Annotated in this window: 51 protein-coding genes, 1 pseudogene and 1 riboswitch (1 of these 53 only partly in view); of the genes and pseudogenes, 32 read left to right on the top strand and 20 right to left on the bottom strand. The window is 73.6% G+C overall.

Annotated elements, in window-relative coordinates; translation table 11 throughout:
• Positions 1-2,228, bottom strand: partial view of a hypothetical protein gene (locus ACIG0D_RS34480; RefSeq protein ID WP_399809144.1) — the 5' portion only. 3,607 nt of this gene lie to the left of the window's left edge; 2,228 of the gene's 5,835 nt are visible here — the first part of the coding sequence; the start codon lies at positions 2,226-2,228; the stop codon falls past the left edge of the window.
• Between the two features lie 344 nt (positions 2,229-2,572).
• Here ACIG0D_RS34480 and ACIG0D_RS34475 point away from each other — a divergent pair, with 344 nt between their 5' ends.
• From ACIG0D_RS34475 to tyrS, 3 genes are all read left to right on the top strand, one after another.
• Positions 2,573-4,096 carry a TldD/PmbA family protein gene (locus ACIG0D_RS34475; RefSeq protein ID WP_399809141.1) on the top strand — a complete coding sequence of 508 codons (1,524 nt, stop codon included), beginning with the start codon at positions 2,573-2,575 and terminating at the stop codon, positions 4,094-4,096.
• The gene (locus ACIG0D_RS34470) at positions 4,093-5,487 is read left to right on the top strand and encodes a metallopeptidase TldD-related protein (RefSeq protein ID WP_399809138.1); all 1,395 of its coding nucleotides are present in this window, start codon (positions 4,093-4,095) and stop codon (positions 5,485-5,487) included. Before ACIG0D_RS34475 ends, ACIG0D_RS34470 begins: the two co-directional genes overlap by 4 nt.
• 97 nt (positions 5,488-5,584) lie before the next feature.
• The gene (gene tyrS, locus ACIG0D_RS34465) at positions 5,585-6,853 is read left to right on the top strand and encodes a tyrosine--tRNA ligase (RefSeq protein ID WP_399809135.1); all 1,269 of its coding nucleotides are present in this window, start codon (positions 5,585-5,587) and stop codon (positions 6,851-6,853) included.
• Positions 6,854-7,013: 160 nt separating this feature from the next.
• On the opposite strand, the gene ACIG0D_RS34460 is transcribed toward tyrS, so the two are convergent.
• Positions 7,014-7,292, bottom strand: a complete 279-nt coding sequence (locus ACIG0D_RS34460) for a GlsB/YeaQ/YmgE family stress response membrane protein (protein ID WP_365760677.1) — start codon at positions 7,290-7,292, stop codon at positions 7,014-7,016.
• 247 nt (positions 7,293-7,539) lie between these two features.
• Here ACIG0D_RS34460 and ACIG0D_RS34455 point away from each other — a divergent pair, with 247 nt between their 5' ends.
• Together ACIG0D_RS34455 and ACIG0D_RS34450 are read left to right on the top strand one after the other, a co-directional pair.
• Positions 7,540-7,905 carry a DUF3099 domain-containing protein gene (locus ACIG0D_RS34455; RefSeq protein WP_399809132.1) on the top strand — a complete coding sequence of 122 codons (366 nt, stop codon included), beginning with the start codon at positions 7,540-7,542 and terminating at the stop codon, positions 7,903-7,905.
• A 192-nt stretch (positions 7,906-8,097) separates the two neighbouring features.
• Complete coding sequence (locus ACIG0D_RS34450; RefSeq protein ID WP_365760673.1) at positions 8,098-8,313, top strand: hypothetical protein; 216 nt, start codon at positions 8,098-8,100, stop codon at positions 8,311-8,313.
• A gap of 72 nt (positions 8,314-8,385) precedes the next feature.
• Here the strand turns inward: ACIG0D_RS34450 and moaA are convergent, their stop codons facing one another.
• The 3 genes from moaA to ACIG0D_RS34435 all read right to left on the bottom strand — a co-directional run bounded on the left by moaA (position 8,386) and on the right by ACIG0D_RS34435 (position 11,512).
• Complete coding sequence (gene moaA, locus ACIG0D_RS34445; RefSeq protein ID WP_399809128.1) at positions 8,386-9,375, bottom strand: GTP 3',8-cyclase MoaA; 990 nt, start codon at positions 9,373-9,375, stop codon at positions 8,386-8,388.
• A gap of 164 nt (positions 9,376-9,539) precedes the next feature.
• Positions 9,540-11,159: a cation acetate symporter gene (locus tag ACIG0D_RS34440; protein WP_399809125.1), complete on the bottom strand. Its 1,620-nt coding sequence runs from the start codon at positions 11,157-11,159 to the stop codon at positions 9,540-9,542.
• Entirely contained in the window at positions 11,156-11,512 is a 357-nt protein-coding gene (locus ACIG0D_RS34435; protein ID WP_399809123.1) for a DUF485 domain-containing protein, read from the bottom strand. Before ACIG0D_RS34435 ends, ACIG0D_RS34440 begins: the two co-directional genes overlap by 4 nt.
• Before the next feature lie 305 nt (positions 11,513-11,817).
• Between ACIG0D_RS34435 and ACIG0D_RS34430 the strand changes: the two genes are divergently transcribed.
• The 3 genes from ACIG0D_RS34430 (at position 11,818) to ACIG0D_RS34420 (ending at position 15,947) form a co-directional block, all read left to right on the top strand.
• The gene (locus ACIG0D_RS34430; protein ID WP_399809120.1) at positions 11,818-13,347 is read left to right on the top strand and encodes a S8 family serine peptidase; all 1,530 of its coding nucleotides are present in this window, start codon (positions 11,818-11,820) and stop codon (positions 13,345-13,347) included.
• A gap of 77 nt (positions 13,348-13,424) precedes the next feature.
• Positions 13,425-14,906: a CoA transferase gene (locus ACIG0D_RS34425; RefSeq protein ID WP_399809117.1), complete on the top strand. Its 1,482-nt coding sequence runs from the start codon at positions 13,425-13,427 to the stop codon at positions 14,904-14,906.
• 15 nt (positions 14,907-14,921) lie between these two features.
• Positions 14,922-15,947: a CopD family protein gene (locus ACIG0D_RS34420; RefSeq protein ID WP_399809115.1), complete on the top strand. Its 1,026-nt coding sequence runs from the start codon at positions 14,922-14,924 to the stop codon at positions 15,945-15,947.
• 43 nt (positions 15,948-15,990) lie between these two features.
• Here the strand turns inward: ACIG0D_RS34420 and ACIG0D_RS34415 are convergent, their stop codons facing one another.
• Positions 15,991-16,668, bottom strand: a complete 678-nt coding sequence (locus ACIG0D_RS34415; protein ID WP_399809112.1) for a lysoplasmalogenase — start codon at positions 16,666-16,668, stop codon at positions 15,991-15,993.
• Positions 16,665-17,648, bottom strand: coding sequence for a sterol desaturase family protein (locus tag ACIG0D_RS34410; protein ID WP_399809109.1), 984 nt, complete (start codon positions 17,646-17,648; stop codon positions 16,665-16,667). The genes ACIG0D_RS34415 and ACIG0D_RS34410 overlap by 4 nt, the downstream gene beginning before the upstream one ends.
• Here ACIG0D_RS34410 and ACIG0D_RS34405 point away from each other — a divergent pair.
• From ACIG0D_RS34405 to ACIG0D_RS34375, 7 genes and pseudogenes are all read left to right on the top strand, one after another.
• A pseudogene (locus ACIG0D_RS34405) lies at positions 17,562-18,236 on the top strand (hypothetical protein); the annotation flags it as partial. The gene ACIG0D_RS34410 and the pseudogene ACIG0D_RS34405 sit on opposite strands and share 87 nt — an antisense overlap.
• 122 nt (positions 18,237-18,358) lie before the next feature.
• A complete protein-coding gene (locus ACIG0D_RS34400; protein WP_399809170.1) occupies positions 18,359-18,481 on the top strand; it encodes a hypothetical protein in 123 nt (40 codons plus the stop codon).
• Between the two features lie 94 nt (positions 18,482-18,575).
• Positions 18,576-19,577, top strand: a complete 1,002-nt coding sequence (locus tag ACIG0D_RS34395) for a DEDDh family exonuclease (protein ID WP_399809167.1) — start codon at positions 18,576-18,578, stop codon at positions 19,575-19,577.
• 79 nt (positions 19,578-19,656) lie between these two features.
• Entirely contained in the window at positions 19,657-19,890 is a 234-nt protein-coding gene (locus tag ACIG0D_RS34390) for a hypothetical protein (RefSeq protein ID WP_399809105.1), read from the top strand.
• Between the two features lie 180 nt (positions 19,891-20,070).
• A complete protein-coding gene (locus tag ACIG0D_RS34385; protein WP_399809103.1) occupies positions 20,071-20,868 on the top strand; it encodes an SURF1 family protein in 798 nt (265 codons plus the stop codon).
• Between the two features lie 207 nt (positions 20,869-21,075).
• Positions 21,076-22,863 (top strand): glycoside hydrolase family 15 protein, encoded by a 1,788-nt coding sequence (locus ACIG0D_RS34380; RefSeq protein ID WP_399809101.1) that lies wholly within the window; start codon positions 21,076-21,078, stop codon positions 22,861-22,863.
• 5 nt (positions 22,864-22,868) lie between these two features.
• The gene (locus ACIG0D_RS34375) at positions 22,869-23,624 is read left to right on the top strand and encodes an SDR family oxidoreductase (protein ID WP_399809098.1); all 756 of its coding nucleotides are present in this window, start codon (positions 22,869-22,871) and stop codon (positions 23,622-23,624) included.
• A 56-nt stretch (positions 23,625-23,680) separates the two neighbouring features.
• On the opposite strand, the gene amaP is transcribed toward ACIG0D_RS34375, so the two are convergent.
• Genes amaP through ACIG0D_RS34350 form a run of 5 tightly spaced genes read right to left on the bottom strand, consistent with a single transcriptional unit; the run spans position 23,681 to position 25,955 of the window.
• On the bottom strand, positions 23,681-24,256 hold the full coding sequence (gene amaP / locus ACIG0D_RS34370; protein ID WP_399809095.1) for an alkaline shock response membrane anchor protein AmaP: 576 nt from the start codon (positions 24,254-24,256) through the stop codon (positions 23,681-23,683).
• A gap of 5 nt (positions 24,257-24,261) precedes the next feature.
• Positions 24,262-24,888, bottom strand: a complete 627-nt coding sequence (locus ACIG0D_RS34365) for a DUF6286 domain-containing protein (protein ID WP_399809093.1) — start codon at positions 24,886-24,888, stop codon at positions 24,262-24,264.
• On the bottom strand, positions 24,885-25,265 hold the full coding sequence (locus ACIG0D_RS34360) for a hypothetical protein (RefSeq protein WP_399809090.1): 381 nt from the start codon (positions 25,263-25,265) through the stop codon (positions 24,885-24,887). Before ACIG0D_RS34360 ends, ACIG0D_RS34365 begins: the two co-directional genes overlap by 4 nt.
• Entirely contained in the window at positions 25,262-25,447 is a 186-nt protein-coding gene (locus ACIG0D_RS34355; RefSeq protein WP_165997250.1) for a hypothetical protein, read from the bottom strand. Before ACIG0D_RS34355 ends, ACIG0D_RS34360 begins: the two co-directional genes overlap by 4 nt.
• Before the next feature lie 19 nt (positions 25,448-25,466).
• Positions 25,467-25,955 carry an Asp23/Gls24 family envelope stress response protein gene (locus ACIG0D_RS34350; protein WP_399809087.1) on the bottom strand — a complete coding sequence of 163 codons (489 nt, stop codon included), beginning with the start codon at positions 25,953-25,955 and terminating at the stop codon, positions 25,467-25,469.
• Between the two features lie 87 nt (positions 25,956-26,042).
• Between ACIG0D_RS34350 and ACIG0D_RS34345 the strand changes: the two genes are divergently transcribed.
• Positions 26,043-26,762: a nucleopolyhedrovirus P10 family protein gene (locus tag ACIG0D_RS34345; RefSeq protein ID WP_399809084.1), complete on the top strand. Its 720-nt coding sequence runs from the start codon at positions 26,043-26,045 to the stop codon at positions 26,760-26,762.
• A 248-nt stretch (positions 26,763-27,010) separates the two neighbouring features.
• On the opposite strand, the gene ACIG0D_RS34340 is transcribed toward ACIG0D_RS34345, so the two are convergent.
• From ACIG0D_RS34340 to ACIG0D_RS34325, 4 genes are all read right to left on the bottom strand, one after another.
• Positions 27,011-27,814, bottom strand: a complete 804-nt coding sequence (locus ACIG0D_RS34340; RefSeq protein ID WP_399809081.1) for an enoyl-CoA hydratase/isomerase family protein — start codon at positions 27,812-27,814, stop codon at positions 27,011-27,013.
• Positions 27,815-27,951: 137 nt separating this feature from the next.
• Positions 27,952-28,173, bottom strand: coding sequence for a helix-turn-helix domain-containing protein (locus ACIG0D_RS34335; RefSeq protein ID WP_043499642.1), 222 nt, complete (start codon positions 28,171-28,173; stop codon positions 27,952-27,954).
• 393 nt (positions 28,174-28,566) lie between these two features.
• The gene (locus ACIG0D_RS34330; RefSeq protein ID WP_399809078.1) at positions 28,567-30,165 is read right to left on the bottom strand and encodes an ABC-F family ATP-binding cassette domain-containing protein; all 1,599 of its coding nucleotides are present in this window, start codon (positions 30,163-30,165) and stop codon (positions 28,567-28,569) included.
• Positions 30,166-30,259: 94 nt separating this feature from the next.
• Complete coding sequence (locus ACIG0D_RS34325) at positions 30,260-31,117, bottom strand: hypothetical protein (protein WP_399809075.1); 858 nt, start codon at positions 31,115-31,117, stop codon at positions 30,260-30,262.
• A gap of 549 nt (positions 31,118-31,666) precedes the next feature.
• Between ACIG0D_RS34325 and ACIG0D_RS34320 the strand changes: the two genes are divergently transcribed.
• Positions 31,667-32,080 (top strand): VOC family protein, encoded by a 414-nt coding sequence (locus tag ACIG0D_RS34320; protein WP_399809073.1) that lies wholly within the window; start codon positions 31,667-31,669, stop codon positions 32,078-32,080.
• A 9-nt stretch (positions 32,081-32,089) separates the two neighbouring features.
• Here the strand turns inward: ACIG0D_RS34320 and ACIG0D_RS34315 are convergent, their stop codons facing one another.
• The 3 genes from ACIG0D_RS34315 to ACIG0D_RS34305 form a co-directional block, all read right to left on the bottom strand.
• Positions 32,090-33,523: a hypothetical protein gene (locus ACIG0D_RS34315; protein WP_399809070.1), complete on the bottom strand. Its 1,434-nt coding sequence runs from the start codon at positions 33,521-33,523 to the stop codon at positions 32,090-32,092.
• A gap of 226 nt (positions 33,524-33,749) precedes the next feature.
• Positions 33,750-34,877 (bottom strand): alpha/beta hydrolase, encoded by a 1,128-nt coding sequence (locus ACIG0D_RS34310; RefSeq protein ID WP_399809067.1) that lies wholly within the window; start codon positions 34,875-34,877, stop codon positions 33,750-33,752.
• A 139-nt stretch (positions 34,878-35,016) separates the two neighbouring features.
• Positions 35,017-35,733, bottom strand: coding sequence for a class II aldolase/adducin family protein (locus ACIG0D_RS34305; protein ID WP_399809065.1), 717 nt, complete (start codon positions 35,731-35,733; stop codon positions 35,017-35,019).
• Positions 35,734-36,163: 430 nt separating this feature from the next.
• Here ACIG0D_RS34305 and ACIG0D_RS34300 point away from each other — a divergent pair, with 430 nt between their 5' ends.
• The 9 genes from ACIG0D_RS34300 to cobI all read left to right on the top strand — a co-directional run bounded on the left by ACIG0D_RS34300 (position 36,164) and on the right by cobI (position 49,197).
• On the top strand, positions 36,164-37,414 hold the full coding sequence (locus tag ACIG0D_RS34300) for an anion permease (RefSeq protein ID WP_399809063.1): 1,251 nt from the start codon (positions 36,164-36,166) through the stop codon (positions 37,412-37,414).
• 35 nt (positions 37,415-37,449) lie between these two features.
• Entirely contained in the window at positions 37,450-37,671 is a 222-nt protein-coding gene (locus tag ACIG0D_RS34295; protein ID WP_165997265.1) for a hypothetical protein, read from the top strand.
• 467 nt (positions 37,672-38,138) lie between these two features.
• Positions 38,139-38,282: riboswitch (cobalamin riboswitch) on the top strand.
• 100 nt (positions 38,283-38,382) lie between these two features.
• A complete protein-coding gene (locus ACIG0D_RS34290; RefSeq protein ID WP_399809060.1) occupies positions 38,383-39,324 on the top strand; it encodes a cobalamin biosynthesis protein in 942 nt (313 codons plus the stop codon).
• On the top strand, positions 39,321-40,865 hold the full coding sequence (locus ACIG0D_RS34285; protein WP_399809057.1) for a cobyric acid synthase: 1,545 nt from the start codon (positions 39,321-39,323) through the stop codon (positions 40,863-40,865). Before ACIG0D_RS34290 ends, ACIG0D_RS34285 begins: the two co-directional genes overlap by 4 nt.
• Positions 40,862-44,524, top strand: a complete 3,663-nt coding sequence (gene cobN, locus ACIG0D_RS34280) for a cobaltochelatase subunit CobN (RefSeq protein ID WP_399809054.1) — start codon at positions 40,862-40,864, stop codon at positions 44,522-44,524. The genes ACIG0D_RS34285 and cobN overlap by 4 nt, the downstream gene beginning before the upstream one ends.
• On the top strand, positions 44,521-46,518 hold the full coding sequence (locus tag ACIG0D_RS34275; RefSeq protein WP_399809052.1) for a putative cobaltochelatase: 1,998 nt from the start codon (positions 44,521-44,523) through the stop codon (positions 46,516-46,518). The genes cobN and ACIG0D_RS34275 overlap by 4 nt, the downstream gene beginning before the upstream one ends.
• On the top strand, positions 46,518-47,117 hold the full coding sequence (cobO, locus tag ACIG0D_RS34270) for a cob(I)yrinic acid a,c-diamide adenosyltransferase (RefSeq protein WP_399809050.1): 600 nt from the start codon (positions 46,518-46,520) through the stop codon (positions 47,115-47,117). The genes ACIG0D_RS34275 and cobO overlap by 1 nt, the downstream gene beginning before the upstream one ends.
• Positions 47,114-48,469 (top strand): cobyrinate a,c-diamide synthase, encoded by a 1,356-nt coding sequence (locus ACIG0D_RS34265; protein ID WP_399809164.1) that lies wholly within the window; start codon positions 47,114-47,116, stop codon positions 48,467-48,469. Before cobO ends, ACIG0D_RS34265 begins: the two co-directional genes overlap by 4 nt.
• Complete coding sequence (gene cobI, locus ACIG0D_RS34260) at positions 48,466-49,197, top strand: precorrin-2 C(20)-methyltransferase (RefSeq protein WP_399809048.1); 732 nt, start codon at positions 48,466-48,468, stop codon at positions 49,195-49,197. The genes ACIG0D_RS34265 and cobI overlap by 4 nt, the downstream gene beginning before the upstream one ends.
• Before the next feature lie 20 nt (positions 49,198-49,217).
• On the opposite strand, the gene ACIG0D_RS34255 is transcribed toward cobI, so the two are convergent.
• A complete protein-coding gene (locus ACIG0D_RS34255) occupies positions 49,218-49,946 on the bottom strand; it encodes a ZIP family metal transporter (protein WP_399809045.1) in 729 nt (242 codons plus the stop codon).
• A 110-nt stretch (positions 49,947-50,056) separates the two neighbouring features.
• Between ACIG0D_RS34255 and cobM the strand changes: the two genes are divergently transcribed.
• The 6 genes from cobM to cobC are packed head-to-tail and all read left to right on the top strand — an operon-like array spanning position 50,057 to position 56,371.
• Positions 50,057-50,875 carry a precorrin-4 C(11)-methyltransferase gene (gene cobM / locus ACIG0D_RS34250; RefSeq protein WP_399809042.1) on the top strand — a complete coding sequence of 273 codons (819 nt, stop codon included), beginning with the start codon at positions 50,057-50,059 and terminating at the stop codon, positions 50,873-50,875.
• Positions 50,872-52,110, top strand: a complete 1,239-nt coding sequence (cbiE, locus tag ACIG0D_RS34245) for a precorrin-6y C5,15-methyltransferase (decarboxylating) subunit CbiE (protein WP_399809039.1) — start codon at positions 50,872-50,874, stop codon at positions 52,108-52,110. Before cobM ends, cbiE begins: the two co-directional genes overlap by 4 nt.
• Positions 52,107-53,798, top strand: coding sequence for a precorrin-3B C(17)-methyltransferase (gene cobJ / locus ACIG0D_RS34240; protein ID WP_399809036.1), 1,692 nt, complete (start codon positions 52,107-52,109; stop codon positions 53,796-53,798). Before cbiE ends, cobJ begins: the two co-directional genes overlap by 4 nt.
• Positions 53,795-54,385 (top strand): precorrin-8X methylmutase, encoded by a 591-nt coding sequence (locus tag ACIG0D_RS34235; RefSeq protein WP_399809034.1) that lies wholly within the window; start codon positions 53,795-53,797, stop codon positions 54,383-54,385. Before cobJ ends, ACIG0D_RS34235 begins: the two co-directional genes overlap by 4 nt.
• Complete coding sequence (locus ACIG0D_RS34230; RefSeq protein ID WP_399809032.1) at positions 54,382-55,323, top strand: sirohydrochlorin chelatase; 942 nt, start codon at positions 54,382-54,384, stop codon at positions 55,321-55,323. The genes ACIG0D_RS34235 and ACIG0D_RS34230 overlap by 4 nt, the downstream gene beginning before the upstream one ends.
• Positions 55,313-56,371 carry an Rv2231c family pyridoxal phosphate-dependent protein CobC gene (gene cobC / locus ACIG0D_RS34225; protein ID WP_399809029.1) on the top strand — a complete coding sequence of 353 codons (1,059 nt, stop codon included), beginning with the start codon at positions 55,313-55,315 and terminating at the stop codon, positions 56,369-56,371. Before ACIG0D_RS34230 ends, cobC begins: the two co-directional genes overlap by 11 nt.
• The last annotated feature ends 164 nt before the right edge of the window (positions 56,372-56,535 follow it).

Raw genomic sequence — 56,535 nt, 5'->3', positions numbered from 1 at the left:
GCCATCGCCTCGGCCTTCGCCACCAGCTCCCCCACCGACCTGATGGTCGCGTGCAGCTGGCGCAGCGCGCCAGAGTGGATGGCTTCCCTGGCCTGCTTGGGAGTGCGGAAGCGGCTGTCGGCGTCCTCGATGAGCCGGTCGACGTACTCACCGCGCCTGAGGTTCTCGCCGAAGGCCTTGAGCGCCGAGGCGTCGCCCGTACCGGTGGCCCAGTCCAGCACCGTGCGCAGGGCCTGGTGCAGTTGGCCCGAGGGGCCGGTCAGGTACTGCAGGGCCCGGGACGCACGCTGGTACTTGATCTTCCGGCGCGGGAGGTCCTCCAGGAGGACCCGCGCGGATTCCTCGATGTCGTCGACCGTGAGGTGGTGTTCCGGCTCGGTGGGCTCCTCCGCCGAGCCGGGCACGAAGATCCGGCACTCGCGCACCGCCTCGTTCAGCGCCATCAACAGGTGCTGCCAGGGCTGGGAGAGGCCGGACGGCATGGTGAAGTCGCTGACGAGGGCATGCGGCCAGCCGGCCGTGAGGCCGGAGCGCATCGCCGCGGCCAGGGCCACGAGGTGCGCGTCCCGGTCCTCGACGAGGTCGAGGGACGTGATGTCGTGCGCCATCTGCACCTGGGTGGCCCCGTCCACGTCGGTGCAGGAAAAGGCAGCCGCGAGGAAGGAGAGCGCCTTGGCGCGGTGGGGATGGTCGTCCGACGCCGCCGACATCCAGTACGCCTGGGGCAAGTCTCCGCGGGCCACGAGTCGCGCCACGGGAGAGGGCCCGTCGACAGCGCTCCAGGGCGAGGTCGTGTCGTCCGCGGGGAGTGGGGCGGAGGCCGGGTGGCCGTCGGAGGCGGGGGTGGGAGCGGTGAGGGCCGTGTCGCGGTCCTGCTCGGTCCTCGGGGTCGCGGGCTGCACGGTGGCGACGGGCGAGGCTTCGGCGGGTGATGCTTCGGCGGGTGACTGCGGCTCCCATTGCGGCTGGGGCTGCGGCTGCGGCTGCGGCTGCGGGACAGACTCGGTGGGCGCGGGCTCGGGCTCGGGCGCGGGCGCGGACTCCAGGGGGCCTGGCGCCGGGATGACCTCCGGCTCATCTTCCGGCTCCGCCCGCTGCTCCGGCTCCGGCTTCTCCTCCGGCTGCGGCTGCACGGTCGGCTGCGGCTGCGACGTCGATTCCGAGGCAGACTCGACGGGCCCCGGCGACGGGATGACCTCCGGCTCGTCTTCCGGCTCCGGCTCCGACTTGTCCTCCGGCTCCGGCTCCACGGTCGGCTGCGCCCCCGATTCCGAGGCCGAGTCCGGGTCGACGGTGGACGACTGCTCCGACTCCGACTGTGCAGGCGACTCCGGCAGGCTGCCCCGCAGAGCGGCCTCGAGCGCCGTCATCTGACCGCGGATGCCGTCCAGGGCCATGCGCAGCCCCTCGGCCTCCGCCTCGGCCTCCGCGCCCGCGATCAACTGCTCGTACTGGGCGGCTCGCCGCCGCAGTTTGTCCCTCTGGGCCAGGGCCTCCCTGACCCGGTCGAGGCGGTCGAGTTCCGCCTCCAGCTCGGCATATCCGGCGCCGGAAGGCCAGTCGCCCCCCTGCTCGGAGAGCGTCTCCGCGAGAAGGGCGCGCTCGTGGATCCACGCGGCGAGGAGGTCGGTGAGCCGCTCCTTCGCCTCGGGCACCCTGCCGTCCCGCAGGACGACGGCGGACCGCTCCAGGGCGTCGGCCAGTTCCCCGCCGGAGGAACGCAGGCCGGACAGGGCACGGCGGACGGTATCGGCCCCTGCTCCCGCGTCGAGATGCGCTGTGGGCGCGGCGGCCGTCGTCGCCTCCCGACTCTCCTGGTTTCGGCTGCCGTTCACGTCCGTCCTCTCCGAGCCTTCGTATCGCACCGCTGTTTCCCCCGCCTTCCCGAGCGCCTTCTGCCGCCGCATCGATGTTCGCGACAGTCTCGGACCTATCTCCCGGGCGTCGAGCGGCGGTTCGCGATCGGCCGCGGCCCCGCACCGGGCCAGGTGCGCCATGGCCACCTCCGCCGCGGGCAGCTGACCCTGGGCCTCAGGGGCCAGCAGCCCGTACAGCGCGCAGCGAGCCAGCGCCGGGTCCAGCACCTCGAGCATCGTGACGAGGTCGGGCGCGGAGGGATCCTCCACGACGTCCCGTGGAAAACCGTAGGCACCGATGAGCGCACGGGACGCCCAGGAAACGCCGCACGCGGCCACCCCGTGCAGCACCGGCTCCGTCGTGGTGGTCAACCACACGCGCACGGACTGTGCTTCGCGGCGCGATGCCACCTGGGCGTCTCCGCCCTCCTTGACGCGCCGTCGGTGCACACACCGCTTGCGACGCAAGCACTGATGCTGCGTCAACAACCCCCGCATGCTTCGCTCATCGAGCGACAGCAGCCACGCACGGAACTCCCGCCCCCAACCCTGCATGGAGAGATACTGACACTTGCCGCTGACAATGACCCCCCGATGCCCGCAAAAGGCCCGGAGGCACGGGCGCGGGGGACCGGATCTTCAGCGGCTCGCCGCGGCGGGACATGATTCACTGCCTGGAACGGTCTTCGCAGGCGAGCCCGAAGGGATGCCCACCCGTGCCCCATGAAATCGATCAGTCCTTTCTGGCACTTCCGCTACGCGCCCTCGCCGACGCCGCGCTCGCACGCGCGCGTGCCCTCGGCGCGGAGCACGCGGACTTCCGGTTGGAGCGGGTGCGCAGCGCGTCCTGGCGGCTGCGGGACGGCAAGCCGTCCGGGTCGTCGGACACCACCGACCTGGGATACGCGGTGCGGGTGGTGCACGGCGGGACGTGGGGGTTCGCGTCCGGCGTGGACCTGACCATGGACGCCGCGGCGAAGGTGGCGAGCCAGGCCGTGGCGATGGCGAAGCTCTCGGCGCAGGTGATCAAGGCGGCCGGGTCCGACGAGCGCGTGGAGTTGGCCGACGAGCCGGTGCACGCGGACAAGACGTGGATCTCGTCGTACGAGATCGATCCGTTCACCGTGCCCGACGAGGAGAAGGCGGGGCTGCTGGCCGAGTGGAGCCGGCGGCTGCTCGCGGCCGACGGGGTGGACCACGTGGACGCCTCGCTGCTCACCGTGCACGAGAACAAGTTCTACGCCGACACGGCCGGGACCGTGACGACCCAGCAGCGGGTACGGCTGCACCCGCAGCTGACCGCAGTGTCGGTGGACGAATCCAGCGGCGAGTTCGACTCCATGCGCACCCTCGCACCGCCGGTCGGCCGCGGCTGGGAGTACCTGACGGGCACCGGCTGGGACTGGGACCGGGAGCTGGCCGAGATCCCGGAGCTGCTCGCGGAGAAGATGCGCGCGCCGAGTGTGGAGCCGGGGCTGTACGACCTCGTCGTGGACCCCTCCAACCTGTGGCTGACGATCCACGAGTCCATCGGGCACGCCACCGAGCTGGACCGGGCGCTGGGCTACGAGGCGGCGTACGCGGGGACGTCGTTCGCCACGTTCGACCAGCTCGGCAAGCTGAAGTACGGCTCGGAGCTGATGAACGTCACCGGTGACCGCACCGCCGAGCACGGCCTCGCGACCATCGGGTACGACGACGAGGGCGTCGAGGCGCAGTCCTGGGACCTGGTGAAGGAGGGCACGCTCGTCGGGTACCAGCTGGACCGCAGGATCGCGAAGCTGACCGGGCTCGGGCGCTCCAACGGGTGCGCCTTCGCCGACTCGCCCTCCCATGTGCCGGTGCAGCGGATGGCCAACGTGTCGCTGCGACCGGATGCCGCCGGGATGTCGACCGAGGACCTGATCGGCGGCGTCGACCGCGGCATCTACGTCGTCGGGGACCGCTCCTGGTCCATCGACATGCAGCGTTACAACTTCCAGTTCACCGGCCAGCGCTTCTTCAAGATCGAGAACGGGCGGATCACCGGGCAGCTGCGGGACGTCGCCTACCAGGCCACGACCACCGACTTCTGGGGGTCGATGGCCGCGGTCGGCGGTCCGCAGACCTATGTCCTGGGCGGCGCCTTCAACTGCGGCAAGGCCCAGCCGGGCCAGGTCGCCGCCGTCTCCCACGGCTGCCCGTCCGCCCTCTTCCGGGGCGTCAACATCCTCAACACCACGCAGGAGGCCGGCCGATGAGCGCCCCGGTGAACAAGCCGCACGAGATCGTCGAGCGGGCCCTGGAGCTGTCCCGCGCGGACGGCTGCGTCGTGATCGCGGACGAGCAGTCCACCGCCAACCTGCGCTGGGCGGGCAACGCGCTGACCACCAACGGCGTCACGCGCGGACGGACGCTCACCGTGATCGCGACCGTCGACGGCAAGGAGGGCACGGCCTCCGGCGTGGTGTCCCGGTCCGCGGTGACCGCGGACGAGCTGGAGCCGCTGGTGCGGGCCGCTGAGGCCGCCGCGCGCGGTGCCGCGCCCGCCGAGGACGCCCGGCCCCTGGTCACGGACGTGCCCGCCTCCCCCGGCTTCACGGACGCGCCCGCGGAGACCTCCTCGGCCGTGTTCACGGACTTCGCGCCCGCCCTCGGCGAGGCGTTCGCCCGCGCGCGGGCGGGCGGCCGGGAGCTGTACGGCTTCGCCAACCACGAGCTGACCAGCAGCTACCTCGGGACGTCCACGGGGCTGCGGCTGCGCCACGACCAGCCCAACGGGACGCTGGAGCTGAACGCCAAGTCCCCGGACCGCACCCGCTCCGCGTGGGCCGGGCGCTCCACCCGGGACTTCAAGGACGTCGACCCGGCGGCGCTCGACGCGGAGCTGGCCGTACGCCTCGGCTGGGCCGAGCGCCGGATCGAGCTGCCCGCGGGCCGCTACGAGACGCTGCTGCCGCCGACCGCGGTCGCGGACCTGCTGATCTACCAGATGTGGTCGGCGTCGGGCCGGGACGCCGCCGAGGGCCGGACGGTGTTCTCCAAGCCCGGCGGCGGCACCCGGCTCGGCGAGAAGCTGAGCGAGCTGCCGCTGACCCTGCGCAGCGACCCGCACGAGCCGGGTCTGGAGGCCGCCCCGTTCGTCCTGGCGCACTCCTCCGGCGGCGACTCGTCGGTGTTCGACAACGGGCTGCCGCTCACCGCCACCGAGTGGATCGGCCGGGGCGAGCTGAAGCATCTGATCACCAGCCGGCACAGCGCGGAGCTGACCGGGCTGCCGGTGTCGCCGGGCATCGACAACCTGATCCTGGACGGCGGTGACGACCGCTCGCTGGACGAGATGGTGGCGAGCACCGAGCGCGGGCTGCTGCTGACCTGCCTGTGGTACATCCGCGAGGTCGACCCGGCGACGCTGCTGCTCACGGGCCTCACCCGGGACGGGGTGTACCTGGTGGAGAACGGCGAGGTGACCGGCGAGGTGAACAACTTCCGGTTCAACGAGTCGCCGGTCGGCCTGCTGGGGCGGGCCACCGAGGCCGGGCGCACGGAGAAGACCCTGCCGAGGGAGTGGAGCGACTGGTTCACCAGGGCCGCCATGCCGCCGCTGCGGGTGCCCGACTTCAACATGAGCTCGGTCAGCCGGGGAGTCTGAGCCGTCGGCGTCCGAGCCACCGCCGGCGCCCATGACTGTCGGTGGCCCCCCATAGACTGTTGGAAGCCCTTTTCACCGTTCAAGGAGACATGCGACCGTGACGGACATCGTCGACGAGCTGAAGTGGCGCGGGCTGTTCGCCCAGTCCACTGACGAGGACGCTTTGCGCAAGGCGCTCGCGGACGGTCCCGTCACGTTCTATTGCGGCTTCGACCCGACCGCGCCGTCCCTGCACGTGGGGCATCTGGTGCAGGTGCTCACCGTGCGCCGGCTCCAGCAGGCCGGGCACCGGCCGCTGGCACTGGTGGGCGGCGCGACGGGTCTGATCGGCGACCCCCGCCCGACCGCCGAGCGCACCCTGAACGACCCGGAGACCGTCGCCGGCTGGGTCGGCAAGCTCCGCGCCCAGATCGAGCCGTTCCTGTCCTTCGAGGGCGAGAACGCGGCCGTGATGGTGAACAACCTGGACTGGACCGCGGGCCTGTCCGCGATCGAGTTCCTGCGGGACATCGGCAAGCACTTCCGCGTCAACAAGATGCTGACGAAGGACTCGGTCGCCCGCCGTCTGGAGTCCTCCGAGGGCATCAGCTACACGGAGTTCAGCTACCAGATCCTCCAGGGCATGGACTTCCTCCAGCTCTACCGCCGCTACGGCTGCACGCTCCAGCAGGGCGGCAGCGACCAGTGGGGCAACCTCACCGCGGGCCTGGACCTGATCCACAAGCTGGAGCCGGGCGCCGAGGTGCACGCGCTGGCCACCCCGCTGATGACCAAGGCGGACGGCACCAAGTTCGGCAAGACCGAGAGCGGCGCGGTCTGGCTGGACCCGGAGATGACCACGCCGTACGCGTTCTACCAGTTCTGGCTGAACGTGGACGACCGCGACATCTCCCGCTACATGCGGATCCTCTCCTTCAAGTCCCGCGAGGAGCTGGAGGAGCTGGAGCGGCAGACCGAGGAGCGTCCGCAGGCCCGGGCGGCGCAGCGCGCACTCGCCGAGGAGCTGACCACGCTGGTGCACGGCGCCGACCAGACGGCCGCCGTGGTCGCCGCGTCGAAGGCCCTCTTCGGCCAGGGTGAGCTGACCGACCTGGACGAGCGGACGCTGGCCGCGGCGCTGTCCGAGGTGCCGCACATCCGGGTCGCCGAGCTGGGTCCGGTCGTCGACCTCTTCGCCGAGGTCGGCCTGGTGGCCAGCAAGTCCGCCGCGCGGCGCACCGTCAAGGAAGGCGGCGCGTACGTGAACAACGTGAAGGTCGCCGCGGAGGACGCCGTTCCGGCGAAGGAGGACCTGCTGCACGGGCGGTGGCTCGTGCTGCGGCGCGGCAAGAAGAACCTCGCCGCCGTGGAGGTCACCCAGGCGTGAGCGCCGCTGGGGTCAGCGCCGCAAGGTGAGCGCTCAGGCGTGGGCGCCGCTGGGGTGAGCGCTCAGGCGTGAGCGCCCGCAGGGGTGCGGGTGAGCTGCGGGCCGCGGCTTTCGTCGTGGCTTTCGCGCAGTTCCCCGCGCCCCTGACGGGCGCTTCGCGCTACACCCGGTGTTTGCGCTTGCCCAGCGTCGCCATGTACAGCATGTCGCCCACGGCCACGATGATGATGGCGGCCACGAGCTGGAAGGCGTGCCGACTCCAGTCGATGCCGGGCGTCTCCTCGACACCGAAGCCCCGCGCTATGGCGTTGCCGGCGATCGCGCCGAGCATGCCGAAAATGGTGACCAGCCAGATGGGACTGTGCTGTTTGCCCGGGATGATCGCCTTCGCGATCAGGCCCAGCACCAATCCCACGATGATCGCCCACAACCAGCCCATGGTTGCCTCCTCGTCCGGCTCGACGTGAGCAGTACGCCCAGTTTCGGCCCGTCCGCCGTACGGCGCATGTCGGGCGGGGCCGTCCGCGCGACGGGCGGGATGTTCGCGCAGGCGAGAGGGCGACCCGGGCTCGTGGGCCGTGCGGGTGCGGCGTACCGTGGAGGTGTCCCGGCCGGGCGTCCGAGCCGGTGTGGTGGACGTCGGGGCGGGCCTGGGAGAGTCCGATGCGGGCGGATGGTGGAATGTGATGCGGAAGCTGAGGGACGGCGGGAACGCCGAGGTGTTCCGGATCACCGGCGCCCGGCAGGGCCTCCAGGAGGACGTCCGGGGGCGGCAGCGCCGGTATGTCATCTCGATGAGCGTGCGTACGGTCTCGGTGATCCTGGCCGCGGTGCTCTGGAACGTGGAACGGCATGTCGCGATCGTGGCGCTGGTGCTCGGCGCGGTGCTGCCGTACATCGCGGTGGTGATCGCGAACGCGGGGCGGGAGAACGCGCCGTCGCTGCCGTCGACGTTCGTGTCCGTGCCGCCGAGGGCGATGATCGAGCCGCCGCGGGCGGAATCGCGAGCGGAGGACACGGCGGGCGATCCGGGTCCGGGTGCGCGGAGCTGAGCCTCGCGGCCGGTCCGGTGACAAGCTCAAGAAAAGCTCAGATCAATCTGTTGTTCCGGTGCCCGACAACCGGTTACGCGTGACATACTGCGTACGCGCTCCGCATCCCCCGTCGGAGCGATGGACCGACGCCGGGCAGCTCCCCCCGTGGCTGCTCGGCGTCGTTTTTTCTGTGCGGCTGTGAGACGAAGCGTGAGTGACGAGAACTCCCCCATCTGTTCCGCCAAGGGCTGCCGGGCCGCCGCTGTGTGGGTGCTGGCCTGGAACAACCCGAAGATCCACACGCCGGAGCGGCGCAAGACGTGGCTCGCGTGCGAGGAGCATCGCGAGCATCTGTCGCAGTTCCTGGGCGTGCGGGGGTTCCTGAAGGACGTGGTGCCGCTGGCGGAGTGGGAGCAGCCGGGCTGACGCCTCGTCGCCGGGTACGGGCGCCGGCTGTGGCCGGTCGCGCGGTTCCCCGCGGCCCTTCCGGGCGCTTCGCTAGCCGCCGATCGCCGACATCGGCCTGTCCGGCTGGACGAAGCCCGGGTCGTCCAGGCCCGCGCCGGCCTTCTTGCCCCACATCGCCAGGCGCCAGATGCGGGCGATCTCCTCGTCGGGGGCGCCGGAGCGCAGGGCGGCCCTGAGGTCGGTCTCCTCGGTGGCGAAGAGACAGGTGCGGACCTGGCCGTCGGCCGTGAGGCGGGTGCGGTCGCAGGCGGAGCAGAACGGGCGGGTGACGGAGGCGATGACGCCCACGCGGTGCGGTCCGCCGTCGACCAGCCAGCGTTCGGCCGGTGCGGAGCCGCGGGCCTCGTCGCCCTCGGGGGTCAGGTCGAAGCGGGTGCGCAGCGAGGTCAGGATGTCGCCCGCGGTGATCATGCCCTCGCGCTTCCAGCCGTGCTGGGCGTCCAGGGGCATCTGCTCGATGAACCGCAGCTCGTAGTCGTGCTCGACGGCCCAGGCGAGGAGGTCCGGGGCCTCGTCCTCGTTGAGGCCGGGCATCAGGACCGAGTTGACCTTGACCGGGGTGAGGCCGGCCTCGCGGGCGGCCTGGAGGCCTTCGAGGACGTCCTTGTGGCGGTCGCGGCGGGTGAGGGCCTTGAAGACGTCGGGGCGCAGGGTGTCCAGGGAGACGTTGACCCGGTCCAGGCCCGCGGCCTTCAGGGCGGTGGCCGTGCGCCCCAGGCCGATGCCGTTGGTGGTCAGCGACATCTGGGGGCGGGGGGCGAGGGCGGCGACCCGCTCGACGATGCCGACCAGGCCCGGGCGCAGCAGGGGCTCGCCGCCGGTGAAGCGGACCTCCGTGATGCCGAGGGAGGTGACGGCGATGTCGATGAGGCGGACGATCTCGTCGTCCGTGAGCAGGTCGGGCTTGGCCAGCCACTGCAGGCCCTCCTCGGGCATGCAGTAGGTGCAGCGCAGGTTGCACCGGTCGGTGAGCGAGACCCGCAGGTCGGTGGCCACCCGGCCGTAGGTGTCGATGAGCACGAGGCCCCCTCCCGTCGCGGATCAGTCGTCTGGGTCGTCTGTCCTCAGGTGTGAGCCTACGTGACACCACTGACAGCGACACCAGCCCGATCCCACGACGTAAGACGCGGCCGGGTCGTAGGTACCTACCAGGAACCCGTGACCCGGCCGCTCGGAGGATCGGCTCAGTGCGCTCCGGTGCCGGTCAGCGACCGCACCTCCAGCTCGGCGTACTTGCCCTTGTCGGGCTCCTCCTTGGACAGGACGGTGCCGAGCCAGCCCATCAGGAAGCCGAACGGGATGGAGATGATGCCCGGGTTCTTCAGCGGGAACCAGGCGAAGTCGACGTCGGGGAACATCGCCTTGGGGTCGCCGGAGACGACGGGCGAGAACAGCACCAGGCCGACGGCGACGATCAGACCGCCGTAGATCGACCACAGGGCGCCCTGGGTGGTGAACCGCTTCCAGAACAGGCTGTAGAGGATCGTCGGCAGGTTGGCGGAGGCCGCGACGGCGAACGCCAGGGCGACGAGGCCGGCGACGTTCAGGTCGCGGGCGAGGGCGCCCAGCAGGATGGAGACGGCGCCGATGCCGATGGTGGCCAGGCGGGCCGCCCTGACCTCCTGCTTCTCGGTGGCCTGGCCCTTCTTGATGACGTTCGCGTAGATGTCGTGGGCGAACGAGGAGGACGAGGCGAGGGTGAGACCGGCGACGACGGCGAGGATCGTCGCGAAGGCCACCGCCGAGATGGTGGCGAGCAGGATCGCGCCCCAGGCGGAGTCGACGCCGCCCAGGTGCAGGGCGAGCAGCGGGGCGGCGGTGTTGCCGGACGGGTTGGACGCGATGATCTCGTCCTGGGAGATGAGCGCGGCGGCCCCGAAGCCGAGCGCGATGGTCATCAGGTAGAAGGCGCCGATGATGCCGATCGCCCAGTTCACGGACTTCCGGGCGGCCTTGGCGTTGGGCACGGTGTAGAAGCGGATCAGGATGTGCGGCAGGCCCGCGGTGCCGAGGACCAGGGCGATGCCGAGCGAGATGAAGTCCAGCTTGGAGGTGCCGGTGGCGCCGTACTGCAGGCCGGGCTCCAGGAAGGCGGCGCCCTTGCCGCTGTTCTCGGCGGCCTTGCCGAGCAGGTCGGAGATGTTGAAGTTGAACTTCAGCAGCACCAGGAAGGTGATGAGGATCGTGCCGCCGATGAGCAGCACGGCCTTGACCATCTGGACCCAGGTGGTGCCCTTCATGCCGCCGATGGAGACGTACACGATCATCAGGACGCCGACGAGGGCGACGATGAGGATCTTGCCGGCGTCGGAGGTGATGCCGAGCAGCAGCGAGACGAGCACGCCGGCGCCGGCCATCTGGGCCAGCAGGTAGAAGATCGACACGACGATCGTGGACGTACCGGCCGCCGTGCGCACCGGGCGCTGGCGCATGCGGTACGCGAGGACGTCGCCCATGGTGTAGCGGCCGGAGTTCCTGAGCGGCTCGGCCACCAGGAGCAGGGCGACCAGCCAGGCGACCAGGAAGCCGATGGAGTACAGGAATCCGTCGTAGCCGAAGAGGGCGATCGCGCCGGCGATGCCGAGGAACGAGGCGGCCGACATGTAGTCGCCGGACACCGCGAGGCCGTTCTGGAACGCGCTGAAGGACCGTCCGCCCGCGTAGAAGTCGGCGGCGTCCTTCGTCTGGCGGCCCGCCCAGACGGTGATGAACAGGGTCGCGACAACGAAGGCCGCGAACAGGGAGATGATCAGCGGCCGGTGCTCGCTGGCCTCGTTGGCCGCGAGGGTCATGGCGAGGTTCATGCGCCGCCCTCCATCCGGGTCTTGATGGCCTCGGCCTTCGGGTCGAGCTTCGCGGCGGCGTGCCGCGCGTACCACCAGGCGATGAGGAACGTGGTGACGAACTGGGCGATTCCGAAGACGAAAGCGACGTTGATGTTGCCGAACAGCTTGGTGCCCATGAAGCCGCCCGCGTAGTTGGAGAGCAGGACGTACAGCAGGTACCAGGCGATGAACGCGACGGTCAGCGGAAAGGCGAAGGAGCGGTAGGAGCGGCGCAGTTCACCGAACTCCGCGCTCTCCTGCACCCGGGCGAACTCCTCGGGGGACGGGAGCCGGTGTTCGGTCTTCGAAGGGGGCGGTGCGTCGGTGGCCACGGAGTCTCCTCGCAGTGCGGATCATGACAGGTGATCTGGATCACACGAACCGGGCGGCGATGCTAGTGGCCCCCGGCGTGATCCGACAGGGGGCCCGCTCTGTGCCCGGCCTCTTGTCCAACGTCACGGGGCCTTCGGGGAACCGGTTCAACTGCGAACGGCGTAAATCTGTGAAGTCATCGCGGTGACAGCATTGCTGGCCAGCGACTTCGCGATATAGCGTCCCCCTGCACCATCGTCATGCACCTGCCCGAGCACCACCTGTGTCTCGGGCCGGTTTCGTTTCCGGATGATGTGGAGACCCCATGGCTCATCTGCGCTCCAGACGCCGACTCGCCCTCGCGGTGCCGGTCGTGCTGTCGCTGACCGCCTCGCTCGGCTTCCTGCCCGCGACCGCCTCGGCCGCGCCGGTCCAGGAGACCGCCACGCGGGCGGCGGACGCGCCCGAGCTGGCCTACGTCGTGAACACCAAGGTGGACAAGGGCACGATCGCCGCGGTGAAGAAGGCCGTGACCGCGGCCGGCGGCACCGTCGTTGCGACGTACGCGAAGATCGGTGTGATCGTCGCGCACTCGGCGAACCCCGACTTCGCCAAGGAGATACGCACCGTCCGCGGCGTGCAGTCGGCGGGTGCCACGCGCACCGCCCCGCTGACCCCCGCGGGCACCACGGACGAGGGCGCCGCCGACTACCTGACGGCCGCGGAGGCCGCGAAGGTGAAGGCGGCCTCGGCGGCGACGCCGGGCAGCGAGCCGCTGGAGGCCGACCAGTGGGACCTGCGGGCGATCGGCGCGGACAAGGCCGCGCAGATCAACCCGGGCAGCAGGAACGTCACCGTCGCCGTCATCGACACCGGTGTCGACGACACCCACCCGGACCTCGCCCCGAACTTCTCCAAGTCGCAGTCCGCGAACTGCGCGGGCGGTGTCGCGGACACCAGCGAGGGCGCCTGGCGGCCGTACACCCCGCAGGACTACCACGGCACCCACGTGGCCGGTGAGATCGCCGCGGCCCGCAACGGCGTCGGTGTGGCCGGTGTCGCGCCCGGCGTGAAGGTCGCCGGCATCCAGGTGACCGACCCGAAGAACGGCCTCTTCTACGCGGAGAGCGTCGTCTGCGCGTTCGTGTTCGCCGCCGACCACGGCGTGGAGATCACGAACAACAGCTACTACGTCGACCCGTGGCTGTACAACTGCATGGACGACCCCGACCAGCGGGCCATCGTCGACGCGGTCAACCGGGCCCAGCTCTACGCCCAGAAGAAGGGCACCCTGCACCTGGCGTCCGCGGGCAACTCCAACCACGACCTCGACGCGGACGCGATCGTGGACGACTCCAGCCCGAACGACACCACGCCGGTCGAGCGCACCATCGACCCGCACGAGTGCTACGACGTGCCGACCCAGCTGCCGGGCATCGTCACGGTCAGCGCGACGGGCGTGCACAACCTCAAGTCGTACTACTCGTCGTACGGCAACGGTGTGGTGGACGTGGCCGCGCCGGGCGGCGACCGGCGTTACCAGCTGCCGGACACCCCGTCGAAGGACGGCCGCATCCTGTCCACGATGCCGAACAACCAGTACGCCTTCCTCCAGGGCACCTCGATGGCCTCGCCGCACGCCGCGGGTGTCGCCGCGCTGCTGAAGTCGGAGCACCCGTGGGCGACTCCGGCCCAGCTCCAGGCGCTGCTGAAGGCGCAGGCGGACAACCCGGGCTGCCCCGAGTCCTACGACCAGGACGGCGACGGCGACCAGGACGCGGTGTGCGAGGGCGGCAAGCGCGTCAACGGGTTCTACGGCTTCGGGATCGTGAACGCGCTGGACGCGGTGAAGTAGCTCTTCTCCGGCACCGCCGGGGGCCTTTCGTGATGCCGGGCCGCGCGGTCTTCCGCGCGGCCCGGCATAGTTCACGCATGAGGAACATCTCTTACGCCTGGTCCGCGCTGGGCGGAGATCCCGCCCTGGCCGGCCGGGTCGCGGTGACGGTCCGCCGCGGTGCGCTTCAGTCCCGGCTCCCGGTCCGGGAGGCGGCGCGGGCCTGCGTCGCCGTGTGCGCGCTGGCCGCGGCGGAACTGGGGGCGCGGCGGGCCGGGCTCGGGCGGGCGCCCGGGGCCCGGGGGTCCGGCGTGCGGACGGACGACGTACGGGCGGACGACGTGCGGGTGGACGACGTACGAGTGCCCGCGGTGCGGGTGGACGACGGGGCGGTGGCGGCGGCGTTCACCAGCGAGCGGCAGCTCCTCGTCGACGGGCGCGCGCCGGTCGGCTTCGCGCCGCTGTCGCGGTTCTGGCGCACGGCGGACGGCTGGGTGCGCACCCACGCCAACTTCCCCCACCACCGGGAGCGGTTGCTGTCCTCGCTCGGGGTCCGGGAGGACGGCGCGGACGGGGTGGACGGGGTGCACCGGGTGGAGGCCGCGCTGGCCGAACGGTCCGCGCGGGAGGTCGAGGAGACCGTGTACGCCGCCGGAGGCCTCGCCGTCGCCGTACGCACTCCAGCGGAGTGGGCGGCGCACCCGCAGGCCACGGAGGTGGCACAACACCCCCTGGTCGAGCGCGAGCGCCTGGACACGGCCCCCGCGCGGGTGCTCGCCCCGCTGCACGGCACTCCCCTGCTGCCCGCCGCCGGGCTGCGCGTGCTGGACCTGTCCCGGGTCATCGCCGGGCCCGTGGCCACCCGCACCCTCGCCCTGCTCGGCGCGGACGTGCTCCGCGTGGACCCGCCTCACCTCCCCGAACTGCCCGACCAGCACGCCGACACGGGGTTCGGCAAACGCTCGGCGGTTCTCGACCTGCGCACCGGGCTGCGCGCCTTCGACGACCTGCTCGCCACGGCGGACGTCGTCGTCACCGGCTACCGGCCGGGCGCGCTGGACCGGTTCGGGCTCTCCGCCGAGGCGCTGGCCGAACGGCGGCCCGGGCTGGTGGTGGCCGAGTTGTCGGCGTGGGGCGCGTACGGGCCGTGGCGGGAGCGGCGCGGGTTCGACAGCCTGGTGCAGGCCGCCACCGGGATCGCGGCGACCGAGGGCACGCCGGAGCGCCCCGGCGCGCTCCCCGCACAGGTCCTGGACCACGGCACCGGCCATCTGCTCGCCGCGGCGGTGCTGCGGGCGCTGACGGAGCAGTCGTACGACGGCTGCGGCCGGCTGGTCCGGGTGGCGCTGGCGCGGACGGCACGATGGCTGGCGGAGGAGGTGACGGCGGACGCCACGGAGGCGGCCTCCTCCCACGCCTCCCACGCCTCCTTCGAGGACGCCGGTCCCTGGCTGGCCGAGCGGGACAGCCCGCTGGGCCGGCTGCGGTACGCGCTGCCGCCGGTCACCTTCGAGGGCGGTCCGGCCGACTGGGCCCGGCCGCCGGGGCGTTGGGGGACGGACGAGGCGCGCTGGGTGTGAGGGGGAGATCGCGAGGTGACCTCGATACGACCGACCAGCGAGGCCGCCGGGACGAGCGGCACCGCACGACGCGCCGGCCTCGGTGGCCTCGGCGGCCTCGGCGGGACCTTCGCCGTGCTGGTCCTGGCGGCCCTGGGGGCGCTGATCCCGCTGCTCGGGCCGTCCGCCGCCCTGCACGGCACCGGGGAGTCCGCCGCGCCCGGCACCGGCGGTATCGCCCTGCTGCGGACGGTTCTCTTCGCGGCGCTGTGCGTGCCGCTGGGCGAGCTGTTCGTGCGGCGGCTGGCACGGGCCGTACCGGGCGCTCCCGCCGTACGTCCGAGCAGTTGGGCGGTGTGGGCGGCGGGCGCCGGGTTCGTGGCGGCGCTGGGGCTGGCCTCGGTGGTGGCGACCGGCAACCTGGTGCCGCACAGCCCGGGCCAGATCGACGTCGGCGGCCTGTACGCCTCCCGGGACGGCAAGCTCGCCCTGCTGGAGGTCAACGCGTTCGCGGTGGCGGGCCTGTGCGCCCTCTCGCGCCGCCCGGGGACGCAGGTGTGGCCGCTGGCGGTGGTGGCGGTCGCGGAGGCGCTGCGCGCCCACCCGACGACCGAGCACGGCCCGCTGGTCGGCTCGGGCCTGACGCTCGTTCACGTGGTGTGCGCGTCGCTGTGGATGGGCGGTCTGCTGTACGCGCTGCGGACCCTGCGGCTGTGGGGCGCGGACCGGGCGGGCGCGGCTCTGCTGGGGCTCTACGCGCGCGTGGCGGCCGTTCTGCTCGCCGCGCTCACCGCGACGGGCCTGCTGAGCACGGTGCGCCGGATGCCGCCGGAGACGGTTCTGGAGCAGCTGACGACGACGGCGTACGGGCGCGTTCTGCTGGCCAAGGTGCTGCTGGTGGCCGTCGCCGCCGCGCTGGCGTTGTGGGCGCGGATCCGGCTCGCCCGCGCGGCCGACCCGCTGACCGCCTGCGCGCCCGCGCGCGGGGAGGTGGCGGCGCTGGCGGTGGTGGTCGCGGTGTCCGGGCTCCTCACGGCGGTGCCGGTGCCGATCCGTTGGTGACGGTCGGACCGCGGACAGCGGATGGTCGTGGCCGGCTCCTCTTTCAGGGGGCCGGGCGGACCTCGGCGCGCGACCGCGCGGTCACGGGGTGCGCGTCGAGCGCCTTGAGTGTGCCGGTGACGAGCAGGTACTGCGCGGCGATATAGGTGAGCATGATCCACAGGTCGGGCCGCGGCGGCTGCGGCCAGTCGGCGACGCCGGTGGCGATGAGGGTGTCGGAGAGCACGAACAGCGCGCCGCCCGCCCCGGCGGTTCGGCCGAACCGGGTCCCCGCGCGGTACGCCATCGCCGTCAGCAGCAGGCTGTAGCCCGCGACGGGCACGCGCAGATCGGCCGGCAGGCCGGGCCAGAGGGCGGCGAGGGTCGCGGTGAGGACGACACCGTATCCGGCGAGCAGATGGGAGTGGTGGGCGTCCGCGTCCTGACGGCCGTACGCCCGGAAGAGCAGCAGGTAGCAGACGTGCCCGGCGGCGAACGAGGCCATGCCGGCGAGGAACGCGGGCTCCGCGTCGGACAGCAGCAGGACGTCTCCGCCCCAGCCGCACAGCAGCGCCGCGACCAGCAGCCGGGGGGCGCCGCTCAGCACGGCGTGGGCGGCCAGCAGGGGCATCAGGAGGGGCTTGGCGACCAGGTGCCCGGCGTCGTGGCCGGCCGCGAGGGAGGCGAGGTCGGCAAGCGCCGCGAGGGCGAAGGCGCCGAGCAGGGCGCGGCGGAGTCTCATGCGACGACGGTCTCGTCGGCCGTCTTCCCGCCGTCGGTCGTCGCCTGGGGCGGCACGGGCTCGCCACCGGTCCGCGCTGTCGGCAACACGGGATCGCCGTCTGCCCTCACCGTCGGCGGAGCGGGCTCGCCATCGCTCTTCACCGTCGGCGGCGCGGGCTGCCAGCCCGGGCCGCGGAACAGGCGGCCCGCCCGCTCGCGCCAACCGGTCGCGGCCTTCAGGTCCTTGGCGATGGAGACGTACTCGTGAGTGGCGACCTTCAGCGGGTTGTAGGTGTCGATGTTCTTCGTCAGCCCGTAGACGGGCCGCTCGGTCTCGGGGGTGAAGGAGCCGAAGAGACGGTCCCACACGATGAGGATGCCGCCGAAGTTGCGGTCCAGGTAGCCGCCTTGGGAGGCGTGGTGGACGCGGTGGTGGGACGGCGTGTTGAAGACGAACTCGAACCAGCGGGGCATCTTGTCGATGCGCTCGGTGTGGATCCAGAACTGGTAGACGAGGTTCGCCGAGGAGCAGAACGCGAGCGCGGCCGGGTGCACGCCGGCGGCGATCAGGGGGACGTAGAACGGCCAGACGGTCAGCGAGGTCCAGGGCTGGCGCAGCGCGGTGGTGAGGTTGAACTTCCTGCTGGAGTGGTGGACCACGTGGCAGGCCCACAGGATGCGGATGACATGGTGGCCGCGGTGCGACCAGTAGTAGAAGAAGTCCTGCGCGAGGAGCATCAGGGCGACGGTCCACCACAGCACGGGCACGCGCAGCGGGGTGAGTTCGTAGATCGCCGTGTAGATGGCGACGATCGGGAACTTCCAGAGGAAGTCGAAGAACAGACTGCCGAGTCCCATGGTCACGCTGGTCGCGGCGTCCTTGGTCTCGTACCCGGCGCGGTCGTCGTCGGGATGGAGCCGGACGCTGATCATCTCGAGGATCGTGAGCAGCAGGAAGGCGGGTATCGACCAGACCACGACGTTGGGGAGATTCGGCATTCCTGCACCGTAGGACCGCCGTACGGCGGGGTCCAGAGGTTGTTACCGATAAGTATTACCGGCGGTAAGCGCTTGTTTGTTGGCGATCTCCGCCAACGGCCCACGCGCGCGTGCCTACGATTTTCTCCGTCGAGGGGGAAGAGGGGGAGTCCGGGGGCATGCAGGGGCTGGAGACGGGTGCTGGTCCGGCTGGCCGCCACGGTGGCCTCGTCGTTGGCGAGGTCGGCGGTGCGGCCGGTGGTGAAGCCGAAGACGGGCGCGGGCCTGGTGGCGGACCCCGTCCGGCCGCTGCCGAAGCCGGCGCCACCTCGAAAGCCGGCCCGCGTCCTGTCCGCGCGGATCGCGGACGCCCACGCGGGACTGCCCGAACACGAGCGGCTGGCCGCCGTGGCGGCCGTCCAGGACGCCTTCGCGGCGGCGGGACCGCTCGACGCCGACCGGCTCTTCGCGGCGGACCTGGACCCGGCGCGGCTGGCGCGGGAGGTACAGCGGCCGGTGCCCGACCTCGCGGAGCGGGCCCGGGTGCTCTACGCCGAGCTGCTGGAGCTGTGCTGCGCGCACCTGGTCGAACAGCTCACCGCCCAGCCGTCGTTCGCGGCCCGCGCGGCGGTGGAGCAGACCCGGCGGACCGGGGCCCTGCTGCGCGACCGGGAGTCCGCAGCCGACGGGACCGCCGAGGCGCTGGCCTGTATGTCGGCAAGGCGGAGCGCGTGGACAACGTCGCCGCACTGGCCGAGCTGCCCCGGCTGCGGAAGGTGCGCTTCTCCCGCTGCGGCAGCCTCGACGTCACCCCCCTCGCCGCCCTGGACCACCTCACCGTCACCGTCGACTGACCCCCGCGCACACGGAGACGACCCTCGAACGGGCAGACCGGCCACGGCACCTGAGGGAGGGCGCTGTCAGTCCCGGCCCGTATCCTCAGTGACCATGCTCGAAGACCACACGACCGCAGCGTCCTCCGCCACGACGTGGCCGGCCGCGTATCCGCACGGATACGCGGTCGTTGACGTGGAGACCACCGGCCTGGCCCGCGACGACCGGATAATCTCCGCGGCCGTCTACCGGCTGGACGCGCGCGGCGAGGTCGAGGACCACTGGTACACGCTGGTCAACCCGGAGCGCGATCCCGGCCCCGTGTGGATCCACGGTCTGACGAGCGAGGCACTGGAGGGTGCGCCGCTCTTCGCGGACATCGCCGACGAGTTCGCGACCCGCCTGGAGGGCCGGGTGCTGGTCGCGCACAACGCGGTCTTCGACTGGCAGATGATCGCCCGGGAGTACGCGCGGGCGCGCCGCGAGGCGCCGGTGCGGCAGCGGCTGTGCACCATCGCCCTGTCCAAGGCGCTCGACCTGCCGCTGCCCAACCACAAGCTGGAGTCCCTGGCGGCCCACTTCGGCGTCGTCCAGCGGCGCGCGCACCACGCGCTGGACGACGCCCGCGTGCTGGCCGAGGCGTTCCGGCCGAGCCTGCACGCCGCGGCCCAGGGCGGTCTGCGGCTGCCGCTGCACGAGTGCCGGCCGCTGACCGAGTGGACGGACCGGCCCGCGCCGCGCATCGGACAGCAGGCGGGCGGCCCGGGCGGCTACGGCGGATACCGGGCGACCAGTTGGCGGCCGTCCCGGAAGCGGCCCGCGTGCCCCTACCCCAACCCCGGCCGGTACGAAGAGGGCAAAAGGCTCAAACAGGGCATGCGGGTGGCGTTCTCCGGAGACACCTCGGTGGAGCGCGAGCTGCTGGAGGACCGGGCGACCGAGGCCGGCCTGCATGTGGCGACCAGCCTGTCCCGGCTGACCAGCCTGCTCGTCACCAACGACCCGGACTCGGGCACGTCGAAGGTGCTGAAGGCGCGGCAGTACGGCACGCCGGTGGTCGACGAGGCGGCGTTCGGCCAGCTGCTGAGCGATGTGGAGCCGGCGTCGGAGCAGTGACCGTACGGACGGGTGATTGCCGCGCGACTCGCCCGGCGCCCGCTCGCCCGCGCGGCGGTGACGGCTCACCCTGTGGCGCATGGCGACTTGCGAAGTTTGCGGCAACAACTACGGAATGACCTTCGAGGTGCACGCCCAGGGCGCGGTCCACGTCTTCGACTGCTTCTCCTGCGCGATCCACCGCATGGCCCCGATCTGCGAGCACTGCCGGGTGCAGATCATCGGCCAGGGCGTCGAGGTCGATGGCCACTGGTACTGCGGCGCCCACTGCGCCCGCGCGGAGGGGAAGGTGGGCATCGTCGACCGCGTCTGAGCCCGGCCCCGGACCACCGGCCGGGCCTCGGGCACCTACCGCCCCGGACCCCCGGCGCCGGTCCCGGGCACCTACCTCCCCGGCCCCCGGCCGGGCCTCGGGCACCTACCGCCCCGGTCCCCCGCCGGCCCCGGCACCCCTGCCGACAGCACCCCACGACCCAAGTTGTACCGTCGTGGGGTGTACCGCTTCCTGTTGTCCCGGCAGTGGGTGATCCTCACCCTTGTCGCCCTCGCGCTCATCCCGACGATGATCGAGCTGGGCTTCTGGCAGCTGCACCGGCACGAGCACAAGGTCGCGCTGAACAAGGTGATCGCCGACTCGCTGGCGTCGAAGCCGGTGCCGGCCGAGTCGCTGACCGCGCCCGGGGCCGAGGTGAAGGACGCGGACCTGTACCGCCCGGTGACCGCGCGGGGCCGCTTCGACACCGGCCACGAGGTCGTCGTACGCCGGCGGACCAACGCGGACGACCAGGTCGGCTTCCACGTCCTGACCCCCTTCGTGCTCACCGACGGCACGGTCCTGCTGGTCAACCGGGGCTGGATCCCCGCGGGCGATCTCGGCGAGACCACGTTCCCGAAGATCCCGGCGCCGCCGCGCGGCGAGGTCACCGTCACCGGGCGGCTGATGGCCGACCAGACGACCGCCGCGAGCGGCATCAAGAACGTCCAGGACCTGCCGGACCGCCAGATCATGCTGATCAACAGCGAGCTGGAGGCGAAGCGGCTCGGCAAGCAGGTCCTCGGCGGCTACATCGAGCTGACCGAGCCGCGCCCCCGGGGCGACACCCCGCAGCTCATCCCCGCCCCCGACCACGACGACATCGGCCCGCACATGGCGTACGCCGTCCAGTGGTGGCTGTTCGCCGGCGCCGTCCCGGTCGGCTGGGTGGTCCTCGCCCGCCGCGAGGCCCGCGACCGGGCGCAGGCGAAGGAGCGGGACGACGAGACACCGGAGCCCGAGCCGGCCCCGGTGTAACCGACGGAACCCGAGCGGCCGGTACGGCCCGGCGGCGCCGCGCCCTCACCGCGGGGCAGCCCCTGACCGGCCCGGCCCAGGACGACGCCGCGCCACGCTTGAAGTCCTGGACGGCCCGGAGGAAGCCCGAGCACTCCCGGTGCACCCCCGTCACCCTCCCGGCCGCAGCCCCGATTGGCCCCCCGGCCCGCCGGGAACCCGCACCCCGTGCATCCCCGTATCGAGGACTACGCGCTCATCGGCGACGAGCAGACGGCGGCGCTCGTCGGCCGGGACGGTTCCGTCGACTGGCTCTGCCTCCCCCGATTCGACTCGGGCGCCTGCTTCGCCAAGCTGCTCGGCGACGAGGAGAACGGCCACTGGAAGCTCGCCCCGAAAGGCGCCGAGGGCCCCTGCACCCGCCGCGCCTACCGCCCCGGCACGCTCGTGCTGGACACCGAGTGGGAGACCCCGCAGGGCGCGGTCCGGGTCACCGACCTGATGCCGCAGCGCGACCGCGCCCCCGATCTCGTCCGCATCGTCGAGGGCCTGAGCGGCAGCGTGACGATGCACGGCATACTGCGGCTGCGCTTCGACTACGGCTCGATCGTGCCGTGGGTGCGCCGCTCCGACGGTCACCGGGTTGCCGTCGCGGGCCCGGACTCGGCGTGGCTGCGCAGCGAGCCCCCGGTGCGCACCTGGGGCGAGGACTTCTGCACCCACTCCGAGTTCACGGTCCGCGCGGGCGAGCGGGTCGCGTTCGTGCTCACCTGGCACCCCTCGCACGAGCCGCGCCCGCCGCTGGTCGACCCGTACAAGGCGCTGGAGCACAGCGTCGCCGACTGGCAGGCCTGGTCGGCGCGCTGCCGCTACGACGGCCCGTACCGGGACGAGGTGCTCCGCTCCCTGATCACCCTCAAGGCGCTCACGTACGCCCCGACCGGCGGCATCGTCGCCGCTCCCACCACCTCCCTGCCCGAGGAGATCGGCGGGGTGCGCAACTGGGACTACCGCTACTGCTGGCTGCGCGACTCCACCCTCACCCTCGGCGCGCTGCTCGCGGCGGGCTACCGGGAGGAGGCCGAGGCGTGGCGCGAGTGGCTGCTGCGCGCGGTCGCGGGCGATCCGGCCGACCTGCAGATCATGTACGGCCTGGCGGGCGAGCGGCGGCTGCCGGAGACCGAGCTGCCCTGGCTGCCGGGGTTCGCCGACTCCCGGCCGGTGCGGATCGGCAACGCGGCCGTCAAGCAGGTACAGCTCGACGTGTACGGCGAGGTGATGGACACGCTGTCGCTGGCGCGGAGCGCGGGCATGCCGCTGCTGCCGCAGGCGTGGGACATCCAGCGGTCGATGGTGAACTTCCTCAGCCGGGCATGGCGGGAGCCGGACGAGGGGCTGTGGGAGGTGCGCGGCGGGCGCCGGCACTTCGTCCACTCCAAGGTGATGGTGTGGGTGGCCGCCGACCGCGCGGTGCGCGCCCTGGAACGCTTCCCGCAGCTCAGGGGCGACCGGGAGCGCTGGCAGACGCTGCGCGACGAGGTGCACCGCGAGGTGTGCGAGCGCGGCTACGACCCCGCGCGGAACACCTTCACCCAGTCCTACGGCTCGCGGGAGCTGGACGCCGCCCTGCTGCTGATCCCCCGCGTCGGCTTCCTGCCGCCGGACGACCCGAGGGTGCTCGGCACGATCGAGGCGGTCCGCAAGGAGCTGGGCCACGGCGGCCTCATGCGCCGCTACACCGCGCTGCGCACGACCGTGGACGGGCTGCCCGGTGACGAGGGCACCTTCGTGGTGTGCTCGTTCTGGCTGGCCGACGCCCTGCATCTGACGGGCCGTACGGACGAGGCCCGCGAGCTGTTCGAACGGCTGGTGGGGCTCGTCAACGACGTGGGCCTGCTGGCGGAGGAGTACGACCCCTCGACCGGCCGCCAGCTCGGCAACTTCCCGCAGGCCTTCAGCCACATCGGGCTGGTGAACACGGCCCTCGCCCTGTACGGGGGCGAGCAGGCAGGATAGGGCCCATGGATCTTGGACTGAAGGACCGGGTGTACGTCGTCACCGGGGGCACGCGCGGCCTCGGCAACGCCTCCGCGCGCGAGCTGGTCGCGGACGGGGCGAAGGTGGTCATCACCGGGCGGGACGAGAAGACCGTCGCCGACGCGGCGGCGGCGCTGGGCCCGAACGCGGCCGGGGTGGCCGTCGACAACGCCGACCCGCAGGCGCCCGCCCGGGTCATCGCCGCCGCGCGGGAGCGGTTCGGGCGGTTCGACGGCATCCTCGTCAGCGTGGGCGGGCCGCCCGCCGGGTTCGTCGCCGACACCACCGACGAGCAGTGGCGGACGGCGTTCGAGTCGGTGTTCCTGGGCGCGGTGCGGCTGGCGCGCGCGGCCGCCGCGGAGCTGGACGAGGGCGGCGTCATCGGGTTCGTGCTGTCCGGGTCCGTCTACGAGCCGATCGCCGGGCTGACCATCTCCAACGGCCTGCGGCCCGGGCTCGCGGGCTTCGCCAAGTCCCTGTCGGACGAGCTGGGCCCGCGCGGCATCCGGGTGGTCGGGGTGCTGCCCGGACGTATCGACACCGACCGGGTGCGCGAACTGGACGGGCTGTCCGCGGACCCGGAGGCGACGCGCGCGGCGGCCGAGTCGCAGATCCCGCTGCGCCGCTACGGCACGCCGGAGGAGTTCGGACGGACGGCGGCGTTCCTGCTGTCCACGGCCGCGTCCTACCTGACCGGTGTCATGGTGCCGGTGGACGGCGGGGCACGGCACGGCTTCTGAGCCGTAGAGCCCGTACGGCACACAGGGCGCCCACCCGAGGGTCACAGCTCGGGGGATCAGCTCACGCGCTCCGCGCCGTGCTTGACGCCCCGCAGGCGGACCTTCGCGGGCAGCGAGGCCAGGCCCGCCGACTCGCGGGCGTGGGCCAGGGCCTGGTCGGTGAGGCCGCGCAGGACCGCTCCCGGGTCGGCGTCCGGTTCCAGCAGCAGCCGTACGCGGGCCTTCGGGGCGGTGCGGCGGCCGGTGAGGTGGACGTGGGCGCGGGAGACGCCGTCCAGTCCGCCCGCCTCCGCCTCCAGGGCGTCCTCCAGGGCCCGGCCCCGCAGCTGGGCACCTTCGCCGTCGCCGGTGTCGACCAGGATCTCGCTCAGCCGGCGGCGGCGCAGGACCGCGGCGAGCCACCACAGGGCGAGCAGGAGGAGCACCGCGAGGACGGCGATGACGGTGGGCCACCACCAGCCGGAGTCCCGCCAGCGGGTGCGTTCGGCGGTGCCGAGCAGGACGTCGTCGCGGCCGTGGTGGATCCACCACGAGGGTGCCGGGGCGCCGAGACCGACGGCGAGGACGGAGCCGCCCGGGACGACCAGGACCAGCCCGAGGAGGCCGAGCAGTACGCGGTTGACGGTGGACACGCGTGTCACCCCTTCCGTCCGGGTCGCCGGACGCGTACGGACAGGGCGGGCGGCCGGGCCAGGCCCAGGGCCCCGATCGCCTCGCCGAGCACGGTGTCCAGGTCGGCGCGGACGTCGTCCAGTTCGCGGAAGTGGGACACCGCGCGGACGTCGGCCTTCCGGCGGCGCACCCGCACCCGCGCCGACTGCACGCCGGGGACGTCCATGGCCCGGTCGCGCAGCATCGCCGCGGCGGCCGGCCGGTGCAGCACCGCGCGCACGTCGGGGTGGGGGCGCCGCATCGTCAGCAGGGAGCGCAGTCCGGGTGTGAGGGCGAGGGCCAGGAGCCACAGGCCGAGGGCGGTGGCGACGGCGGCGCCGGTGAGGACCCAGATGTCGTCCAGGGACCGTTCGGCGAGCTGCCGGGCGAGTGCGCGGCGCCACCGCATGACCGGCCGGCCGGCGCGGACGGCGGCGATGTCGTAGAGGAAGAGGCCCGCCAGGGCGAGCAGGAGCACGGCGGCGATGGCCGCGGGGACGCGGCGCGCGGACCAGAAGCGGCGGTGCGCGCCCGGCGCGGTCCCGTCCGGCGTGTCCTTCTGGAGCACCGGCATCGTCCGGGTGGTGCCCGGGGAGCCCTCGGGCTCGCTCATCGCGTCCTCCTCCCCTGTGCCGCGGCGGACACCGGCGGGTACAGCCGCTCCACCTGGACGGCGACCTCCGGCACGTCGAATCCCGCCAGCGCGCCCACCCGCTCCCTGACATGCCGGCGTACGGCCCGGCAGCGGGCGCCGACGTCGGCGGGGTAGCCGAGTTCGAGGTGGACGCGGACGCGGGCTGTCTCGCGATGGACGACCACGGTCGCGTGCGGCGGCGTGGCCCCGGCGGGCAGCGCGCCGACCGCCTCGCGGGCCGCCTGTGAGGCGATCTTGGCGACAACCCGGTCGGCGATCCGGGTGGCACCGCGCTCACCGGGCGCCACGACGGTCGGGGGACGCGAGACGCCGGCCCCCTCGCTCACCCCGGTCACCGCCGCCGGTCGTCGCGCGGACGGAACAGGTCGCCGAGGTCCATGTCCCCCTCGAGGAACCGGCCCACGACGAATCCGACGGCGCCCAGGGCCGCCACCAGCAGGAACGCGCCGAAGCCGCCGAAGTATCCGGCGAAGCCCAGCGCCATCCCGGCGATCAAGCCGACCACGGCCATGCTCATGGTGTGCTCCTACGGTCCGTCACTGGATGCGGGGTTCCGGTTGGTCCTCGTCCTCTTCGTCCGGAAGCTTGACGTCGCTGACCGCGATGTTGACCTCGACCACCTCGAGGCCGGTCATCCGCTCCACGGCACCGATGACGTTCTCCCGCACCTCGCGGGCGACGTCGGCGATCGCGAACCCGTACTCGACGACGATCTCCAGGTCGAGCGCGGTCTGCTTCTCGCCGACCTCGGCCTTCACGCCGCGGGTCACCGACTTGGTCCCGCCGGGCACCCGGTCGCGGACGGCGCCGAAGGTGCGGCTGAGGCCGCTGCCCATGGCGTGCACGCCGTCGACGTCCCGGGCGGCGAGCCCGGCGATCTTCTCCACCACTCCGTCGGCGATGGTGGTGCGCCCCCGGGTGCCGGGATCGCCGCCGCCGCGCCGCGTGGTCTTGCGGGTCTGCACCTGTGACTCGGTGTCACCCTCGGAGGTCTGCGTCCGGTTCCGGTCGGTCATGTCGGTCATCGCCGTACGTCCCTCTCGGTCGTCGTTCTTCGACCACCGTAAGCCTGGTTGCTCGGTCGCGCGCCGCGAATGCGGCAGGCTGGAGCAATGACGGAGCGGTGGACGCAAGCAGTGCGGGAACAATTGGGGCTCGGCAGGATCCTGCCTCTGGGTGACGCCCGCGACGGGGCGTGGATCACGGAGAGTGCGGCGCGGGCGGTGCTGCGGGGCGCGGCGGAGGAGGTGACGGGGGTACGGCTGGGTGATCTGCGGATCGGCCTCGCGGACCCGGAGCACACCTACGATCCGGCCGTACCGGCCCCGCCGAGCGCGCTGCCGCCGGGGCCGCTGCGGGTGACGGCGGAGCTCGCGGCGGTGGCCGCGCTGCCGCTGCCGGACTCCGCGGCGCGGGTGCGGACGGTGCTCGCCGAGGCGTCGGCGAGGCGGCTGGGGCTGCGGGTCGCGGAGGTCGACCTGCGGGTGACGGAGCTGCTGGACGAGGACCCGGACCGGGTCGCCGTACGGCCGCCGGAGCCGCCGGACGCGCCGGAGCCCGCGGAGGGCGACGCGGCCCGCGTCGCCCGGGTGGCGCTCGCCGTGCCCGGCGTCGCACGGCTGACCGGCACGCTGGGTGGCCTCGGCCGGGGCGTGCACATCGAGGAACCACCGGACGAGGACGCCGCGCTGGGGCGCCGCCATGTGTGGCTGGAACTGGCCGTACACGCGGACCACCGCGCCGTGGAGGTGGCCCGCGAGGTCCGCACCCGCGTGGGCGAGGCCCTGCCGGACCACCCGACGGTGGCGGTACTGGTCACGTCGGTGGGCTGAACGGCGGGCGCCGCGCCGTGGTCTGACCGGCCGTCGCCTCCGCGCGGTGCCCCGCGATCGCCCCTGCGGGGCGCTCCGCGGTCGACCGTGCGGGGCGCTCCGCGGTCGACCGTGCGTGGGCGAGCGACCCGCGGGCGCGTCCGCGTGCCGCCCCGCAGGCGACGTGGGAACAACCCTCGGGCGCTTCCGCGCGGCGCCCCGCGACCAGCCCCGGACCGGCTCCGTGAGGGTCGGGGTCCGCGTCGTGGTCAGTCGCCGAGGCCGGCCAGGTCGCGCAGGCGGCGGGCCTGGGCCTGGCGTTCGGCGGTGCGCTGTTCCTCGTAGGTACGGTCCTGGGCGCCGCGGAGCAGGGCCTTGGTCTCGATGACGGCGTCGCGCGGCGCGGCCAGCAGTGCGGCGGCCAGGTCGCGGACGGCATCGTCGAGCTGGTCCGCGGGCACGGCGATGTTCGCCAGCCCGGTGTTCACGGCCTCCTGGGCCTGGACGAACCGCCCGGTGGCGCAGATCTCCAGCGCGCGGGCGTACCCGACGAGGCCCACCAGCGGATGGGTGCCGGTGAGGTCGGGCACCAGCCCGAGGCTGGTCTCGCGCATGGCGAACTGCACGTCGTCGGCGACGACGCGCAGGTCGCAGGCGAGTGCGAGTTGGAACCCGGCGCCGATGGCATGCCCCTGGACGGCGGCGATGGACACGAGGTCGCTCCGTCGCCACCAGGTGAACGCCTCCTGGTACTCGGCGATGGTGGCGTCCAGCTCGGCGTCCGAGCCGCGCGCCAGGTCGAGGAACGACGGCTCGCCGTCGAAGCCCTCGGGCGTGAACGCCTGCCGGTCGAGCCCGGCCGAGAACGACTTGCCCTCGGCGCGCAGCACGACCACGCGGACGGTGCCCGGCAGCAGCCGGCCGGCCTCGGCCAGCGCCCGCCACAGAGCGGGGCTCTGCGCGTTGCGCTTGGCCGGGTTGGTCAGCGTCACCGTGGCGACCGCGTCGTCGACGGTGAGCCGTACGCCGTCCTTGTCGAGTACCGGATCGGTTACCGGGTCGAGCGAAGCCATGGGGCGCCTCCGATGGGTGCGGTCATCGTGAGTGCCGTGCCATGTGGCGGGCACTCCTAAGTGACTGCACAGTAACCACCCGGCCGGTCATCTCGACGACCGGGTGGCCACCATCGAAGGCGTGGGGCCGCCCGGGATCAGGCCGACTGGGCCTTCTTGCCCCGGGTCGCCCCGCCACGCCCACGGAGCGTGACGCCCGATTCGCTCAGCATGCGGTGCACAAAGCCATACGAGCGGCCGGTCTCCTCGGCCAACGCCCGGATGCTCGCACCGGCGTCGTACTTCTTCTTCAGGTCTGCCGCGAGCTTGTCGCGCGCGGCGCCGGTCACCCGGCTGCCCTTCTTCAGAGTCTCGGCCACCCGTGCCTCCTCATGGGAAGTGCGCTCTGGTCTCCTCATGATCACCCCTCCGAGGCTTCATGGCCACCCATTCGGCAAGGTCCGTGGATGAGGGTTGTGACGACAGGAGCACATCCCCACAAGCGGAATCCGGGATTCAACACGCCGAACCGCATACGTCCGAACGGGTTGTTCCGCGAAGCGCCAGGTCAGAGACGCGAGGCGGCCGACCCCTTGTCGACAAAGGGATCGGCCGCGAAATCGGTGTAGGACACACGCTGGGATGAGGAGATCTCACACAGATGATGGATCACGGATAGGCCGAATGATCCATACGCCGTGGATCTCCGCGGATCGTCGGGGGATCGCCGTGGGTCACCCCCTTCGATCACGTCGCAGTGACGCGGTCGCGGTTCAGGCCAGGGCCACCAGGTCGGCGTAGTCCTGGCCCCACAGGTCCTCGACGCCGTCCGGCAGGAGGATGATCCGCTCCGGCTGGAGCGCCTCGACCGCGCCCTCGTCGTGGGTGACGAGGACGACCGCGCCCTTGTAGGTGCGCAGCGCGCCCAGGATCTCCTCGCGGCTGGCCGGGTCGAGGTTGTTGGTGGGCTCGTCGAGCAGCAGCACGTTGGCCGAGGAGACCACCAGGGTGGCCAGCGCGAGCCGGGTCTTCTCACCGCCGGAGAGGACCCCGGCCGGCTTGTCGACGTCGTCGCCGGAGAACAGGAACGAGCCGAGCACCTTGCGGACCTCGACGAGGTCCATGTCGGGGGCCGCGGAGCGCATGTTCTCCAGGACCGTGCGGTCCGGGTCCAGCGTCTCGTGCTCCTGCGCGTAGTAGCCGAGCTTGAGGCCGTGGCCCTCGATGACGCGGCCGGTGTCGGGCTTCTCGACGCCCGCCAGGAGGCGCAGCAGGGTGGTCTTGCCGGCACCGTTGAGGCCGAGGATGACCACGCGGGAGCCCTTGTCGATGGCCAGGTCGACGTCGGTGAAGATCTCCAGCGAGCCGTACGACTTGGACAGGCCCTCGGCGGTCAGCGGGGTCTTGCCGCAGGGGGCGGGCTCGGGGAAGCGCAGCTTGGCGACCTTGTCGGACTGGCGCACCTCCTCCAGACCGGCGAGCAGCTTCTCCGCGCGGCGGGCCATGTTCTGCGCGGCGACCGTCTTGGTGGCCTTGGCGCGCATCTTGTCGGCCTGCGCGTTGAGGGCGGCGGCCTTCTTCTCGGCGTTGGCGCGCTCGCGCTTGCGGCGCTTCTCGTCGGCCTCGCGCTGCTGCTGGTAGAGCCTCCAGCCCATGTTGTAGATGTCGATCGTGGCGCGGTTGGCGTCCAGGTAGAACACCTTGTTGACGACCGTGTCCACCAGGTCGACGTCGTGGGAGATGACGATGAAGCCGCCGCGGTAGGTCTTGAGGTAGTCCCGCAGCCACACGATCGAGTCGGCGTCGAGGTGGTTCGTCGGCTCGTCGAGCAGCAGGGTGTCGGCGTCCGAGAAGAGGATGCGGGCCAGCTCCACGCGCCGGCGCTGACCGCCGGAGAGGGTGTGCAGCGGCTGGCCGAGCACCCGGTCCGGCAGGTTGAGCGCGGCGGCGATGGTGGCGGCCTCGGCCTCGGCGGCGTACCCGCCCTTGGTCAGGAACTCCGTCTCCTGCCGCTCGTACTGCCGCATCGCCTTCTCGCGGGTGGCGCCCTTGCCGCTCGCGATGCGCTGCTCGTTCTCGCGCATCTTGCGGATCAGGACGTCGAGGCCGCGCGCGGAGAGGATGCGGTCGCGGGCGAGGACGTCGAGGTCGCCGGTGCGGGGGTCCTGCGGGAGGTAGCCGACCTCACCGGAGCGGGTGATGGTGCCGGCGGCGGGGATGCCCTCGCCGGCCAGGCACTTGGTGAGGGTCGTCTTGCCGGCGCCGTTGCGGCCGACCAGGCCGATGCGGTCGCCCTTGGCGACACGGAAGGTGGCGGACTCGATGAGGACGCGGGCACCGGCACGCAGCTCGATACCGGAGGCGGAGATCACGGACAGACTCCAGGGCGGATGGTGGGCGGGACGGGGGGCTCGAGAGACGTTTCCCGCCGTCTAATGCGCGAGGAGAATGGCCATGGGCCCCAGTCTAACGGGGTGATGCAACCACTTTTTCTGCGTTCGGGTGTTCGGTACGGCCGCCGGGGAAGGCCTCGGGGAGGCCGTTGCCGAGGGGGCGTCGGCGCGGGGTGATCCGGCCCAGGTCGTCGACGGCGATGAGCTGGGCGGTCCAGGCGGCGGACGGTCCGCAGGGCTGGGCGAGCAGCAGCGCCCCGCTGTGACGGACGGCACTCTCGGGGGCGAACGCGCAGTCCTGGCGGGCGGGCAGTACCCAGCGCAGATCACCGTCGGCGAGGCGGTACGCCATGACGCGCCGCGGGGTGACGACCGCGAGCATGCCCCGCCCGAGGGGACGCAGTACGCCGGTGCCGCCCCGCGCGCGGAGCCAGTCCGCGGCTGCCGGGAGCGCGCGGTGCCAGCGCACGCGCCGGCCGTCCGTGTCCGTGACGAGCCCGTCGTCCCAGAGCGTGATCGCCTCCCCACGCGCGGGGACCACCGCGAGGGGCCGCCTGCCGTCCCGGCTGTGCCGCCAGCGCAGGGCGCCCGTGTGGGGGTCCCGGCCCTCCACGGCGGCCCGGTGGATACGGGGCTTCAGGGCGCCCCCGTGCTCCACGCGCGCGTGGACGGTGAGCCGGTCGCCGTAGGGGGCGGGGCGGGCCTGGTGGGCGGCGGCGAGCAGGGGCAGGGCGAGGAGGAGGGCGAGGGCGGCGGGGAGCGGGCGCGTGCGGAGGGTGGTGGCGGCAAGGAGGATTCGCCGGGCCCGGAGAGTGAGAGACGCCGGGAGAAGACGGCGGGGGCCGGGCGGAGGCGGGGGGTGTGCGGCCGAGGGGGCGTCGGGGCGGGGGTCGGCGGCAGGGTCGGCCACCTTCTCCGGCAGAACGGCCACGGCGTCCCCTTCGGGCCCTGGAGAAGCCCGCCGTGACGTCCTCAGGGCCTGGGGAGGCCGTCACCGGCGACCCGCCGGCCGCGGATCAGGCGCAGAGCGTAGCCAGACGGAGGCCGCGCGGCCGGAGGTGCGGGCGGGACACGCGAGCGGGCGGGGGCGTGCGTCGCCCGTTCGGCCGGAAGTGGGGGCGTGAACCGGCCGGGGCACGGGAGCGCGGGCCGGGGTGAGGAGCGGGAGGCCCGGGCTGGGAGCACGGGGCCGACGGTGAGGAGCCCGGGGCCGGGCTGAGGAGCACAGGGCCGCCTGGCTGGGCAGCCCGGGGCCTGGCTGAGTAGCCGGGGCCGGGGCCCAGGAGCGGAAGGTCCGGGTCGAGGAGCGCGGGGCTGCGGGTAGCGCGGGGCTGCGGGTGAGGAGCGTGGTGCCGGGCGTGGGAGCGCGAAGCCCGGGCGTCGGGAGCCTGAGGCCGGGAGTCGGGAGTGCGGGGCAGGGCCGTTGTCAGTGGTGGCTGCGAGACTGATGTCCGTGGTCGAGCACAAGGGAGTGATCGATATGGCAGGCACGGAGAGCGGACGCCCGAGCATCTTCCCGACGCTGCTGTACGGGGACGCCAAGGCGGCGATCCGGCAGCTCACGGAGGGCCTGGGCTTCACCGAACTGTCGGTGTACGAGGGAGAGGACGGCTCGGTGCTGCACGCCGAGCTGGCGCAGGGCAACGGCGCGGTGATGGTCGGTTCCAAGGGCCGCGGCGGCGTCTTCGACTCGGCGATGAAGAACGCGGGCCCGGCCGGGGTGTACGTCGTGGTGGACGACGTGGACGCACACCACCGGCGGGCCGTGGACCACGGCGTGGAGATCGTGATGCCCCCGACGGACCAGGACTACGGCTCCCGGGACTACATGGCCCGTGACCTCGAGGGCAACATCTGGAGCTTCGGCACCTACGCCCCGCAGATACCGGACTGAGCCCCCGCCTCAGCTGCCCCCGGTGTGCACCTGGAAGGCCGCCCGCCGCACCGCCTTGGCCAGGGCGGGGTCGGGGTGGGCCGCGGCGAGGGCGACCAGGACCTGCACGGTGCGGGGGTGGCCGACGGCGCGCACCTCGTCGAGCAGCGCGGGCACGGTGGGCTGGACGGCGGACTCCAGGTGCCGGACCAGCAGGGGGGCCTCCCCGTGGTCGGCGACCGCGGCGGCCGTGTCGACCCACAGCCAGGTGGCCTCCTCCCGGGTCAGCACCTCGTGGGCGTCCTCGGGGTCGGTCCCCTCGTGCTCGGCGAGCCACAGCAGGGCGTAGGGCCGCAGCGTCGGCTCGTCGAGTACGGCGCGTACGTCGGGTTCGGCGGGGGCGCCGACCACGCGCAGCGCCTCGAAGGCGAGGCCGCGCAGCAGGGCGTCGTCGCCGCGGGCGGCCTCCAGCAACTCGGTGACGGCGCTGCCGACGGGGCGGGCGGCGAGCCAGGCGCGGTACTCGGCGCGGGCCGCGTTGGGCCGCAGCTGGGCGCAGCCGCGCAGCATGTCCTCGGCGGCGGCCTCGATGTTCCCGGCGGGGCTCTGCGCGGCGACGCAGATCTGCTCGAGTTTGACCCAGACCGCCCAGCTGCCCAGCGGGGTGAGGGTGGCCTGTCCGGCACCGCAGGTGAGGGCGCCGACGGAGGCGAGGGCGTGCAGGGCCCAGTCGAGCAGCGGGGCGAGTTCGGCGTCGGCGGGATCGGCGGGGGCGGGTTCCGTGAGGCCGGCGGCGGGCGCGGGGCAGGCGGGTTCGCGCTGGGGGTTGTAGGGCACCTCGCAGCGCGCGGTGCGCAGTTCGCGGACCCGCTGCTGGAGCAGGTCGAGCAGTTGCTCGACGGGGACGGGTCCGGCGGAGAGCTGGAGGAAGGAGAGCACCTGCGGCATGGCCGAGACGACCTCGGCGACGGCGGCGGGCTCGTGGTCGGCGGGTTCCGGGTAGGCGAGCGACCAGGCGTCGAACAGGGCGACCCAGCCGCGCAGGACGGCGGTGTCGTCGCGGTCCCAGGCGCGCAGCCGCCAGCCGGAGCGGGCGCTGTCGCCGTGGACCTCGACGAGGCCGGCCAGCCGGGCCGTGTCCCAGTCGGCGCGGACCTGGGCGGGTGTCAGACCCAGCTCGGCGGCAGCCCGTTCGGCGGTCGCGTCGGCGAGGGTGGCCTTGCCGTCGGAGGTGCCGATGGACCTGCCGGGGCGCAGGGCGGTGTCGGCCCAGCGGGCGACACGGGCCGCGCCGGCCAGCCTGGAGCGTGCCATTCCGGCCAGTTCCGCGGGGGCCGGGGTGCCCTCCGGCGGGCGCGGTGCGGGGCGGCGCGCGGGCCGCTGGTTCATCGCTCGGGGGGCGGCGGCCAGGGGTCGCGGGCGGACGAGTCGAAGCCTGGAGTCGCGCGGGATACGGGACGTCACGGGTGCAGTCTTCCGGTTGACGGTCCGAAAACCCAAACGGAATGTCACGCGGGGCGACGGGACTGGCCAAGGGGTTGGTGCCTTTAGGGGGCCGAAGGCCGTGAACCGGACAGTGGTACGGCATTAAACGGAATCATCGCGACCGGGTGACGAAGGGGGGTGTTCCAGACAGATGGCCGAAGAGCGCCGGGCGGGTGGCGGGACCCGGCGGAGGTCTCGCACCAGGTCACATCAGGGGGGTCAGGAAGCGGCGGAGGGCTTCCTCATACGCCGTGGGGTCGGCGTTCCACATGGCGCCGTGCGGGGCGTGCGGGACCGTCTGGAGGGCGACCAGGCCGGGGCGGCGCGCGGCGAGCCGCCGGGAGAACTCCCAGGGGGCCACCGTGTCGTCGGGGCCGTGGAAGATCAGTACCGGGACCCGGAGGTCGCCGCCTCGCGCGGCCTCGTCGACGCGGTCGCCGAGCAGGCCGGTGCGGCCCTGGGCGGCGCGCACCGCGAGCGGCAGCAGGGCGCCGGGCGTGCGGCGCGCGGAGGCCAGGGCGCGCAGGGTGGACTCCCAGTGCAGCACCGGGGAGTCCAGCACCAGCCCGGCGATGCGGTCGCGGACGGCGGAGTGGGCGGTGGCGCGCAGGGCCATGGTGGCGCCGGTGGACCAGCCGTGCAGGACGACGCGTTCGGCGCCGTAGCGGGTCGCGTAGCGGATGGCGGCGTCCAGGTCGCGCCACTCGCTCTCGCCGAGGTGGTTCAGGCCGTCGGCGGGGCGGGGTGCGCCGAGGTCGCCGCGGTAGGCGAGGTCGAGGACCGGGAAGCGGTGGCGGTGCAGGAACTCCATGATGTTCATGGGGTGTTCCCGGGTGGCGCCGAGGCCGTGGACCGTGATGACCCAGGTGTCCCGGGCGCCGGGCACGAACCAGGCGGGCAGGGCGCCGAGTTCGCCGGGGACGTCCACGTCGGCGTGGTCGAGGCCGAGGGCGGAGTGCGGGTCGCCGACGTACGCGTTCGGGGTCAGCCAGACCTTGTCGCCGGGCTCCAGGGTGCCGTGGGTGACGCGGTGCAGCCGGCGGACGACGGTGTCGGCGGGGTGCGGGACGGTCTCCAGGACGGGGCCGACGACCGCGTGCATCCCGTCGCCGGCCAGGCCGTAGGTGCCGGGGCGCAGGGAGGCGAGGGCGCGGGTCAGGGTGATCTGCCCCGCGGCCGTTCCGTGCACGGTGAGCCGGGGTTCGGTGGGCAGCGGGCGGCCCGGCGGCGCCTTGAGCGCGGCATCGCTGGCGAACCGGCCGGCGGCCACCGCGGCGGCACCGGCGACTGTCATGGCGGTGACGGCAGCGGCCGTCGCTTTGACAGGGCGCACGGCTCCAGTGTCCGGGCGCGGAGGGCGCCCGGCCAGTGGGCGACGTGTTCCGGGTGATGGGGATGGCCGTTTCACCGCCACGGCGACCCGCTCGCACCGTCGCGTCGCTCCCGCCGTCATGCCGGGGGCAACGCCGGGGTCACCGCCGCTGTCCGTACCCCCGCAGTCGTTCCGCGACCTCGTTCAGCTGGTCCTCCGACAGCAGGGTCGGGGTCAGGTTCGGGACGGAGGAGGCCGTGAGCCAGAGGCGGCACATCCACTCGAGCTGGGCGGTGCGGTCGTAGGCCTGGTCGAGGGTGGTGCCGTAGGCGATGGTGCCGTGGTTCTGGAGGAGGCAGCCGGAGCGGCCGTCGAGGGCGCGGAGCATGTTCTCGGCCAGTTCCTCGGTGCCGTAGGTCGCGTACGGGGCGACCCGGACGGGTCCGCCGAGCGCGGCGGCCATGTAGTGGATCAGGGGCAGCTCGGTGACGAGGGTGGAGACGGCCGTCGCGTGGACCGCGTGGGTGTGGACGACGGCGCGGGCGTCGGTGTGGCGGTAGACGGCGAGGTGCATGGGCAGCTCGCTCGTCGGGACGAGGGTGCCGCGGACCTGCCGGCCGTCGAGGTCCACGGCGGTGAGGTCGGCGGGGGTCAGCCGGTCGTAGGGCACGCCCGACGGCGTGACCAGGACGGTCTCGCCGATCCGGACGGACACGTTTCCGGAGGTGCCGACGACCAGCCCGTCGGCGACGGTCCGCCGGGCCGTCGCGACCAGCGCGTCCCACGCCCGGGCCTCCTCCTCGCGCACACCGTCCGGTGCGCCCTCGCCCTCCCGGACGTCTCGTCCGTCCCGCCTGTCCCCTCGCTGCTCAGCCATGGCGCGATCCTGCCAGGCGGAGCCGGGGCGGGCGCGCGGCCGGGGCACAGTAGGCCGGAAGCCGACGGTCCAGAAGGCCGACGGTCCTGAAGGCCGACAGTCCTGAACGCCGACAGTCCTGAAGGTCCTGTGCAAGGTCGTAGAGGCCGTATAGGTCTGTACACGTCCGTATAGGTCGTATACGAGGCCCTGTAGCGGCATGTCGGGTGACCAACGTCTCCTCAGCGGATCTGTGGGCCCGCCGCGGCGTCACCAGAGGGCTCCAGGGCAGCACCGGCGGCGCTGTGGCGCTGATCGTTCCGCCGACGAATCTTCGGCGGAACGGCGATCCTCCTTTGGTGACACCGTGATGCCCTCCCCAGTTCACCTTTCGTTCACCTGGGTTACCTACGTTCGAGCAGCCAACGACCTCGAACGATTGCCTGGGTAAATGGAAGGCATCTCGCTGATCCTCGCGATTGTGGTGATAACCGCACTCGCGTTCGATTTCACGAACGGTTTCCACGACACCGCCAACGCGATGGCCACCACCATCTCGACCGGTGCGCTCAAGCCGAAGATCGCGGTGGCCATGTCCGCCGTCCTCAACCTCGTCGGCGCCTTCCTCTCGGTGGAAGTCGCCAACACCATCTCCAAGGGCCTGGTCGACGAGAGCGGCATTCGTCCCGAGGTCATCTTCGCGGCACTGGTCGGCGCGATCCTGTGGAATCTGCTGACCTGGCTGGTGGGCCTGCCGTCCTCCTCCTCGCACGCCCTGATGGGCGGCCTCATCGGCGCCACCGTCGCCTCGGCGGGCTTCGGCGCCGTCCACGGCGACGTCCTCGTCACCAAGGTGCTGATCCCGGCGATCGCCGCCCCGCTGGTGGCGGGCGTCGCCGCGATGATCGCGACCCGGCTGACCTACACCCTCGGCAAGAAGGCCGACGGCAAGGCCGCCGCCAAGGGCTACCGCGCCGGGCAGATCGCCTCCGCGGGCCTGGTCTCCCTCGCCCACGGCACCAACGACGCCCAGAAGACCATGGGCATCATCACCCTCGCCCTGGTCGCCGGCGGCACCCTCGCCCCCGACTCCGACCCGCCCATGTGGGTCATCCTCTCCGCGGGCATCGCCATCGCCCTCGGCACCTACCTCGGCGGCTGGCGCATCATCCGCACCATGGGCAAGGGCCTCACCGACCTCCAGCCGCAGCAGGGCTTCGCCGCGCAGACCAGCGCCGCGACGGTCATCCTGGCCTCCTCCCACCTCGGCTTCTCCCTCTCCACCACGCACTCGTGCTCCGGTGCGGTGATGGGCGCGGGCCTGGGCCGCAAGGGCGGCGTGGTCCGCTGGTCCACCGCGACCCGCATGTTCGTCGCCTGGGGCCTGACCCTCCCGGCCGCCGCGCTGGTCGGCGCGCTCGCCGAGTTGGTGACCGGCTTCGGCGACTGGGGTACGGCACTCGTCGCGGTCTTCCTGGTGGCCTCCAGCTTCGCCATCTGGAAGATCTCCCGGCGTCAGGTCGTCGACCACACCAACGTCAACGACGTCGACGAAGCGGAGTCGCCCGGCGTGGTCACCACCGCCATGGCCGCCGTGACCCCGCCGCCCACCGCGGCCGCGGCCGAGGAGCTGGCCGCCACCATCCCGGCCCCCGCCGGGGCCGTCGACCCGGACCCGAAGCCCACCCAGGCCGCGGTCTGAGCCCCGCGCACCCAGGTACGTAAGGAATCAGCAGCATGAAGATCGACTGGGCGGCCCTCGGTTCCGTCTTCGGCGTGAGCCTCGTGGTCACCGTGGCCCTCGTGGCCCTCTTCACCCTCGGCATCACCGGCCTCTCCCGCCGCGAGCGCGCGGCGGAGCGGGGCGGTACGGCGGCCCTCGCGGTCACCGGCGCGTACGCGTGCTTCGCGGCGTGCGCGGCGGCGGTGGCGTACGGGATCTACCTGATCGTGGCCTGAGCGGCCTCGGTCCGACATCTCGGTCCGGCATCTCGGTCCGGCATACGGCGCGCACCGGGCGGTGCGGGGACGACGTTCCCCGCACCGCCCGTCGGCGTTTCCGGTCCCTGCGGGCCGAGGAGTTCCGGGCGGGCCAGGGGCGGGGCGAGTCCGTGACCGCTCCGGCGTCGGCCAGGATGCGCAGCTCCCCCGGGGTGCAGGGGGTCCAGCGGCGGCACAGGGTGCGGTGCCAGGTCTCCGGCTCCAGGGGGATGGTCAGCCGGGAGTTGGCCTGGTGGACGGTGAGACGGTCGGCCGTGAGCCGCAGGTCCACCTCGTGACGCTTCGTACGTCGTATTGGAGACAGCTCCCGCCTCCCCCGCAACCGCCTTCACGGAAGGCCACCCGCACGGGGAGGAGCGCGGGGCGCGGACGGGCCATGTGGGGTTCTGCACACTCCCCCCTCGCAGGTCAACGGCAAGTTGACGGCTGTTCCGGCCCCGTGGTGGACTGCCGGAGCCATGTACGGCGGCAGGAGAGGAAGCCCGGTGTGAATCCGGCGCGGTCCCGCCACTGTGACCGGGGAGGAAAGCCCCGGGAGCCAGGAACTCTCACCGCCGGTCTCGTCGAACCAGGGCGCGGACACCCTGAGTGAGGACATAACGCGATGCTCGGCTGCCGATCGAGGAACACCAGAAGGCTCCTGCCCGTCCCCACGGCCGGCTGAGCCCCATGCGTGCCGATCGCGTCTTCGCGTACGGCGCCGCCGCCGGTCTTCTCGGTGATCTGCTCCTCGGCGATCCGCGCCGCGGGCATCCGGTCGCCGCGTTCGGCCGGGCCGCGGGCGCCGTCGAGCGTGTCCTGTACCGGGACGACCGGGGCCGGGGCGCCCTGCACACCGCGGTGTGCGCCGGTGGCGCTCTCGCCGTCGGGGCTCTGGCCGCGAGGGTCGTACGCTCCTCCCCCGCCGCCTCCGTCGCGCTGACCTCCGTCGCCACCTGGGCCGTCGTCGGCGGGACTTCGCTCGCGCGCGAGGCCGGCGTCGTCGGGCGGGCGCTGGAGGCGGGTGACGTGGAGGCCGCCCGGGAGCGGCTGCCGCATCTGTGCGGGCGGGACCCGCAGGCGCTGGACGCCGACGGGATCGCCCGGGCGGTCGTCGAGTCGGTCGCCGAGAACACCTCCGACGCCGTCGTGGGCGCGCTGGTGTGGGGGGCCGTGGCGGGTGTGCCCGGGCTGCTGGGGTTCCGGGCCGTCAACACCCTGGACGCCATGGTGGGTCACAAGTCGCCCCGCTACCGGCGTTACGGCTGGGCCTCCGCCCGCCTCGACGACGTCGCCGGGTGGCCGGGGGCGCGGCTGACCGCCGTACTCGCCGCGCTGTCGGGTGACGATCCGCGCGGTGCCGTGCGCGCCTGGCGGGCCGACGCCCACCGGCACCCGAGCCCCAACGCCGGGCCCGTGGAGGCCTCGTTCGCGGGGGCGCTCGGGGTGCGGCTGGGCGGCACGTTGTCGTACGGGGGGCGCGTGGAGCACCGGCCCGTGCTGAACGGACAGGGGCGCGCCGTCCAGGTCACCGACATCCGGCGGGCCGTACGGCTCTCCCGGCGGGTGAGCTGGCTGGCGCTCGGCGTGTGCGCGGGCGCACGCCTCATCGGGAAGGGGCGTAAGCGATGAACGGGGGTCTCCTCGTCGCCGGCACCACCTCCGACGCCGGCAAGAGCGTCGTCACCGCCGGGATCTGCCGGTGGCTGGTGCGGCAGGGGGTGAAGGTCGCGCCGTTCAAGGCGCAGAACATGTCCCTCAACTCCTTCGTCACGCGCGAGGGTGCCGAGATCGGGCGGGCGCAGGCCATGCAGGCGCAGGCCTGCCGGGTCGAGCCCACGGCGCTGATGAACCCCGTGCTGCTCAAGCCCGGTGGCGAGCAGAGCAGCCAGGTGGTGCTGCTGGGCAAGCCGGTGGGCGAGCTGAGCGCGCGCGGGTATCACGGCGGGCGGCAGCAGAAGCTGCTCGGCACGGTGCTGGACTGTCTCGCCGAACTGCGGGGCACGTATGACGCGGTGATCTGTGAGGGGGCCGGTTCGCCCGCCGAGATCAATCTGCGGCGGACCGACATCGTGAACATGGGCATCGCGCGGGGTGCCGGGCTGCCCGTGCTCGTCGTCGGCGACATCGACCGGGGCGGTGTCTTCGCCTCGTTCTTCGGGACGGTCGCCCTGCTGTCGCGCGAGGACCAGGAGCTGGTCGCCGGGTTCCTCGTCAACAAGTTCCGCGGGGACGTCTCCCTGCTGGAGCCCGGCCTGGACATGCTCCGCGACCTGACCGGGCGGCGGACGTACGGCGTGCTGCCGTTCCGGCACGGCCTCGGCATCGACGAGGAGGACGGGATGGGGGTGCCCCCGCGCGAGCGAAGCCGAGCGTGGGGGAGCGTGTCGCTGCGCGGCACCGTGCGCGAGTCGAACACCGCGCCGCCGGTCGGCGAGGACGTGCTGCGGGTCGCCGTGTGCGCGATCCCGCTGATGTCCAACTTCACCGACGTGGACGCGCTGGCCGCCGAACCCGGTGTCGTGGTCCGGTTCGTGGACCGGCCCGAGGAACTGGCGGACGCCGACCTCGTGATCGTGCCGGGCACGCGCGGCACCGTGCGCGCCCTGGAGTGGCTGCGGGAGCGCGGGCTGGCGGACGCGCTGCTGCGCAGAGCGGCCGAGCACCGGCCCGTCCTCGGCATCTGCGGCGGCTTCCAGGTGCTCGGCGAGCACATCGAGGACGACGTCGAGAGCCGCCGCGGCCACGTCGACGGGCTCGGGATCCTGCCCGTGCGGGTGCGGTTCGCCCGCGAGAAGACCCTCACCCGGCCCGAGGGTGAAGCCCTCGGCGAGCGCGTGGCGGGCTACGAGATCCACCACGGCGTCGCCGAAATCCTCGGCGGAGAGCCCTTCCTGGACGGCTGCCGGGTCGGCCAGACCTGGGGCACCCACTGGCACGGCTCCCTGGAGTCGGACGGCTTCCGCCGCGCCTTCCTGCGCGAGGTGGCCGCCGCCGCGGGCCGCCGCTTCGTGCCGGCCCCCGACACCTCCTTCGCCGCGCTGCGCGAGGAACAGCTCGACCGGCTCGGCGACCTGATCGAACAGCACGCGGACACGGACGCGCTGTGGCGGCTCATCGAGTCCGGTGCGCCGCAAGGACTGCCCTTCATTCCCCCGGGAGCGCCCGCATGACCACTGGCACTGGCACTGTGTTGTTGTTGTCGACCGCCGACACCGATCTGCTGGCGGCCCGTGCCTCCGGCGCGCCCTACCGGATCGGCAACCCGGCGCGCGTCGACGTCGCCGAGGACCTTCCGGCGCTGCTCGACGGCTCCGACATCGCCGTCGTACGGCTGCTCGGCGGCAAGCGCGCCTGGGAGGACGGGCTCGCCGCGCTGAAGGCGTCCGGCATCCCGACCGTGCTGCTGGGCGGCGAGGCGGTGCCGGACGCCGAGCTGATGGCCGAGTCGTCGGTGCCCGCCGGTGTGGTGGCCGAGGCGCTGAAGTACCTGGTCGAGGGCGGGCCCGCCAACCTCACCGAACTCGCCCGGTTCCTGTCCGACACGGTGCTGCTGACCGGCGAGGGCTTCGCGCCGCCGCAGCGGATGCCGGAGTACGGCGTGCGCGGCGAGCGTCCCCTGGCCGAGGGCCGCCCGACCGTCGGCGTGCTCTTCTACCGGGCCCACGAACTGAGCGGCAACACCGCGTTCGTCGACACCCTCTGCGACGCGATCGAGGCGCAGGGGGCGAACGCCCTGCCCGTGTACTGCGGTTCGCTGCGCGGCGCGGACCCCGGGCTGTACGAGATCCTGGGGCGGGCCGACGCCCTGGTCGCATCCGTCCTCGCCGCGGGCGGCACCCACGCCTCGCAGGCCTCGGCGGGCGGTGACGAGGAGTCCTGGGACGTGGGCGCGCTCGCCGAGCTGAACATCCCCGTGCTGCAGGGCCTCTGCCTCACCTCCTCGCGGGCCGCGTGGGAGGAGTCCGACGCGGCGCTCTCCCCGATGGACGCGGCGATGCAGGTCGCGATCCCCGAGTTCGACGGCCGGCTGATCACCGTGCCGTTCTCGTTCAAGGAACAGGGCGCGGACGACGTGCCCGTGTACGTCGCCGACCCGGAGCGGGCCGCGCGGGTGGCCGGGATCGCCGTACGCCACGCCCGGCTGCGGCACAAGCCGAACGCGGACAAGCGGATCGCGCTGGTCTTCACCGCGTACCCGACCAAGCACTCGCGGGTCGGCAACGCGGTCGGCCTCGACACGCCCGCGTCGGCGGTCCGGGTCCTGGACGCCCTGCGGGACGCCGGTTACGTGGTCGAGGGGTACCCCGACAACGGCGACGAGCTGATCCACCGCCTCATCGAGGCCGGCGGCCACGACGTGGAGTGGCTGACCGAGGAGCAGCTGGCCGCGGCGCCCGCGCGGGTGCCGCTCGCCGACTACCGGGCGTGGTTCGAGAAGCTGGACCCGGAGTTGCGCGAGGCCATGCGGGAGGCGTGGGGCGAGCCGCCGGGCTCCCTCTACGTCGACGGCGACGACATCGTGCTGGCGTCGCTGCGGTTCGGGAACGTCATCGTGATGATCCAGCCGCCGCGCGGCTTCGGCGAGAACCCGATCGCGATCTACCACGACCCGGACATGCCGCCGTCGCACCACTACATGGCGGCCTACCGCTGGCTGGAGAACAGCTTCGGCGCGGACGCGATCGTGCACATGGGCAAGCACGGCACGATGGAGTGGCTGCCGGGCAAGGGCCTCGGCCTCAGCGGCGGCTGCGCGCCGGACGCCGTCCTCGGCGACCTGCCGCTGGTCTACCCCTTCATCGTCAACGACCCCGGCGAGGGCACCCAGGCCAAGCGGCGCGGCCACGCCACGGTCGTCGACCACCTGGTGCCGCCGATGGCCCGCGCGGACACCTACGGCGACCTGGCGAAGCTGGAGCAGCTGCTCGACGAGTACGCGCTGGTCTCCGACCTGGACCCGGCGAAGGCCCCGGCGGTCCGCGCGCAGATCTGGACCCTCGTCAAGGCCGCCGAACTGCACCACGACCTGCATGTGGACGAGCAGCCGGACGACGACGAGTTCGACGAGTTCGTCATGCACATCGACGGTTATCTGTGCGAGATCAAGGACGTGCAGATCCGCGACGGCCTGCACATCCTCGGCGGCGGCCCGGTCGGCGAGCCGCGCGTGAACCTGGTGCTGGCCGTGCTGCGCGCCTCGCAGGTGTGGGGCGGGCAGGCGAACGCGCTGCCGGGGCTGCGGGCCTCGCTGGCGGCGCACTTCGGGCTGGACGAGAAGGAGCTGCTGGCCGAGCCGGGCGCGCCGGTGAAGGTGCCGGTGGAGCTGACCGACCTGGTGGACGGTCCGGCGCGGACGGCCTCGGACGCGATCGACCTGCTGGAGCAGTTGTGCCGGCGGATCGCGGAGGGGATGGAGGAGCGCGGCTGGGACGTCTCCGAGAGCACCGCTCTCGTCCGGGACGTCCTCGGCACCGAACTGCCCGACGCCGTCGCCGTGCTGGAGTTCGCCTGCACCGAGGTCGTGCCGAGGCTCGCCCGGACGACGGACGAGATCGGCCACATCCTCAGGGCGCTGGACGGCGGTTACGTCCCCGCGGGCCCGTCCGGCTCCCCCACCCGCGGCCTGGTCAACGTCCTCCCCACCGGCCGGAACTTCTACTCCGTCGACCCGAAGGCGATCCCGTCCCGGCTGAGCTGGGAGGTCGGGCAGTCGCTGGCGGACTCGCTGGTGCAGCGCTATCTCGCCGACAACGGGGAGTACCCCAAGTCCGTGGGCCTCACGGTCTGGGGCACCTCGGCCATGCGCACCCAGGGCGACGACATCGCCGAGATCCTGGCGCTGCTGGGCTGCCGCCCGGTGTGGGACGAGGCGTCCCGGCGCGTGACCGGCTTCGAGGTCATCCCGCTGGCGGAGCTGGGCCGGCCGCGCATCGACGTCACCGTCCGGATCTCCGGCTTCTTCCGGGACGCGTTCCCGCACGTGGTCGGGCTGATCGACGACGCGGTGCGGGCGGTGGCCGAGCTGGACGAGCCCGCCGAGTCCAACTACGTGCGGGCGCACGTGGACGAGGACACCGCCGAGCACGGCGACCGGCGGCGCGCGACGGCCCGTATCTTCGGCTCGAAGCCGGGGGCTTACGGCGCCGGTCTGCTGCCGCTGATCGACGCGCGGAACTGGCGCAGCGACGCGGACCTCGCCGAGGTGTACGCCGTCTGGGGCGGCTACGCCTACGGGCGCGGGCTCGACGGGCGGGCGGCGCGCGGGGACATGGAGACCGCGTTCCGGCGGATCGCCGTCGCCGCGAAGAACGTGGACACCCGCGAGCACGACCTGGTCGACGCGGACGACTACTTCCAGTACCACGGCGGCATGGTCGCCATGGTCCGCCATCTGACCGGCGCCAACCCCCAGGCGTACGTGGGCGATTCGGCGACCCCGGACCAGGTGAAGACCCGCACCCTGGGCGAGGAGACCCACCGTGTCTTCCGCGCCCGCGTGGTCAACCCGCGCTGGATGGCGGCCATGCGGCGCCACGGCTACAAGGGCGCCTTCGAGATGGCGGCGACCGTGGACTACCTGTTCGGCTACGACGCCACCGCCGGGGTCGTGGACGACTGGATGTACGAGAAGCTGAGCGCGGAGTACGTCTTCGACCCGGAGAACCGGGACTTCATGAAGAAGTCCAACCCGTGGGCGCTGCGCGGCATCACCGAGCGGCTGCTGGAGGCGGCGGACCGAGGCCTGTGGGCCGAGCCGGACGCGGACACGCTGGAGCGGCTGCGCGCCACCTATCTGGAGCTCGAAGGCGACTTGGAGGGCGACCAGTGACCACCCCCTTCCCTTTCACGGCCGTGGTCGGCCAGGACGATCTGCGGCTCGCGCTGCTGCTGAACGCCGTGTCCCCGGCGGTCGGCGGAGTCCTCGTGCGCGGCGAGAAGGGCACCGCGAAGAGCACGGCCGTGCGGGCCCTGTCCGCGCTGCTGCCCGAGGTCGCCGTCGTGCCCGGGTGCCGGTTCTCGTGTGACCCGGCCGCCCCGGACCCCGGCTGCCCGGACGGGCCGCACGAGGCGGGCGCCGGGACGACGCGTCCCGCGCGCATGGTCGAACTCCCCGTCGGCGCCTCCGAGGACCGGCTCGTCGGCGCCCTCGACATCGAGCGGGCGCTCGCGGAGGGCGTGAAGGCGTTCGAGCCTGGTCTGCTCGCCGACGCGCACCGGGGGATCCTGTACGTCGACGAGGTCAACCTGCTCCACGACCACCTGGTCGACCTGCTGCTGGACGCGGCGGCGATGGGTGCCTCGTACGTGGAGCGCGAGGGCGTGTCCGTGCGGCACGCCGCCCGCTTCCTGCTCGTCGGCACCATGAACCCGGAGGAGGGCGAGCTGCGTCCGCAGCTGCTCGACCGGTTCGGGCTGACCGTGGAGGTCGCGGCCTCGCGGGAGCCGGAGCAGCGGGTGGAGGTCGTCCGCCGGCGCCTCGCCTACGACGACGACCCGGCCGCCTTCGCCGCGCGCTGGGCCGACGAGGAGGCCGCCGTACGGGAACGGATCGTCGCCGCGCGGCGGTTGCTGCCGCAGGTGCGGCTCGGCGACGGGGCGCTGCGGCAGATCGCCGCGACCTGCGCGGCGTTCGAGGTGGACGGTATGCGCGCCGACATCGTGATGGCGCGCACGGCGACGGCGCTGGCCGCGTGGGCGGGCCGCACGGACGTGCTCGCGGAGGACGTGCGGCAGGCGGCGCTGCTGGCGCTGCCGCACCGGCGCCGGCGCAATCCCTTCGACGCGCCGGGCCTCGACGAGGACAAGCTGGACCAGACCCTGGAGGAGTTCTCCGGGGAGGACGACTCGGACCCGGACCCGGACCCGGACGGTCCCGGCGGGGGCGGTGGGGGCGGTGGGGAGCCCGCTCCCGACAGCGGCCCCCAGGGCGGTGACACCGCCGCGCGCCCGGAGGCCGGGGAGGGCGGCGAGCCGCAGCCGTCGGGGGCGGGTGAGCAGTCCCCCGCGCGGGCGGCCGAGCCGTTCCGTACGAAGGTGCTGAGCGTGCCCGGTATCGGCGAGGGCGCCGCCGGGCGGCGTTCGCGGGCGCGGACCGAGCAGGGGCGGACCACCGGGGCCCGGCGGCCCCGGGGCGCGCTGACCAAGCTGCACCTGGCGGCGACCGTGCAGGCGGCGGCCCCGCACCAGCGGGCGCGGGGGCGGTCCGGGCCGGGGCTGGTGGTCCGCCGGGACGATCTGCGGCAGGCGACCCGTGAGGGGCGTGAGGGCAACCTCGTGCTGTTCGTGGTGGACGCATCCGGCTCGATGGCCGCCCGGCAGCGGATGAGCGCCGTGAAGGGTGCCGTGCTGTCGCTGCTGCTGGACGCCTATCAGCGGCGGGACAAGGTGGGGCTGGTGACGTTCCGGGGCACGTCCGCCGACGTCGCGCTGCCGCCCACGTCGTCCGTGGACGCCGCCGCCGCGCGGCTGGAGTCGCTGCCGACGGGCGGCCGTACGCCGCTCGCCGCGGGTCTGCTGAAGGCGCACGACGTGCTGCGGGTGGAGCGGCTGCGGGACGCCGCGCGCCGGCCGCTGGTCGTCGTCGTGACGGACGGGCGGGCGACGGGCGGTCCCGAGCCGGTGGCGCTGGCCGGGCGTGCCGCGCGGCTGTTCGCGGCCGAGGGCGTGGCGTCGGTGGTCGTGGACTGCGAGTCGGGGCCAGTGCGGCTGGGGCTCGCGGGGCAGCTCGCCGCCGATCTGGGCGGTACGGCGGTGACGCTGGACGAGCTGCGCGCGGACAGCATCGCCGGTCTGGTGAAGGACGTGACGAGGAGGGCCGCGTAATGCCGCAGGGACAGCCGAGTGTCATCCCGGACGATGGTCTGACGACCCGTCAGCGACGTAACCGGCCGCTCGTCGTCGTGCACACCGGGGTCGGCAAGGGCAAGTCGACGGCCGCCTTCGGGCTGGCGCTGCGCGCCTGGAACCAGGGCTGGCCGATCGGGGTGTTCCAGTTCGTCAAGTCGGCGAAGTGGAAGGTCGGCGAGGAGCGGGCGCTGCGGGTGCTGGGCGACTCCGGTGAGGGCGGGACCGTCGCCTGGCACAAGATGGGCGAGGGCTGGTCCTGGGTGCAGCGCGACGCGCAGATGGACAACGAGGAGAAGGCCCGCGAGGGCTGGGAGCAGGTCAAGCGGGACCTGGCGAACGAGACGTACAGGCTGTACGTGCTCGACGAGTTCGCGTACCCCATGCACTGGGGCTGGGTCGACACGGACGAGGTCGTGCAGGTGCTGCGCGACCGCCCCGGCACCCAGCACGTCGTCATCACCGGGCGCAACGCGCCGGAGAAGCTGGTCGACTTCGCCGATCTCGTGACCGACATGTCCAAGGTGAAGCACCCCATGGACGTCGGGCAGAAGGGGCAGAGGGGCATCGAGTGGTGAACCCCTCCTCGTCCGTTCCCCGGCTGGTGGTCGCCGCGCCCTCCTCGGGGAGCGGGAAGACCACCGTCGCCACGGGGCTGATGGCCGCGTTCGCCGCGCGGGGGCTCACCGTGTCCCCGCACAAGGTCGGGCCGGACTACATCGACCCCGGCTACCACGCGCTCGCGACCGGGCGCGTGGGGCGCAACCTCGACGCGTACCTGTGCGGTCCGGAGCTGATCGGGCCGCTGTTCGCGCACGGCGCGCGCGGCTGCGATCTCGCCGTCGTCGAGGGCGTGATGGGGCTGTACGACGGGGCGGCCGGGGAGGGCGAGCTGGCGTCCACCGCGCAGGTGGCGAAGCTGCTGCGGGCGCCGGTGGTGCTCGTGGTGGACGCGTCGTCGCAGTCGCGGTCGGTGGCCGCGCTGGTGCACGGTTTCGCGTCCTGGGACCCCGAGGTGCGGATCGGGGGCGTGATCCTCAACAAGGTCGGCTCAGACCGGCACGAGGCACTGCTGCGGGAGGCGCTGGACGCGTCCGGGGTGCCCGTGCTCGGGGTGCTGCGGCGGGCGCCGCAGGTGGAGACGCCGTCGCGGCACCTGGGTCTGGTGCCGGTGGCCGAGCGGCGTACGGCCGCGGTGGAGGCCGTGGCGGCGATGGCCGCGCAGGTCGAGGCAGGGTGCGATCTGGAGGCGCTGGCGGGGCTGGCGCGCAGTGCGGGCGCCCTGTCGTGCGAGGCGTGGGAGCCGCCGGTGGTGTCCGGCGGGACGCGCCCCGTGGTGGCCGTGGCCGGTGGCGCGGCGTTCACGTTCTCGTACGCCGAGCACGCCGAGCTGCTGACCGCCGCCGGGGCCGAGGTGGTGACGTTCGACCCGCTGCGGGACGAGGCGCTGCCGGAGGGCACGGCGGGACTGGTGGTCGGCGGCGGGTTCCCTGAGGTGTACGCCGGTGAGCTGTCCGCCAACGAGCCGCTGCGCGAGGCGGTCGGCGAGCTGGCGCGCTCCGGCGCCCCGGTGGCCGCCGAGTGCGCGGGGCTGCTGTATCTGTGCCGGGAGCTGGACGGGCAGCCGATGTGCGGGGTGCTGGACGCCTCCGCGCGGATGAGCGAGCGGCTGACGCTGGGCTACCGGGACGCGGTGGCCGTCGGCGACAGTGCGCTGGCCCCGGCCGGGACCCGGATGCGGGGGCACGAGTTCCACCGCACGGTCGTCGAGCCCGGCGCGGGGGCGGCCCCGGCGTGGGGGGTGCGGGCGCCCGAGCGGCGCGTCGAAGGTTTCGTACAGCGCGGTGTGCACGCGAGTTATCTGCACACGCACTGGGCGTCCGAGCCCGGTGTCGCCCGTCGGTTCGTGGAGAGGTGCCGGACGTCATGAGCAGCAGGCTGATCGGGGTCGGGGTCGGTCCGGGCGACCCGGAGCTGGTGACCGTGAAGGGCGTGAACGCGCTGCGGGCCGCCGAGGTCGTCGTCGTACCCGTGATGGACACGGGCGAGCGCGGGCGCGCGGAGGCGACCGTGCTGCACTACGTGCCCGAGGAGAAGGTCGTCCGGGTGGTGTTCGCGCTGAACGAGCGGACCGACCGGGCGCGGCGCGAGGCCGCCTGGGACGCGGCCGGCGAGCGGGTGGCCGAACTGCTGCGGGCGCGCGGCTCGGTGGCGTTCGCGACCATCGGGGACCCGAACGTGTACTCGACGTTCACGTATCTCGCGCAGACCGTGGCCGAGCTGGTGCCGGGCACGGTCGTCGAGACGGTGCCCGGGATCACCGCCATGCAGGATCTGGCGGCCCGCTCGGGTGCCGTGCTGACGGAGGGCACCGAGCCGCTGACGCTGGTGCCGGTGACCGCGGGTGCGGCCGTGCTGAAGGATGCGCTGAACGGGCCGGGGACGGTCGTGGCGTACAAGTTCGGGCGGCAGGCCGCCGAGGTCGCGGAGGCGCTGCGCGAGAGCGGCCGGATCGAGGGTGCCGTGTGGGGGTCGGCGCTGGGGCTGCCGGAGGAGTCGATCCGGCCGGCCGCCGAGCTGGACGGGGCGGCGCTGCCGTATCTGTCGACGCTGATCGCGCCCGCGCGGCGGGACGGCGGACGGGGCGGGAAGCTGTGAGCCGCCGTCCGGGCGGGCGGTCACTCGGCGATGCCGACCACCAGCCAGATGAACGCGGCGCCCGCGACCGTGCACAGCAGGGTCGAGCGGGCCGGGTGCTCGTGGTGGGCCTCGGGCAGGATCTCGGCCGCCGCGAGATAGAGCAGCGCGCCGCCGAAGAAGCCGAGATAGCCGCCGAGCAGCGGCTCGGGGATGGTGAACAGCAGCGTGGAGGCCGCGCCGGCGACCGGGGCGACCGCGTCCGCGACCAGCATGGCGACGGCGCGGCGGCGGGCGTTGCCGTAGACGGTCGTCAGGGTGAAGGTGTTGAAGCCGTCCGCGAAGTCGTGGGCGATGACGGCGAGCGCGACGGCGACGCCCATGCCGTGGCCGACCTGGAAGGCGGCGCCGATGGCGACGCCGTCCATCGCGCTGTGGCCGACCATGGCCGCGGCGGCGGTGAGGCCCACCTCGGGCGCCCGGCCGTCGTGTTCCTCCGCGCCGTGCGCGGCCTGCCGGGCGGCCAGCAGACGTTCCACCAGATGGGCTACGAGGAAACCCGCCACGAACAGCAGCAGGGCCACCGGGACACCGTGCACCTCGGTGCCCGCCGCCTCCAGCGCCTCCGGCAGCAGGTCCAGGCCGACGACGCCCAGCATCAGGCCGCCGGCCAGGCCCAGCACCAGGTGGCGGCGGTCGGTCACGCGCTGTGCCGTCCAGCCGCCGGCCAGCGTCATCAGGAACGCGCCGAGCGCGACGAACACCGCCATGCGCCCTTGCTATCGGATCGGCGGCGGGTCGCGCACGTCCGACCCGGCCCGCGTTGACCTCGCGTCGCACACACCCCCGCGTTGAACTCCCGTACGAGAGGAACCCACCCATGGCCGACACCCCCACCGGCAAGGTGACCTTCGTCGGTGCCGGCCCCGGCGCCGCCGATCTGCTGACGTTCCGTGCCGCGCGCGCGATCGCCGAGGCCGACATCGTGATCTGGGCGGCGAGCCTGGTCCAGGCGGAGGTGCTGGAGCACGCGCGGGAGGGTGCCGAGATCCTGGACTCGGCGACGATGTCGCTGGAGGACGTGGTCGCCGTCTACCGACGGGCGCACGCCGACGGGCTGAAGGTGGCCCGCATCCACTCCGGCGACCCCGCCTTGTGGGGCGGTACGCAGGAGCAGCTGGACCGGTGCCAGGAGATCGGCATCGACACCGAGATCGTGCCGGGTGTGTCGTCGTTCTCCGCGGTGGCCGCGCTGGCGCAGCGGGAGCTGACGATCCCGGAGGTCGCGCAGTCCGTGGTGCTGACCCGGCTGGGCGGCGGCAAGACGCCGATGCCGCCCGGCGAGGAGGTCCGCGAGTTCGCCAAGCACGGCACCACCATGGCCATCTTCCTGTCGGCGGCGCGCAGCGGACAGCTGGTGCGGGAGCTGCTGGAGGGCGGCTATCCGACGACGACTCCGGTGGTCGTGGCGTACCAGGCGACCTGGCCCGAGGAGCTGGTCGTGAAGTGCACGATCGGCACGCTGGAGGAGACCGTCAAGGAGCACAAGCTGTGGAAGCACACGCTGTTCCTGGTCGGCCCGGCCCTCGACGCGCACGGCACCCGCTCGCACCTGTACCACCCGGGGCACTTCCACGGGTACCGCAAGGCCGACCCGGAAGCCCGCAGGGCGCTGCGCGCGCGGGGTGCCCAGCAGTGATCACCGTCGTCGGGACGGGGACCGGGGCGCCCGCGCCGCGGGAGGCGGTGGCCGGGGCGGAGCTGGTCGTCGGCGGGCGGCGCCATCTGGACGCCGTACGGCTGCCGGAGGGCGCCGAGCGGATCGTGCTCGGGCCGCTGGCGCCCGCGCTGGACGCCATGGAGCCGTACGTCGGCAAGGACCGGCCCGTGGTGGTGCTGGCCTCGGGCGATCCCGGGTTCTTCGGGATCGTGCGGGCGCTGGCCGAGCGGTTCGGGCCCGAGCGGCTGGACGTGCGGGCCGGGGTGTCCTCGGTGGCCGCCGCGTTCGCGCGGGTCGGACTGCCCTGGGACGACGCGGTGGTGGTCAGCGCGCACGGCCGGGAGCCGCGTACGGCGGTGAACGTGTGCCGCGCGCACCCCAAGGTGGCGGTGCTGACCGGGCCGGGCGCGGGGCCCGCCGAGCTGGGCGCGGCGCTGCGGGACAGCGGGCGGGTGCTGGTCGTCGCGTCCGCGCTGGGCGATCCGGAGCGGGAGCGCGTGGAGCGGGTGACGCCCTCCGAGGCGGCGGCCCGGGACTGGGGTACGGCGGTCAGCGTCGTCCTGTCCCTCGATCCCGGGCGGGTGCTGGGCGCGGTGCGCACGGTGGCCGGTCCGGCCGTACGGCCCGCCGGATGGGCGCTGGACGAGGGCGACTTCGCGCACCGCGACTCGATGATCACCAAGTTCGAGGTGCGGGCGCTGGCCCTGGCCCGGCTCGGGCCCCGGCTCGGCGACCTGGTGTGGGACGTCGGCGCGGGCTCCGGCTCCGTGGCCGTGGAGTGCGCGCGGCTCGGCGCGGCGGCGGTCGCCGTGGAGAAGGCGGCGGACGGGGTGGAGCGGATCCGCGCCAACGCCGCCGCGCACGGCGTGGACGTGCGGGCGGTGCACGGGTCGGCGCCGGACGCGCTGGCCGGTCTCGCCGACGATCCGGACGCCGTGTTCGTCGGCGGCGGCGGGCGCGAGCTGCCCGCGATCGTCACCGCGTGCGCGCGGCGCGCCCGGCGCACGGTGGTCGTCGCGATGGCCGCGCTGGACCGGGTGCCGGCCGCGCGGGAGGCGCTGACGAGCGCCGGGTTCTCCTGTGACGGGGTGCTGTTGCAGTCGTCCCGGCTCGCGCCGCTGCCCGGGGACGTGACCCGGCTCGCGGCGACCAATCCGGTTTTTCTGCTGTGGGGTGTCAGAAGCCCCGTGATCCAAGAGGGAGTTGCCCAGTGATCGGCCTCATTTCCGCCACCGCGGCGGGAGCGGCGGCGCGGGACCGGCTGGCCGCGGCGTGGCCGGACCGTACGCGCGTGTACGACGGACCCGTCAAGGACGCCGTGCGGCGGGCGTTCGCCGAGTGCGAGCAGCTGGTGTGCTTCCTGGCCACGGGCGCGGTCGTCCGGCTGCTCGCGCCGCTGCTGGACGACAAGGCGTCCGACCCGGGTGTGGTGTGCGTCGACGAGGGCGGGCGGTACGCCGTGTCGCTGGTCGGCGGGCACGGCGGCGGCGCCAACGAGCTGGCCCACGCGGTGGGTTCGGTGCTGGGCGCGGAGCCGGTGGTGACGACGGCGACCGACGCCGTCGGCATCGCGGGTCTCGACACGCTCGGGCTGCCCGTGGAGGGCGAGGTCGCGGCGGTGTCGCGGGCGCTGCTCGACGGGGAGCCGGTGGCGCTGCGCGCGGAGGTGGCCTGGCCGCTGCCGCCGCTGCCGGTCGCCGAGGACGGGCCGTACACGATCCGGGTGACGGACCGGCTGGTCGAGCCCGCCGCGCGGGAGGCCGTGCTGCGTCCGCCGACCCTCGTCGTCGGAGTGGGCGCCTCGAAGGGCGCCCCCGTCGAGGAGGTGCTGGGGCTGGTCGAGGAGGCGCTGCGGGACGCGGGGCTGTCCGCGCGCAGTGTCGCCGAGCTGGCCACCGTGGACGCCAAGGCGGAGGAGCCCGGCATCGTCGGGGCCGCCGCCCGGCTGGGCGTGCCGCTGGTGACGTACGCCGCCGAGGAGCTGGCCGCGGTCGAGGTCCCCAACCCGTCGGACGCTCCGCTCGCCGCGGTGGGCACACCGTCGGTGGCGGAGGCGGCGGCGCTGGTGCGCGGCGGTGAACTCCTCGTCCCCAAGCGGAAGTCGGCGGCCAGCCCCGCCATGGCGACCTGCGCGGTCGTACGGCGGCCCGGGCGCGGGCGGCTCGCGGTGGTCGGGCTCGGTCCGGGCGCCCGCGACCTGCTCACGCCGCGCGCCAAGGCCGAGCTGGAGCGGGCGTCGGTGCTGGTCGGGCTGGACCAGTACGTCGACCAGATCCGCGACCTGCTGCGGCCCGGCACCCGGATCCTGGAGTCCGGGCTGGGCGCCGAGGAGGAGCGGGCGCGCACGGCGGTCGCCGAGGCCCGCAAGGGTCAGGCGGTCGCGCTGATCGGCAGCGGCGACGCGGGCGTGTACGCGATGGCCTCCCCCGCGCTCGCCGAGGCGTCCGACGACATCGACGTGGTCGGTGTGCCGGGCGTGACCGCGGCGCTCGCGGCGGCGGCGATCCTGGGCGCGCCGCTCGGCCACGACCACGTCTCGATCAGCCTGTCCGATCTGCACACGCCGTGGGAGGTCATCGAGCGGCGGGTGCGGGCGGCGGCCGAGGCGGACATCGTCGTGACCTTCTATAACCCGCGTTCGCGCGGCCGTGACTGGCAGTTGCCGAAGGCGCTCGCGATCCTCGCCGAGCACCGGGAGCCGGCCACGCCGGTCGGTATCGTCCGCAACGCGTCGCGGGCCGACGAGTCCGGCCGGCTCACCACACTGGCGGAGCTGGACCCCGCGACGGTCGACATGATGACGGTCGTGACGGTGGGCAACACCGCGACCCGGGAGATCGCGGGCCGCATGGTGACGCCGCGCGGCTACCGCTGGCAGACAGCGCAGGAGGGCGCCCAGTGAACCGTGTGGTCCACCCCATCGAGCAGGAGTCCTTCCGGCGGCTGCGCGCCCGCCTGAACACCTCGCACTTCCCGCCGCTGACCCGCGCGGTGGTGGAGCGGGTCATCCACTCCGCCGCCGACCTCGACTACGCCGACGACCTCGTCATGGACGAGGCCGCGCTGGAGAAGGCGTACGCCGCGCTGCACGCCGGGGCGCCCGTCGTCGTGGACGTCGAGATGGTCGCCGCCGGGATCACCCGCCGGGAGACCGTCTGCCGGCTCAAGGACGCGAAGGCCGGGCCGGACCTCACCCGCTCCGCGCACGCCATGCGGCTGGCCTACGACCAGGTCGGGCCGGGCGCGCTGTGGGTGATCGGCTGCGCGCCGACCGCCCTGGAGGAACTGCTCACCCTGGACGCCGATCCGGCGCTCGTCATCGGTCTGCCCGTCGGCTTCGTCGGGGCGGCCGAGTCCAAGGCCGCCTTGCGCGAGAGCGGGCTGCCCGCCGTGAGCAACGTGTCCGAGAAGGGCGGCTCGGCGGTCGCCGCCGCCGCGCTCAACGCCCTGCTGTACCACCCCACTTCGTACTCCGAGGAGACATCGTGACCACCCCGCCGCCCGCCCTGCTCATCGCCGGCCACGGCACCCGGGACGACGCCGGCGCCGAGGCGTTCCGTGACTTCGTCCGGGAGCTGGGGCGCCGCAACCCGGACCTGCCCGTCGCGGGCGGCTTCATCGAGCTGTCCCCGCCGCCGCTCGGCGAGGCGGTGACCGAGCTGGTGGAGCGGGGGGTGCGCCGGTTCGCCGCGGTGCCGCTGATGCTGGTGTCCGCCGGGCACGCCAAGGGCGACATCCCGGCCGCGCTGGCGCGTGAGAAGGAGCGGCACCCGGGGATCTCGTACACGTACGGCCGTCCGCTGGGCCCGCACCCGTCGCTGCTGGCCGTGCTGGAGCGGCGGCTGGACGAGGCGCTGGGCGGTACGGCCCGCACGCCCGAGGACCGCGCGGACGTCACCGTGCTGCTGGTCGGGCGCGGGTCGACGGACCCCGACGCCAACGCCGAGGTGCACAAGGCGGCGCGGCTGCTGTGGGAGGGACGCGGCTACGCCGGGGTGGAGACCGCGTTCGTGTCGCTGGCCGCGCCGGACGTGCCGAGCGGGCTGGACCGGTGCGCGAAGCTGGGCGCGCAGCGGATCGTCGTGCTGCCGTACTTCCTGTTCACCGGCATCCTGCCGGACCGGGTGCGGCAGCAGACCGAGGGCTGGGCGGCGGCGCACCCGGAGATCGAGGTGCGCTCGGCGGACGTCATCGGGCCGGAGCCGGAGCTGCTGGACCTGGTGATGGAGCGGTACGAGGAGGCCCTGAAGGGCGATCTGCGGATGAACTGCGACTCGTGCGTGTACCGCATCGCGCTGCCCGGCTTCGAGGACAAGGTGGGCATGCCGCAGCAGCCGCACTACCACCCCGACGACGACGGCCACCACCACGGGCACGGCCACGGGCATCACCATCACGGGGGGCACGCACACACCCATGCGCACTGACGACGGGCACGATCTGCGGCATCACGGTGACGCGGAGGTCCGCGACGACGGCTCCGCCCTCACCGATCTGGCGGTGAACGTACGGTCCGACACTCCCCCGGCGTGGCTGCGGGAGGTGATCGCCGGCTCGCTGGACGGGCTGGCGGCCTACCCCGACGGGCGGGCCGCGCGGGCCGCCGTCGCAGCGCGGCACGGGCTGCCGGCCGAGCGGGTGCTGCTGACGGCGGGGGCGGCGGAGGCGTTCGTGCTGCTGGCGCGCGCGTTGAAGGTGCGCCGGCCCGTGGTCGTGCACCCGCAGTTCACCGAGCCGGAGGCGGCGCTGCGGGACGCCGGGCACTCGGTGGACCGGGTGCTGCTGCGGGAGGAGGACGGATTCCGGCTGGATCCGGGGCTCGTCCCCGAGGACGCCGACCTCGTGGTGATCGGCAACCCGACCAATCCGACGTCCGTGCTGCACCCCGCCGCCGTGATCGCCGGGCTGGCCCGGCCCGGGCGGACGCTCGTCGTGGACGAGGCGTTCATGGACGCGGTGCCCGGTGAGCGGGAGGCGCTGGCCGGGCGGACGGACGTGCCCGGGCTGGTGGTCCTGCGCAGTCTGACCAAGACGTGGGGGCTGGCGGGGCTGCGGATCGGGTACGTGCTCGCGGCGCCGGAGACCGTCGCCGAGCTGGAGCGGGCGCAGCCGTTGTGGCCGGTGTCCACGCCGGCGTTGGTGGCGGCCGAGGCGTGTGTGGCGCCGCGGGCCCTGGCCGAGGCGGCGCACGCGGCGCACCGGATCGCGGCGGATCGCTCGTATCTCGTGGCGGGGCTGGGCTCGTTCGCGGAGGCCGGGTTGCGGGTGGTGTCCCCTGCGGAGGGTCCCTTCGTGCTGGTCCGCCTGCCCGGGGCCGCGGTGGTCCGTCGGCGGCTGCGGGAGCTGGGCTTCGCGGTGCGGCGCGGGGACACGTTTCCCGGGCTGGGTGAGGAGTGGCTGCGGGTCGCTGTGCGGGATCGGGGGACGGTGGATCGGTTGCTGGGGGCGTTGAGGGTGGTTCTGGGCGAGGGCTGAGCGGGGATCGAGCGGTGGTCGAGCGGGGGTGGGGGGGGGGGGGGGGGCGGCGCCGGCCCCGCCCCCCCCCCCCCCCCCCCCCCCCCCGCCGGCGGCCGGCGGGCGGGGGGGGGCGGCGGGGGCGCGGGGGGGGGGGGGCGGGGGCGCCTGGCGCGGGAGGCGGG

Origin of the sequence: Streptomyces sp. NPDC052773 (assembly GCF_044547145.1) — a bacterium.
Taxonomy (GTDB): Bacteria; Actinomycetota; Actinomycetes; order Streptomycetales; family Streptomycetaceae; genus Streptomyces.
The sequence above is the reverse complement of the archived record's forward strand: the minus strand, read 5'-3'. Positions and strand labels throughout refer to the sequence as shown.

What these genes read in the sequence shown, in the direction of transcription:
- ACIG0D_RS34470 (WP_399809138.1), top strand. Translation starts at nt 4,093, where the DNA reads ATGAGCGCCCCGGTGAACAAGCCGCACGAGATCGTCGAGCGGGCCCTG.
- ACIG0D_RS34460 (WP_365760677.1), bottom strand. Translation starts at nt 7,292, where the DNA reads ATGGGCTGGTTGTGGGCGATCATCGTGGGATTGGTGCTGGGCCTGATC.
- ACIG0D_RS34455 (WP_399809132.1), top strand. Translation starts at nt 7,540, where the DNA reads ATGCGGAAGCTGAGGGACGGCGGGAACGCCGAGGTGTTCCGGATCACC.
- ACIG0D_RS34440 (WP_399809125.1), bottom strand. Translation starts at nt 11,159, where the DNA reads ATGAACCTCGCCATGACCCTCGCGGCCAACGAGGCCAGCGAGCACCGG.
- ACIG0D_RS34430 (WP_399809120.1), top strand. Translation starts at nt 11,818, where the DNA reads ATGGCTCATCTGCGCTCCAGACGCCGACTCGCCCTCGCGGTGCCGGTC.
- ACIG0D_RS34425 (WP_399809117.1), top strand. Translation starts at nt 13,425, where the DNA reads ATGAGGAACATCTCTTACGCCTGGTCCGCGCTGGGCGGAGATCCCGCC.
- ACIG0D_RS34415 (WP_399809112.1), bottom strand. Translation starts at nt 16,668, where the DNA reads ATGAGACTCCGCCGCGCCCTGCTCGGCGCCTTCGCCCTCGCGGCGCTT.
- ACIG0D_RS34410 (WP_399809109.1), bottom strand. Translation starts at nt 17,648, where the DNA reads ATGCCGAATCTCCCCAACGTCGTGGTCTGGTCGATACCCGCCTTCCTG.
- ACIG0D_RS34395 (WP_399809167.1), top strand. Translation starts at nt 18,576, where the DNA reads ATGCTCGAAGACCACACGACCGCAGCGTCCTCCGCCACGACGTGGCCG.
- ACIG0D_RS34390 (WP_399809105.1), top strand. Translation starts at nt 19,657, where the DNA reads ATGGCGACTTGCGAAGTTTGCGGCAACAACTACGGAATGACCTTCGAG.
- ACIG0D_RS34375 (WP_399809098.1), top strand. Translation starts at nt 22,869, where the DNA reads ATGGATCTTGGACTGAAGGACCGGGTGTACGTCGTCACCGGGGGCACG.
- ACIG0D_RS34365 (WP_399809093.1), bottom strand. Translation starts at nt 24,888, where the DNA reads ATGAGCGAGCCCGAGGGCTCCCCGGGCACCACCCGGACGATGCCGGTG.
- ACIG0D_RS34355 (WP_165997250.1), bottom strand. Translation starts at nt 25,447, where the DNA reads ATGAGCATGGCCGTGGTCGGCTTGATCGCCGGGATGGCGCTGGGCTTC.
- ACIG0D_RS34350 (WP_399809087.1), bottom strand. Translation starts at nt 25,955, where the DNA reads ATGACCGACATGACCGACCGGAACCGGACGCAGACCTCCGAGGGTGAC.
- ACIG0D_RS34345 (WP_399809084.1), top strand. Translation starts at nt 26,043, where the DNA reads ATGACGGAGCGGTGGACGCAAGCAGTGCGGGAACAATTGGGGCTCGGC.
- ACIG0D_RS34340 (WP_399809081.1), bottom strand. Translation starts at nt 27,814, where the DNA reads ATGGCTTCGCTCGACCCGGTAACCGATCCGGTACTCGACAAGGACGGC.
- ACIG0D_RS34320 (WP_399809073.1), top strand. Translation starts at nt 31,667, where the DNA reads ATGGCAGGCACGGAGAGCGGACGCCCGAGCATCTTCCCGACGCTGCTG.
- ACIG0D_RS34305 (WP_399809065.1), bottom strand. Translation starts at nt 35,733, where the DNA reads ATGGCTGAGCAGCGAGGGGACAGGCGGGACGGACGAGACGTCCGGGAG.
- ACIG0D_RS34300 (WP_399809063.1), top strand. Translation starts at nt 36,164, where the DNA reads ATGGAAGGCATCTCGCTGATCCTCGCGATTGTGGTGATAACCGCACTC.
- ACIG0D_RS34295 (WP_165997265.1), top strand. Translation starts at nt 37,450, where the DNA reads ATGAAGATCGACTGGGCGGCCCTCGGTTCCGTCTTCGGCGTGAGCCTC.
- ACIG0D_RS34290 (WP_399809060.1), top strand. Translation starts at nt 38,383, where the DNA reads ATGCGTGCCGATCGCGTCTTCGCGTACGGCGCCGCCGCCGGTCTTCTC.
- ACIG0D_RS34285 (WP_399809057.1), top strand. Translation starts at nt 39,321, where the DNA reads ATGAACGGGGGTCTCCTCGTCGCCGGCACCACCTCCGACGCCGGCAAG.
- cobN (WP_399809054.1), top strand. Translation starts at nt 40,862, where the DNA reads ATGACCACTGGCACTGGCACTGTGTTGTTGTTGTCGACCGCCGACACC.
- cobO (WP_399809050.1), top strand. Translation starts at nt 46,518, where the DNA reads ATGCCGCAGGGACAGCCGAGTGTCATCCCGGACGATGGTCTGACGACC.
- cobI (WP_399809048.1), top strand. Translation starts at nt 48,466, where the DNA reads ATGAGCAGCAGGCTGATCGGGGTCGGGGTCGGTCCGGGCGACCCGGAG.
- ACIG0D_RS34255 (WP_399809045.1), bottom strand. Translation starts at nt 49,946, where the DNA reads ATGGCGGTGTTCGTCGCGCTCGGCGCGTTCCTGATGACGCTGGCCGGC.
- cobM (WP_399809042.1), top strand. Translation starts at nt 50,057, where the DNA reads ATGGCCGACACCCCCACCGGCAAGGTGACCTTCGTCGGTGCCGGCCCC.
- cobC (WP_399809029.1), top strand. Translation starts at nt 55,313, where the DNA reads ATGCGCACTGACGACGGGCACGATCTGCGGCATCACGGTGACGCGGAG.